The organism is Nostoc sp. LEGE 06077 (assembly GCF_015207705.1).
Taxonomy (GTDB): domain Bacteria; phylum Cyanobacteriota; class Cyanobacteriia; order Cyanobacteriales; family Nostocaceae; genus Nostoc_B.
This window is the reverse complement of record NZ_JADEWI010000002.1, coordinates 57,672-115,342: the sequence shown is the minus strand read 5'-3', so window position 1 is coordinate 115,342 and position 57,671 is coordinate 57,672. Positions and strand designations below refer to the sequence as shown.

General features: G+C 39.9%; 45 protein-coding genes (2 of these 45 cut by a window edge). 16 read left to right on the top strand and 29 right to left on the bottom strand.

The window, feature by feature from the left end; translation table 11 throughout:
* From IQ244_RS01945 to IQ244_RS01935, 3 genes are all read right to left on the bottom strand, one after another.
* Positions 1-778: the 5' end (the start) of a diflavin flavoprotein gene (locus IQ244_RS01945; RefSeq protein WP_193889390.1), read on the bottom strand. 953 nt of this gene lie to the left of the window's left edge; 778 of the gene's 1,731 nt are visible here — the first part of the coding sequence; it begins with the start codon at positions 776-778; the stop codon falls past the left edge of the window.
* Positions 779-887: 109 nt separating this feature from the next.
* Positions 888-1,382: a phosphate-starvation-inducible PsiE family protein gene (locus tag IQ244_RS01940; protein ID WP_193889389.1), complete on the bottom strand. Its 495-nt coding sequence runs from the start codon at positions 1,380-1,382 to the stop codon at positions 888-890.
* A gap of 234 nt (positions 1,383-1,616) precedes the next feature.
* Positions 1,617-3,347, bottom strand: coding sequence for a diflavin flavoprotein (locus IQ244_RS01935; protein WP_193889388.1), 1,731 nt, complete (start codon positions 3,345-3,347; stop codon positions 1,617-1,619).
* Between the two features lie 190 nt (positions 3,348-3,537).
* On the opposite strand from IQ244_RS01935, the gene IQ244_RS01930 reads away from it, so the two are divergent.
* The gene (locus IQ244_RS01930; RefSeq protein WP_193889387.1) at positions 3,538-4,503 is read left to right on the top strand and encodes a 1-aminocyclopropane-1-carboxylate deaminase/D-cysteine desulfhydrase; all 966 of its coding nucleotides are present in this window, start codon (positions 3,538-3,540) and stop codon (positions 4,501-4,503) included.
* Between the two features lie 170 nt (positions 4,504-4,673).
* On the opposite strand, the gene IQ244_RS01925 is transcribed toward IQ244_RS01930, so the two are convergent.
* A complete protein-coding gene (locus tag IQ244_RS01925; RefSeq protein ID WP_193889500.1) occupies positions 4,674-5,219 on the bottom strand; it encodes an NADPH-dependent FMN reductase in 546 nt (181 codons plus the stop codon).
* A 387-nt stretch (positions 5,220-5,606) separates the two neighbouring features.
* Here IQ244_RS01925 and ftsH point away from each other — a divergent pair, with 387 nt between their 5' ends.
* Positions 5,607-7,565: an ATP-dependent zinc metalloprotease FtsH gene (gene ftsH, locus IQ244_RS01920; RefSeq protein WP_193889386.1), complete on the top strand. Its 1,959-nt coding sequence runs from the start codon at positions 5,607-5,609 to the stop codon at positions 7,563-7,565.
* A gap of 339 nt (positions 7,566-7,904) precedes the next feature.
* On the opposite strand, the gene IQ244_RS01915 is transcribed toward ftsH, so the two are convergent.
* Positions 7,905-8,582, bottom strand: coding sequence for a M23 family metallopeptidase (locus IQ244_RS01915; protein WP_193889385.1), 678 nt, complete (start codon positions 8,580-8,582; stop codon positions 7,905-7,907).
* 621 nt (positions 8,583-9,203) lie between these two features.
* Between IQ244_RS01915 and IQ244_RS01910 the strand changes: the two genes are divergently transcribed.
* A complete protein-coding gene (locus IQ244_RS01910; protein WP_193889384.1) occupies positions 9,204-9,590 on the top strand; it encodes a hypothetical protein in 387 nt (128 codons plus the stop codon).
* Here IQ244_RS01910 and IQ244_RS01905 read toward each other — a convergent pair.
* From IQ244_RS01905 to IQ244_RS01890, 4 genes are all read right to left on the bottom strand, one after another.
* Positions 9,587-10,855: a lipid-A-disaccharide synthase gene (locus IQ244_RS01905; protein WP_193889383.1), complete on the bottom strand. Its 1,269-nt coding sequence runs from the start codon at positions 10,853-10,855 to the stop codon at positions 9,587-9,589. The two genes, IQ244_RS01910 and IQ244_RS01905, sit on opposite strands and share 4 nt — an antisense overlap.
* Before the next feature lie 68 nt (positions 10,856-10,923).
* Positions 10,924-11,922, bottom strand: a complete 999-nt coding sequence (locus IQ244_RS01900; protein ID WP_193889382.1) for an IS630 family transposase — start codon at positions 11,920-11,922, stop codon at positions 10,924-10,926.
* A 109-nt stretch (positions 11,923-12,031) separates the two neighbouring features.
* Positions 12,032-13,390 (bottom strand): guanitoxin biosynthesis MATE family efflux transporter GntT, encoded by a 1,359-nt coding sequence (gntT, locus tag IQ244_RS01895; RefSeq protein WP_193889381.1) that lies wholly within the window; start codon positions 13,388-13,390, stop codon positions 12,032-12,034.
* A 258-nt stretch (positions 13,391-13,648) separates the two neighbouring features.
* Entirely contained in the window at positions 13,649-16,585 is a 2,937-nt protein-coding gene (locus tag IQ244_RS01890) for a zinc-dependent metalloprotease (protein WP_193889380.1), read from the bottom strand.
* Between the two features lie 566 nt (positions 16,586-17,151).
* Here IQ244_RS01890 and IQ244_RS01885 point away from each other — a divergent pair.
* The gene (locus IQ244_RS01885) at positions 17,152-18,075 is read left to right on the top strand and encodes a DMT family transporter (protein ID WP_193889379.1); all 924 of its coding nucleotides are present in this window, start codon (positions 17,152-17,154) and stop codon (positions 18,073-18,075) included.
* Between the two features lie 30 nt (positions 18,076-18,105).
* Here IQ244_RS01885 and IQ244_RS01880 read toward each other — a convergent pair whose 3' ends face one another.
* The 3 genes from IQ244_RS01880 to IQ244_RS01870 all read right to left on the bottom strand — a co-directional run bounded on the left by IQ244_RS01880 (position 18,106) and on the right by IQ244_RS01870 (position 24,032).
* Positions 18,106-22,716 (bottom strand): CHAT domain-containing tetratricopeptide repeat protein, encoded by a 4,611-nt coding sequence (locus IQ244_RS01880; RefSeq protein WP_193889378.1) that lies wholly within the window; start codon positions 22,714-22,716, stop codon positions 18,106-18,108.
* Positions 22,717-22,900: 184 nt separating this feature from the next.
* On the bottom strand, positions 22,901-23,395 hold the full coding sequence (gene msrB / locus IQ244_RS01875) for a peptide-methionine (R)-S-oxide reductase MsrB (RefSeq protein ID WP_193889377.1): 495 nt from the start codon (positions 23,393-23,395) through the stop codon (positions 22,901-22,903).
* Between the two features lie 271 nt (positions 23,396-23,666).
* A complete protein-coding gene (locus IQ244_RS01870) occupies positions 23,667-24,032 on the bottom strand; it encodes a hypothetical protein (RefSeq protein ID WP_193889376.1) in 366 nt (121 codons plus the stop codon).
* A 36-nt stretch (positions 24,033-24,068) separates the two neighbouring features.
* On the opposite strand from IQ244_RS01870, the gene IQ244_RS01865 reads away from it, so the two are divergent.
* The gene (locus tag IQ244_RS01865) at positions 24,069-24,392 is read left to right on the top strand and encodes a thioredoxin family protein (protein WP_193889375.1); all 324 of its coding nucleotides are present in this window, start codon (positions 24,069-24,071) and stop codon (positions 24,390-24,392) included.
* Between the two features lie 82 nt (positions 24,393-24,474).
* Positions 24,475-24,981 carry a DUF1993 domain-containing protein gene (locus IQ244_RS01860; protein ID WP_193889374.1) on the top strand — a complete coding sequence of 169 codons (507 nt, stop codon included), beginning with the start codon at positions 24,475-24,477 and terminating at the stop codon, positions 24,979-24,981.
* A 368-nt stretch (positions 24,982-25,349) separates the two neighbouring features.
* Here the strand turns inward: IQ244_RS01860 and IQ244_RS01855 are convergent, their stop codons facing one another.
* The 7 genes from IQ244_RS01855 to IQ244_RS01825 all read right to left on the bottom strand — a co-directional run bounded on the left by IQ244_RS01855 (position 25,350) and on the right by IQ244_RS01825 (position 32,094).
* Complete coding sequence (locus tag IQ244_RS01855; RefSeq protein WP_228058680.1) at positions 25,350-26,063, bottom strand: GNAT family N-acetyltransferase; 714 nt, start codon at positions 26,061-26,063, stop codon at positions 25,350-25,352.
* A 65-nt stretch (positions 26,064-26,128) separates the two neighbouring features.
* On the bottom strand, positions 26,129-27,496 hold the full coding sequence (locus IQ244_RS01850) for an NAD(P)/FAD-dependent oxidoreductase (RefSeq protein WP_193889373.1): 1,368 nt from the start codon (positions 27,494-27,496) through the stop codon (positions 26,129-26,131).
* A 169-nt stretch (positions 27,497-27,665) separates the two neighbouring features.
* Positions 27,666-28,361, bottom strand: coding sequence for a cytochrome c oxidase subunit 3 (locus tag IQ244_RS01845; RefSeq protein ID WP_193889372.1), 696 nt, complete (start codon positions 28,359-28,361; stop codon positions 27,666-27,668).
* A 6-nt stretch (positions 28,362-28,367) separates the two neighbouring features.
* Positions 28,368-30,044, bottom strand: a complete 1,677-nt coding sequence (locus tag IQ244_RS01840) for a cytochrome c oxidase subunit I (protein ID WP_193889371.1) — start codon at positions 30,042-30,044, stop codon at positions 28,368-28,370.
* On the bottom strand, positions 30,034-30,978 hold the full coding sequence (locus IQ244_RS01835; protein WP_193889370.1) for a cytochrome c oxidase subunit II: 945 nt from the start codon (positions 30,976-30,978) through the stop codon (positions 30,034-30,036). The genes IQ244_RS01840 and IQ244_RS01835 overlap by 11 nt, the downstream gene beginning before the upstream one ends.
* A 19-nt stretch (positions 30,979-30,997) precedes the next feature.
* Positions 30,998-31,603 (bottom strand): DUF2231 domain-containing protein, encoded by a 606-nt coding sequence (locus IQ244_RS01830; protein WP_193889369.1) that lies wholly within the window; start codon positions 31,601-31,603, stop codon positions 30,998-31,000.
* Entirely contained in the window at positions 31,600-32,094 is a 495-nt protein-coding gene (locus IQ244_RS01825; RefSeq protein WP_193889368.1) for a DUF2231 domain-containing protein, read from the bottom strand. Before IQ244_RS01825 ends, IQ244_RS01830 begins: the two co-directional genes overlap by 4 nt.
* A gap of 699 nt (positions 32,095-32,793) precedes the next feature.
* Between IQ244_RS01825 and IQ244_RS01820 the strand changes: the two genes are divergently transcribed.
* Both IQ244_RS01820 and IQ244_RS01815 read left to right on the top strand, forming a co-directional pair.
* Positions 32,794-33,606: an SDR family oxidoreductase gene (locus tag IQ244_RS01820; protein WP_193889367.1), complete on the top strand. Its 813-nt coding sequence runs from the start codon at positions 32,794-32,796 to the stop codon at positions 33,604-33,606.
* Between the two features lie 4 nt (positions 33,607-33,610).
* Positions 33,611-35,746, top strand: a complete 2,136-nt coding sequence (locus IQ244_RS01815) for an amylo-alpha-1,6-glucosidase (protein WP_193889366.1) — start codon at positions 33,611-33,613, stop codon at positions 35,744-35,746.
* Positions 35,747-36,303: 557 nt separating this feature from the next.
* Here the strand turns inward: IQ244_RS01815 and IQ244_RS01810 are convergent.
* Positions 36,304-36,510 carry a ChaB family protein gene (locus tag IQ244_RS01810; RefSeq protein ID WP_193889365.1) on the bottom strand — a complete coding sequence of 69 codons (207 nt, stop codon included), beginning with the start codon at positions 36,508-36,510 and terminating at the stop codon, positions 36,304-36,306.
* 35 nt (positions 36,511-36,545) lie between these two features.
* Positions 36,546-36,992, bottom strand: coding sequence for a pyridoxamine 5'-phosphate oxidase family protein (locus tag IQ244_RS01805; RefSeq protein WP_193889364.1), 447 nt, complete (start codon positions 36,990-36,992; stop codon positions 36,546-36,548).
* A 318-nt stretch (positions 36,993-37,310) separates the two neighbouring features.
* On the opposite strand from IQ244_RS01805, the gene IQ244_RS01800 reads away from it, so the two are divergent.
* From IQ244_RS01800 to metK, 3 genes are all read left to right on the top strand, one after another.
* Positions 37,311-37,835, top strand: coding sequence for a DUF5132 domain-containing protein (locus tag IQ244_RS01800; protein ID WP_193889363.1), 525 nt, complete (start codon positions 37,311-37,313; stop codon positions 37,833-37,835).
* Positions 37,836-37,984: 149 nt separating this feature from the next.
* A complete protein-coding gene (locus tag IQ244_RS01795) occupies positions 37,985-41,014 on the top strand; it encodes a cation-translocating P-type ATPase (protein ID WP_193889362.1) in 3,030 nt (1,009 codons plus the stop codon).
* 107 nt (positions 41,015-41,121) lie between these two features.
* A complete protein-coding gene (gene metK / locus IQ244_RS01790) occupies positions 41,122-42,306 on the top strand; it encodes a methionine adenosyltransferase (RefSeq protein WP_193889361.1) in 1,185 nt (394 codons plus the stop codon).
* A 92-nt stretch (positions 42,307-42,398) separates the two neighbouring features.
* Here metK and IQ244_RS01785 read toward each other — a convergent pair whose 3' ends face one another.
* Together IQ244_RS01785 and IQ244_RS01780 are read right to left on the bottom strand one after the other, a co-directional pair.
* Positions 42,399-42,992, bottom strand: a complete 594-nt coding sequence (locus IQ244_RS01785) for a hypothetical protein (protein WP_193889360.1) — start codon at positions 42,990-42,992, stop codon at positions 42,399-42,401.
* An 85-nt stretch (positions 42,993-43,077) separates the two neighbouring features.
* A complete protein-coding gene (locus IQ244_RS01780; protein WP_193889359.1) occupies positions 43,078-43,392 on the bottom strand; it encodes a hypothetical protein in 315 nt (104 codons plus the stop codon).
* 198 nt (positions 43,393-43,590) lie between these two features.
* Between IQ244_RS01780 and IQ244_RS01775 the strand changes: the two genes are divergently transcribed.
* Together IQ244_RS01775 and IQ244_RS01770 are read left to right on the top strand one after the other, a co-directional pair.
* Positions 43,591-44,703: a Gfo/Idh/MocA family protein gene (locus IQ244_RS01775; protein WP_193889358.1), complete on the top strand. Its 1,113-nt coding sequence runs from the start codon at positions 43,591-43,593 to the stop codon at positions 44,701-44,703.
* Between the two features lie 183 nt (positions 44,704-44,886).
* Positions 44,887-47,724 carry a PAS domain-containing protein gene (locus IQ244_RS01770; protein WP_193889357.1) on the top strand — a complete coding sequence of 946 codons (2,838 nt, stop codon included), beginning with the start codon at positions 44,887-44,889 and terminating at the stop codon, positions 47,722-47,724.
* 167 nt (positions 47,725-47,891) lie between these two features.
* Here the strand turns inward: IQ244_RS01770 and IQ244_RS01765 are convergent, their stop codons facing one another.
* The gene (locus tag IQ244_RS01765; protein ID WP_193889356.1) at positions 47,892-48,131 is read right to left on the bottom strand and encodes a hypothetical protein; all 240 of its coding nucleotides are present in this window, start codon (positions 48,129-48,131) and stop codon (positions 47,892-47,894) included.
* A gap of 289 nt (positions 48,132-48,420) precedes the next feature.
* Between IQ244_RS01765 and IQ244_RS01760 the strand changes: the two genes are divergently transcribed.
* Positions 48,421-48,666: a hypothetical protein gene (locus IQ244_RS01760; RefSeq protein ID WP_193889355.1), complete on the top strand. Its 246-nt coding sequence runs from the start codon at positions 48,421-48,423 to the stop codon at positions 48,664-48,666.
* A gap of 11 nt (positions 48,667-48,677) precedes the next feature.
* A complete protein-coding gene (locus IQ244_RS01755; protein ID WP_193889354.1) occupies positions 48,678-49,688 on the top strand; it encodes a hypothetical protein in 1,011 nt (336 codons plus the stop codon).
* 156 nt (positions 49,689-49,844) lie between these two features.
* Here the strand turns inward: IQ244_RS01755 and glpK are convergent, their stop codons facing one another.
* From glpK to IQ244_RS01735, 4 genes are all read right to left on the bottom strand, one after another.
* The gene (gene glpK, locus IQ244_RS01750; RefSeq protein WP_193889353.1) at positions 49,845-51,353 is read right to left on the bottom strand and encodes a glycerol kinase GlpK; all 1,509 of its coding nucleotides are present in this window, start codon (positions 51,351-51,353) and stop codon (positions 49,845-49,847) included.
* An 85-nt stretch (positions 51,354-51,438) separates the two neighbouring features.
* A complete protein-coding gene (locus tag IQ244_RS01745; protein WP_193889352.1) occupies positions 51,439-51,960 on the bottom strand; it encodes a GNAT family N-acetyltransferase in 522 nt (173 codons plus the stop codon).
* A gap of 95 nt (positions 51,961-52,055) precedes the next feature.
* Positions 52,056-53,243 carry a helix-turn-helix domain-containing protein gene (locus tag IQ244_RS01740; RefSeq protein ID WP_193889351.1) on the bottom strand — a complete coding sequence of 396 codons (1,188 nt, stop codon included), beginning with the start codon at positions 53,241-53,243 and terminating at the stop codon, positions 52,056-52,058.
* Positions 53,244-54,094: 851 nt separating this feature from the next.
* Positions 54,095-55,372 carry a hypothetical protein gene (locus IQ244_RS01735; RefSeq protein WP_193889350.1) on the bottom strand — a complete coding sequence of 426 codons (1,278 nt, stop codon included), beginning with the start codon at positions 55,370-55,372 and terminating at the stop codon, positions 54,095-54,097.
* Positions 55,373-56,084: 712 nt separating this feature from the next.
* Between IQ244_RS01735 and IQ244_RS01730 the strand changes: the two genes are divergently transcribed.
* Positions 56,085-56,405 carry a hypothetical protein gene (locus IQ244_RS01730; RefSeq protein ID WP_193889349.1) on the top strand — a complete coding sequence of 107 codons (321 nt, stop codon included), beginning with the start codon at positions 56,085-56,087 and terminating at the stop codon, positions 56,403-56,405.
* Between the two features lie 357 nt (positions 56,406-56,762).
* On the opposite strand, the gene IQ244_RS01725 is transcribed toward IQ244_RS01730, so the two are convergent.
* A protein-coding gene (locus IQ244_RS01725; protein WP_193889348.1) for a glycosyltransferase family 4 protein crosses the window boundary here: on the bottom strand, positions 56,763-57,671 show its 3' portion. The gene runs 324 nt beyond the window's last position; only the last 909 of its 1,233 coding nucleotides appear in the window; the start codon falls outside the window, past its right edge; the stop codon is at positions 56,763-56,765.

The following is a 57,671-nucleotide window of genomic DNA, read 5'->3' as shown; positions in this document are numbered from 1 at the left end:
CTGGCGATTTCTGTCCTTGACACCATTGGCGATAATCGTAAGTAAAACGACTCAAGCTGTAACGCACAATTGGGCCATGCGCCGGAGCATAATATCTTGCAGCCAAACCTGTCAATTTATCTAAGGCAACTTCGACTTGTTTGGCTTGGGGTGCATGAAGACACTCAAAATAATAACGGCGTTCTGCATCTAACTTTTTCCAGTCTTCATCAAACAGAGTATCTTCGCAGATATGAGCGCCAAAAAATTTATCTGTGTAAAGAATCTTAGACCCAGAATCATAGGTGCAGAGTCCATCCGCCCACCGGGGAGTGGGTACAGTGACGAATGACAACAGATGGCCTTGTCCTAAATCTAAAGTATCTTCGGAACGTACCGCTTGAATGTGTGCTTCCCATTCAGGAAAGGTGGCTTTTAAAGCATTAGCCGCAGGACGAGAGCAAATTATCGTCGCTTGCGGTGCATGAGACAGTAGTACTTTGAGCGTGGCGCGGCGGTTGGGGTTGACATGATTGAGAATAATGTAATCTAGAGTTGCTAAGTCTAGATGTTGTCCTAGTTCCTGGATATAAATTTCCGTAAAAGATTCGCCAGGAGGGTCAATTAAAGCTTTTTTATCGGCTTGAATTAAATAAGAATTAGCCGTGGTTCCTTTTTGGCGGGAATATTCCACCTCAAATTTTAGTCTTTCCCAAGTCCGCGATCGCAAAATTATTGTATTCTGTCCAATTTCTGCAACCTGGACATCTCTTGGACGACTGGGTGTGATTGTAGTCATGGATATAATAACCTCTAAGAAAGTATGAAGTGTAAAGTCTGAAATTTTAAAACTATTAAGTATTAGGTATGAATCCGCAATTTCTGTGGTTTAGTGTTCATTTCATACTTCAATGTTGATTTGGACGATTTTTTTTGTAACGTTCAGATACTTGGTGTTCTGGATCAATACCTTCAAATGTTGGTGGTAGCCAGACTCGCAAGATGAGTAAAATTCCTAGAACTAATAAGAAAGCACAAGTCGCTAAAACTTGAGTCCAATTAGTTTCCAGTACACCTTTAACAATCACTTCGCGTAAAGCAGAAACAATAGAAACTTCTACCGCTACCCCAATAGATATGCGTTGTTCTTGTAAATAAATAATTAGTAATCGGAACAACTCAACTAAAATTAATAGAAACAAAATATCGGCGGTAACGACTTGAAAATTCAAAGGAGGAAGTAGGGAGAGAAACATATCTCTCACCTGAATAACCATGAAACTAAATAAGCCAATACATAAGGAAATGACAATCACATCTTGAATCATTTCCAAGCTGCGAACAACACGAACTCTATTGATTTCGTAGGCGTTAATTTGGTTATCATCAACAGGCTTATACATGGCTTTTTGTTGAAATATAAACTGAGCAATTAATTAAGTAAAAAGGTAAAAGTAAATGTTTTATAGCGTTTCCAACTCTGGTATGGTACAAAACTACCCCTCCCCAACCCTCCCCTTGGCAAGGGGAGGGTGCGCGACAGCGCGGGTGGGGTGTATTTCATCTGTCTGAGAATTGCGATATCTTGACTCAGCACTATTCGCTTTTAACTTTTACCTTTTTACTTTTGACTTGATTTAGTAGTGATTACCAATTTTGCGGTGATGAACGGCGGTGAGTGCATTGATTTTGGCGACTCTTCCGGTTTGCACGGTGCTATAAATTACCCAATGATCACCACAATCCATGCGGCTGGTAATTGCACATTCTATGTAAGCTAGAGCATCCGCGAGAATTGGGGAACCATTCATAGCCGGATAGGTTTTGACTCCAGCAAAGCGATCGCCACCGGGAAGGAAACGCTTGAGGAAGTGTTTCATGTAGCTTTGATAGTTTCCTTCTTCCAGAACGTTTAACACAAAGCGATCGCCTACGTGCATTAAGGATTCAATGGCGCGTTCTTTAGCCACAGCAATAGCGACTCCTAAAGGATTAGCGCTGGCTTGTGTCACCCAAGAAGCAAACATGGCGCTTTGAATTTCGGCTTTTTTGGCGGTGATGATATATAAGCCTGTGCTAATGCGTCCAAGAGCTTTTTCTAAATCTGTGTTGATGGATTTGATTTGTTTAATGGCGCGATCGCGGTTTAACCAGAGTCCGATATCTGTCCCCGCTTCATCACACAATTGTTCTGTAGCTCTGGTGGGAGTTTCTTTAATTAAAATTGGTGGAAAAACTTCAGTTAACCCAACTTCTTGAAACTTGTTACGTAAAGGATAAACTGGTTCATCATCTCCCCCTCCCGACTCAAATAAACCAATAGCTTGTTTATGATGAGCCGCCGCTAATATCGTACTTAATGCTGTTTGGGCAACTATAGCCGATTGGGGAGGCATCCCGATTACTAAACCCGCAGCTTGTGAAACTAATTCGCGGATTTCTTGCGGTTCAGTGTTATTCAGAGGAACTAATTCAACTACTACTCCAGTTCTAGTAATACCATGTGCTATGTAACGAGCAATGGTTTCACTGTAACCGTAATCTTCTGTGTACAATAAAGCAACAAATTGTTCAGTTTTTGTTTGTTCTAAACTCCAAGTTTGATAGCGTTCTAACCATTCGGAAATATTGTGTTTGAGTAATGGCCCATGACCTGTAGCCACTGTTAATATCTCTAATTTTTCAATGCGTTTTAAAGCTGCCAAAACTGACCGCGCATTTGGCCCCATCAGGCAATCATAGTAATAATGAAAATCTTCTTCAATGATGGCTAAATTTTCATCGAATGTATGGTCATCACAGTAGTGCATTCCAAAGACATCACAGGTAAAGAGAATGCCTGTTTTGTAGTCATAAGTAAAGATTGTATCCGGCCAGTGAAGATTAGGAGCCGAGACAAATTCTAATTCATGACCATTGCCTAAATCTAAGCGATCGCCATTTTTTACAATTATGGATTTAAATGGTTGGTGAACCATATTCTCCAAAAATTGAATTGCCACTTTCGCACCCACAACAGTAATATTTGGCGCTAATCGCAAAATATCTTTAACTAATCCGCTATGGTCTGGTTCTGTGTGACTAATAATCAAATAATCTATCTTTGTTGGCTCAATTAATCCTATAAGTATTTCTAGGTATAATTGCTCGAATTTGCGATGTGAAGTGTCAACTAAAGCAATTTTTTCACCTTGAATTAAAAAAGAGTTATATGTTGTCCCATTACGTAACCCAAATTCAACATCAAAACGCTCTCTATCCCAATCAAGGCAACGAATAGCTGTCGTTTGAGTGGCAATTTCAATAGTTTGGATAGTTAAACGTGATGAATGAGAAAATATTGAAGTAGTATCTGTGAGTGCTACCATTGGGTTTCTCCAAAAAGAAATTTATCTGGAGTGAATCTGCTTACTCTTATATTGAACTGTTATTTCCATTTGGTAAAATGCCAATTTCTAAAGATACTCATCAGGAAGTTTTATTCATGATCAAAATTGGTTTACCATTGTAATTAGTCAATGTTTATCATTAGTTTTATGCTGAGTAATTTAACCACAGATGAACGCAGGTAACGCTGTATTTGAGCTAAATGAGAAATGCTTTATTCCTTCGCCTACACAACAGATTCATAGCAATATCATCGAAAGTGCTGGTGTAGAACTGTTTGTACTGCGTCTCGACCTAATGCACCCTTGGGTGAACGGGAATAAGTGGTATAAGCTGAAATACAATCTTTTAGAAGCTGAAGAAAAGAGTTTTTCAACGCTGCTGACCTTTGGCGGTGCATATTCTAACCATATTTTTGCCACCGCCGCCGCAGGTAAATTATTTGGATTGCAGACAATTGGGATCATCCGTGGTGAGGAAAGATTACCACTGAATCCGACGTTGAGTTTTGCTGTCCAACAGGGTATGCAACTGGTATACTGCGATCGCACCAGTTACAGACAACGCCACACCCCAGAATTACACGCACAACTGAGAGAACGCTACGGTGAAGTATTTATTATTCCTGAAGGGGGATCTAACTTAAATGGTGTGCGCGGTTGTACAGAGATACTTCCAGAAGCCAACGATTTTGACGTTATCTGCGTGGCTTGTGGTACAGGTACGACTTTTGCGGGGATTTTACTTTCACTGACTCAAAAGCAAAGAGGAATCGCTTTTCCTGTTCTCAAAAATGGTGGATTTCTCAAACAAGAAATCGACAGTTTATTGGAGAGTTACCTTGCTTCTGGTTTACCCACACCAAATAACTCTTTGTGTTCTTGGGAATTAATCTGCAATTATCACTTCGGCGGTTATGCCAAAATCAACGATGAACTACTCAAGTTTAGCCAGCAATTTCAGCAAACCTACGATATCCCTTTAGATTACGTCTACACCGCCAAGATGTTTTATGGGGTGATGGATTTATTACAGCAGGGATTTTTTAGAAAGGGCGATCGCATTCTACTGATTCACACTGGCGGTTTACAAGGCAACTTAGGTATACAACAAAAGACCGCTAAATTTAAAACGTAAGTATTCAGGAGTCAGAATACATCCGTCAGAAGGTTTAAAGAATCAGGAGAAATATTTGATGAATTAATTTGCTAATCCTCTAGATATTTCTAAATTCTGGCTTCTGACTCCTGGGTGCTGAATTCTTACTTTAAGACTTAGGTGGGCAAAATTTTGCCCACCCTACAAATTTAATTGATACCTTTGAGTTTGCGAGTGCTATCAACTAAACTTTGAGCAAATTCGTCAAATCGTTGGGAAAGTTTTTCATCTAACAACTTCCCTTCTGGGTTAAAAGCACCCCAAGCTTGGCCAATGGCGATTTGTTCGGGAATGACCCAACCATGTACCCAACGCACAATTATCCGTAAATCATTGAGGGCGTTGCTATTAGATTGACCTCCCAAAATGCTAATGAGTCCTGTGACTTTTCCTGACAGTTCATCAAAACTCATTAAATCCAGGGCATTTTTCAATACACCACTCACACCGCCATGATACTCTGGTGTCGCCAAAATCAATCCATCCGCACCACTGACAGTCTCACGCAAGCGCTTCACATCGGGATATTCGGGATATTCTTTTTCACCGTTACAAAATGGTAGCTGTAATTGCCGCAAATCTAAAATTTCTACATCTGCACCTATGGCTTGTAACCGTTGTGCTGCTACTTGTAAAGCCAACTGTGTATAGGAGTTATGTCTTAAGCTACCACCAATGCCAACAATTCTGACCATAATTTCCCCATCCATTACAAATAAATAGCTAGTACAGAAAAAAGTATGATTAAAAGTCGTAGTCATTACGACTATGCTTATCTTAGCGAGTTATGGTTTTGCAGTCAAATTTGTCGTATGACTCAGCCGTAGATGCAAAAAATCAATAAAAACTGTACTGATGCTAATACTCTGTCAAGCTTTGTTTATCATCATCTTACCCAGGAGCATAATTTATCCGACAAAGATAGAATTCCTTGAGTAGCATGGTGAAAGAGAGTAGGGAATAGTTTGGTGTAGAAGTTAGACTAGATAAAAAACAGTGATTTCCAGTTATTGCAATTTTTGCTAGAAAAATCGGCATAAAACCAGCGCGAAGCTCATGCCAGCAGAAAAAAGGTAAATTATATGAAAAATTTCAGGAGAAAGGCATTGATGCAACAGCGATCGCCCATAATTAAATCAACTACGGCCAAGCCAGAGTTAGGCAAAACCAACCAAAAGCGAACGCCAAAAACTGTTGCTTGGTCTGGGGCGTTAATCGCCAGTTTAATGATGTTGCCAAATATTGTTGGTGGGACACCAGCCCTGGCACAAAGAGCAGAGCGCGAAATAAGTTATGGTGAGTTGATCAGAAGAACGGAAAAAGGCGAAGTCCAAAAAGTCGAATTAGACGAAACCGAACAAACAGCTAAAGTATATCTCCAAGGACAAAAAGATACACCGCCCCTACAGGTAAGACTTTTAAATCAAAATCCAGAGTTAATTAACAAACTCAAAGCGAAAAACGTTGAGTTTGGTGAGGTATCCTCTGCTAACAGTCGAGCCGCAGTCGGATTGTTAATCAATCTGATGTGGATTTTGCCCTTAGTAGCTTTAATGTTCCTCTTCCTGCGTCGCTCAACAAATGCTTCCAGCCAAGCCATGAACTTTGGCAAATCCAAAGCGCGGTTCCAAATGGAAGCGAAAACTGGCGTAAAATTTGACGATGTTGCAGGTGTCGAAGAAGCCAAAGAAGAACTACAAGAAGTCGTCACTTTTTTAAAGCAGCCAGAAAGATTTACAGCAGTCGGCGCACGTATTCCTAAAGGTGTATTGTTGGTCGGGCCGCCAGGAACAGGTAAAACCTTACTTGCAAAAGCGATCGCCGGAGAAGCAAGCGTACCATTTTTCAGCATTTCCGGCTCGGAATTTGTGGAAATGTTTGTTGGTGTTGGTGCATCCCGCGTCCGTGACTTATTTAAGAAAGCCAAAGAAAATGCTCCCTGTTTAATATTTATTGATGAAATCGACGCTGTAGGTAGACAGCGGGGTGCGGGTATTGGTGGTGGGAACGATGAGAGAGAACAAACCCTCAACCAGTTGCTTACCGAAATGGATGGTTTTGAAGGTAATACAGGCATTATTATTATTGCCGCTACTAACCGTCCCGATGTTTTAGATGCAGCCTTATTACGTCCCGGACGCTTTGACAGACAAGTAATTGTTGATGCGCCCGACTTAAAAGGGCGATTAGAAATATTACAAGTTCATGCCCGCAATAAGAAAATTGACGAGAGTGTGTCATTAGATGCGATCGCTCGCCGCACACCAGGGTTTACTGGTGCAGATTTAGCCAACTTACTCAACGAAGCCGCCATTCTCACCGCCAGAAGACGCAAAGAAGCAATCACCATCTTAGAAATCAATGATGCTGTTGACCGCGTAGTGGCAGGGATGGAAGGCACACCCCTCGTAGATAGTAAAATTAAACGATTAATTGGCTATCACGAAATTGGCTATGCCATAGTCGGAACCTTGCTCAAAAACCATGACCCAGTACAAAAAGTATCTCTAATTCCCCGCGGACAGTCACGGGGTTTAACTTGGTTCACGCCTGACGAAGAACATTTTTTAATGTCGCGATCGCAACTCTTAGCTAGAATTACTGCTGTATTAGGTGGTAGAGCCGCCGAAGAAGTAATTTTTGGTTTACCAGAAGTCACTGGCGGGATGCGCGAAAACCGCAAATTAGAATATGCGACATCCATAGCGCGACAGATGGTAACACAGTATGGAATGTCTGAAATTGGCCAGTTTTCTTTAGAATCTCCCAACAGTGAAGTATTTCTGGGGCGTGACTGGATGAGCAAATCCGAATATTCCGAAGAAATAGCCGCCAAAATTGATCGGAAAGTACGGGAAATTCTCAGCCAATGCTACGACACAGCAAAAGGCCTAATTCAAGAAAACCGCACATTAGTTGACCATTTAGTAGAGATTCTGATTGAGCAAGAAACAATTGACGGAGAACAATTTAGACAAATTGTGGCTGAACATCAAGATAAACAAGTAACTGACGCAGCGACCTTGGCTGTACCTAATTAAAACTTTTGGCTAAGGTTTGCCGATTTGTAGAGATGTTGCAATGCAATGTCTCTACATAATTATTTTGATTAAGATTTCAATAACTGTTTCCTCCCCTGTAGAAGTTGAAGAGAAAAAATCCCCCAGTTTTTACCAGGGGATAAAGTCAATATTGCTCTAATTTAGGATGTTTTTCTGCCAAACAGCATAGCAACTTGGAAAAGTGTAAGTGTGCCAGAATGGCAGAAACAAGACCTTATTTAACAAAACATAATTCAGAATTCATCGCAATTTCAAACTGAAGTTGATTGTATTTGATTCAACCCCGCCATTCATTAATTCTGACTTCTGGATTTTTCTTTAATAACCAGAATCACGCTGATTTTTTGACTCTTGAATGATAATTTTTGACTCTCTGCTGGCAATTTGTTGCTGGGTGAACATTTCTCGCAACACTAAAGCAGGGTCTACATAGTTATTTGCATATTTCAGCCCCCAGTGGAGATGCGGCCCTGTGGTGCGTCCTGTCATTCCCACGCGACCAATCCTGACTCCAGTGGGAATTACTTGACCTTCCCAAATTTGAATTCCACCAGATCTGTCTATCAAGTAGCGCCGACCTGATGTGCTTTCTACATTACCTTCCATGTGACAGTAGGTGTGTTCCCACTCGCCAGATTTAATTACTATGTGAGTTCCACAAGCAGTGCGATCAGCCACTTTAACTACTCTACCTACCCACCAATTGCGAATATAACTACCTTGTGGTGCAGCTATATCTAAGCCTCCGTGAAACTCCCAATTAGCCCCGCCAGTCGCAGAACGGCGATAACCAAAGGGTGATGTGTATGCTTGAAAGTTTTCGACAGGGAAAGAAGCAGCTAACCAACCATTGCTCCTTGTGGCTGTTCTTTGCTGCACTTCTCTGGCTGTGACTGTTTCGACATTTGACCCTAAAGTGCTGAAACCAACAACACCTAAACCTAATACTAATAGTGTGGCTCCAGACAGCAATACTTTTTTTGGTCTTTGACCCATTATTTGATTCCTTATTTTCACCGTATTATCTGTATTCTTTTGGAACAATCTCTATTGTTTAACTCTTAATTAGTACTGATAAATTTAATTATTTTTTTGATTTTCAATTTAAATTGTTTATCCTAACTATTTACATAAAAACCTTATTTTGTGTAAGTAAGTAACTGATATCACTTGTGTATCAAGGATATCAGTCCAAGAATTTTCTTGATTATGTTATCAGATTTTGGAATTTAAAAGTTACTTTTAAGTGATAATTTTGGAGATTTTTTACTAGATAAATATATTTTTTACAGTATGCGCCTAGTTGCACTCTCTTACATCCTGGCAGTTTTCAGTAAGAGAGACTATAGCCATACTTATGTATATACGTACGTAGCAATAGGGAATCAGGAACAGAGAAAAGTATTGTCGTAGTTCAGATACAAGGTTAATTACTCAAAGCTTTGAATTTGCTGGGTTTACACTCAGCACTCAATTACCTGTGACCTTTCCCGAAAGGAATGGACTTTTTGCTCTAGATAGTTGAAATCTTGCCAGCATTTATGCTTAAAATTGCTGAATAGGTCAATTGAGCTTGAAAAAAGGCCAAGATGACCATTTGCAGGACGCACCCAAGCCATGCTGACTGATATATTGCCTTTCTCGTTTGAAGTAGATACCGTTGCGATCGCTGGCGCTAGTCTGTGGTCTTTAGCGCTGTACTTAGGTTTGTTCCCGTGTAGTGAATGGGTGATTGAACAATTAAACCGTTGGTTTAACTTTGCCGAGCGATCGCTTTACACCAGCCAGACGGAATTTGAGAAGACTCGCAAAGCTAGAGAATCCCAAAACGCTTTTTACGCCTCATTGTTTAGCATCCTGCCATTTTTAGGGATAGGTACTTTATGTAACTGGGGTGTAGAAATCAGCTTGGGTCGCAGTTGGGCAATTAGTATGGGTATACTTGCCTGTATTGGTTGTGGCATTTATGAACTGGGGCGACGAGATGGTCAGTCTTCAGATTAAGGCTCGATTTCCTCACAGACAATCTGCGCTATTTTTTGCGCTGCACCGCTTTCACCACGAACGCGTCTAAGATTAGTACGCATTTCTTCTAACTTTTCTGGGTGCGCTAACAAGTCTAATACCATTTCACCAATTTCTTGTGGTTGCAGTTGACCTACAATTTCAGGAACTATTTCTGATTGCGCCCAGATATTTGGCCATGCTAATAAACCCTTGCGGCGTAGAAATAGCCAGTTAATTAATTTGGCAAATGTTGTCCCCACTCCTGGCAAATTTGCGAATAATCCTGGTAGACCATCCCAAGAACGCATAGCATCAAGCTGTTGCGTTGGTAGTAACACAATCATTGGTACGCCTAAAGATCCAAGTTCCGCTGTGTTTGCGCCGACTGTCGTTAAGCAGATACTACATTGCGATAAGATGCTATATGCAGGATTTTCTTGGTGTAGTTCGATGTTTAATCCTTGATCTGTTTTCAGTAACGGGTATTCATGATTTTGTTCTGGCATCACTAAAGAAGCACCAGAAAATTTAAAAGTTTCGGTAAAAGGGTTTTTGCGAGGATCAGCAAAGCTGACTAAGGTTGGTAAATCCAAAGTTGGCGCTACGGGAATGACAAACTTAATTTGCGGCTGTTTGGTGTGGATATATTCAGCAATAGCTAAAGTTAAGGGGATTCCTTGGGTGAGTTTTGCGGCTTTTGAACCGGGGAGAATGCCTATGAGTCCTGTTAGCGTTAGCGGGGCGTTCAGCCCGTGCTGAGTGGGGAGTGCTGAGTTTTGAGCTTCTAGCATTAAGTCGCCGACAACTGTAAATTTATGAGCGTATTTTTGGGAAACTTTTTGGGCGACTTTTGGTTTCATTATAGCAAAGCGGTTGATTAAGTTATGCCAGCGGGCTTGCCATTCGGCGTAAACTACGGTGCGATATCTGAGTTTTTTGCCAATAATCACCGGAAAAATTTGATCACCACCCAGGAAAACTACAACGCCGTGGCTTCTCCAATCCCAATTTTCATAGGTTTTTCCCCAAAGTAAAAATTGCCAAAAATGTTCTACTCCCTGAACTCTATCAACTTCTGGGTAAGAAAGAGCGATCGCAGCTTCTTTACCACTAGCATTTGGGCAAGGTGATAATACTACAGAAATTCTGACTAAAGAACAGTCATCTCCTAGTTGTTGGCGTAATGCTTGGACAACTGGACGCACCCAAGTTGTGATTTCTCCAGGGCCATTGGAGAGAATGAGAATATCTACTGGATTCATGAGTTATGGCAACAGTCAAAAGGCAAAAGTCAAAATTAAGAATTGTTTTTAATCTTAGTGGTAAGTAGTTAGACAAAATTAATTACATAATTTTTTCCAAATTCTCTGAGAATTTTTTCAACAGATGCGACAAAGGACTGCCAATTTTTGTAAGCATCTATTTCAATCCATTCATACTTAATAAACCGCCACAAAATCTCAATCAAATTTAACTCTGGTGAATAAGCAGGCAGTTTAAAGATGGTAATACCACGTTCTTTCCATTCTTCAATTTTGTCAAGAATAGCATCACTAGTATGAATTGAGGATTGATCAACCACAATCACTGTGGGTTGATCAACTGTAGGAAAGAAAGTATCAATACAAGCAATAATCACATCAGAGTTAATACTTTGAGATGAAACGTAAGCTTCTAAATGATTATTTTTATTCATGATTCCCAAGACATTTAAACGCGGACTAGGCCGACTCGGAATCGTTAAGTATTCTCCGATATCTTGCCAGCCATAAGGAACAGATGGAATGAGGCAAAATCCAGTCTCATCTAAGTAATATAAGTTAATTGTGCCTTCATCTTCTAATCGTTTAAATTCTGCTATTTGTGCTGATTTTTCCGCATATTCTATAGGTTCTGGCTCTCCTCCAACATCTCGACGCATTCGATGCCAACTCATTTTCAGCATTTTAATTATTCTTTGAATCGTTTTGCTACTTACTTCAATTCCCCATTCTTCTTTTACCTGTTGTACAACCTGTTTTAGTTGTCTCGGCTCTTGTTTAGTCCACTCTTTAATTTTTTGTTTTTGGGCAGTATTGAATTTAGGTTTACAGCCTCTTCCTGGTTTGTTATACAATCCTACCATTCCTTCTGTTTCCCAGCGATTAAACCAGTTATAGAGTGTCTTATAGCTGACTTGAAAAATCTTACTCAGTTCTTCTATTTTGACACCTTGTGAAGCTAATATTAGGCAATGCGCTCTTTGACGTACCTGATAATGTCGGCTTTGGCGATAAATTCGCTCCAGTAGTTTCAATGAAAGGGTATTTACTTCTCTGATAAATATCATCAAAAATTGGAATTATTACATAACTTTCTTATTCTGATATATTTTACTAGTTATTTGTGTAATTAATTCTGTCCGACTACTTATATGTGCGTGCAATTTTTTACTCCAACTAACTAGATGGTAGCGGTTGCTGATTTTCGAGAGTTGGGCTACCAAATGTGCGGGGTATTTGCACTGCCAATACTGTGAGATTCACTGCCATATAAGCTACCAGCGACATCCAAAGTATTTGGTTATTGTGAAGATAGGAGGCTGTAACTGCTACAGGCAAAAAGCCTAATCCAAAGGCAATTAAGACTGCATTACGTAAGGTTGCACCTTCTTTTAACCCGATGAAATAACCTTCCAACATAAAAGCAATGGCGGTTAATCCTAGCAGCGGCAACAACCAAATTGTATAATTACTGACATTTTTGTTAACTTCTGCGTGATTAGTTAACAGCCCAAATACTGCATCAGGAAACAGCACCGATACCGCTGCAAAAGCTAATGCAATTACCAAACTGGTTAATATCGAGACAGTCAGTAGTGGACTCATCTGTTCTTTAGTGCCTTTGCTATAAAAGTTCCCAGTGAGCGTTTGAGTTGTCATCCCCACACCTTGGACAGTGAACTGACTCAACAAAGCAATCTGTAATAACAAACCGTTCTCGGCTAAGATTTCTGTTCCCATTGCTGCACTCAAGTTGGTGAAGATAGCATAAGTAGAAATCAAGACAACAAAGCGGATGAGAATGTTACTCTTGAGCGCCACAGTATCTTTGAGGGCTACCCAATCAAACACTTCTTGTAAAGCGGCGGGTAAAGTTTTCCAGGGAATAGTAAAGCAGGCATATATCACACCAGTTACGAGCGCCAGATATTGACTAATGGCTGTGGCTAGTCCGGCTCCCATACTTTCCCAACCCCACAGTGAAATCATCAAATAGTCCAGCACCACATTAGAACCGTTACCAATTACAGACATAAGCAAGACTACGCTATTCTTTTCTTGCCCCATAAACCAGCCAATTAAGACAAAATTCAGCAATACGGCGGGCGCTCCCCAAATTCTGGCTTGGAAATAATCAGCCCCAGCAATTTCAATTTCTGGGGAACCGCTGAGAATTGTAAAGCCCAGTTTTTGTAATGGGTATTGTAGTAACAGAATTAATAAGCCAATTCCCAAAGCAATTAAACCACTGCGTATCCCTGCTAAGAGTACGGCTTTGTGGTCATCGAGTCCGACAGCTTGTGCAGTCAGGGCATTCACACTAGAACGGAGGAATTTCAAGACTCGGTAAAGGTAGTCAAAAATAATCGTTGCTAAAATCACTCCCGCCAAGTGACGGATGTCTGCCAAGTGTCCCAAAAAGGCAATGTCCACCAACCCGGCTAAGGGAACCATCATGTTGGATAGCATACTAATGCTTGCCAGTTTGTAAAAGCGAGGCAAGAAGTTGTACTTGGGTGAGACCGCAATTGTCATAGATTGTTTGTTGTCTGTACTGGAATATAAATTCCAGTCTGAACTATTTCTCTGAGAAATGGCATCTGATATCGTGTCTGGTGAAAGAATAATTCTTGATTAAGGGTACAGGGGCAAAATCAAGTCAAAAGTTAAAAGTCAAAAATTCTCTTACTTTTGTATTTTGACTTCCCCATAGAGGTGTAGGTGTTTAAAACCCTTACACCCCTACACCCCTACACCCAGTCTTAATAGATTATCTTTTTGCCTAAGCCTAATTTAATTTCCTTGTAATTGTGCATTCAAGACTTTTTCAATGCGATCGCGTGTTTCCAGAATATGCGCTTTGCTATACTCGTCTTGAGAACTGACCTGAGCGAGTTTTTCATCTAATTGCTTGAGTTTGTACCAAGCTAAAGTCCGGGCATCTTCTGGTACATCTTCTTTACGCAACACCATAGCAATTAAGAGATTCAGATATTCTCGTTGCAAACCTCGCCGGATACTGGAGATTTGTAAAGCAGATCCTTTGGGTTTGATAACTTCTGTCCAAATTCCTTCTTGGAGAGTATCAAATAATTCGGGTAATGTCAGTGCTTTGCCTGATTGGGCTTTGAGTTCCAAATCTTTGAGACGGTTGAGGCGATCGCCTGAGAGTAAATCGTGCAAAACGGCACTCTGCAAGAATAAAACTAACTCATGAATTGGATAATCTAACCTTCCTACGCGCGGGTAACTGCCCCAATGCCGCCAACGGGAAGGTGCTAATTTATTCAGCAGGTCTGGGGAAAATTTTAAGGCATCTTCCGCAAATACATACTTTTGTAAGGTTTTTAAAGCTTGCCGTTGTTCTTCTACAGGGACTGGTTGAAATGGTAAACGATTTTGGCCGCTCAGTTTACTAGAGTCTACATCACCACCTTTGATGCGGTAAAAAGACTGTCCTCCTATATATTTACTCACATAATAAATTTGCTGAAAATAATTGCCTAACACTGTACTAAAGCGTTCACTAACATCGCTGTAGCTTTCCCCGGCTGTGGGATAACCTTTGTTCAGACGATCCCACATTACCCGTGAATTATCTAGCTGCCATTGGGAATAAACCAGCACATTGTTACTATTATCCCAAGCATCGGCGGTGGGGTCGAGGTCGTAAACATCCTCATCTGTGGAATAACTCAACTCTGGTTTATAAGATTGGTTGGCAATTTCCTGCAACAATGGTTTTTCGGCAATGGGAGATGTCGCCTGGGTGGAAATATAACCATATTGAATTGCCCAGTCATCATAAGCACCCACCGCACTGGGAAAATAATCACCTTGCTTTGTCCCTTGGGGAGCAATATTTGGGGGAATATAATCCATCACAGAAGTAGTCAACCCTTTATTCTGGGTGACATTTTTATTATTCATCTCCTGCGGTGCTAATAAAGTACTACCCCGGAAATTATGGCGCAAACCCAGGGTATGACCAACTTCATGGGCAATAATTAAGCGTAAATATTGATTGATATATTCTTTTACTTGGTCTTGGCTAGGTGTACCGTCTTTTAACAGCGTCATTGCCAAAGAACCAAAGGCAAACTGATTAGTGGCTTCCATGCCATAACATAAATCATACTCCCCTGCTAATTTAGATAAATTCCGCAATAACCCGCTTTGTTCTAGTTGGGGAGAATTTTCGTCTTTGGCTGCTTCCCCGCCACAAAGAAAGCGATTTTGCATCCAAGTTGATAAGGAGGTGCGATTTTGGTTGGCGTTAGGTTGAACGATTTTGCGATACTCACTCTTCAACGCCCGTACAAAACTAGCATCAACTAAAATGTCTGCATCTAAAATTTCGCCAGTTAGGGGGTTTACGCGCGATGGCCCCATTGCGAAATAACCATCAACTGTGTTTATCCAGCGAATTGTATTGTAACGAATATCCGCCGGGTCCCAGGTGGCGTTATCTGGCATTTGTTTGGCTTCAATCGCATCTTTAAAACCTGCTTGCAAAAAGGCTTTGTTCCACATAAGGATGCCTTCTTTAATGGCATCACGGTATTCTAAAGGAACTGCATTATCAATCCAAAACACAATTGGTTTTTTGGGACGGGAGATTTTAGCTTTGGGGTCTTCTTTTTCTAAATTCCAACGATTGATATAACGAACAAAGGGATCACCACTATCTTTAGTTAAGTCTTGGTAAGCGGTGATGAAATAACCAACTCGTTCGTCGGCTAAACGTGGACGGTAATTGTTATTCGGTAATTGTGAAAGACTGTAATGGACGCGCAAAGTAAAGCCACGGCTATCAGCCAAGGAGGCGAAATTCAGCCGTGGATTATCTCTAGTGCTACTACTTCCACTAGAGAAATTTAATACTGACTCAATTTCGACGTTATGGGGAAAAGCTTTCGCGTCACCAAAGTATGATTGGTCTGTAGTGGCGGTCACACCTAAACTTGCAGATAATCCAGCCAAATCGGAAAGTAGCAAGTCACTGAGGTCAACAAGGATAGTTTTGCGTTGGGGATGAACGCTTTTAATCGGTAACATATAGAGAATTGAATCGCTAAATGACCGGGCAAGCGATCGCGCTTGTGGATCTCCTTCCCGCGTGCGAAAATTTACGTTACGGACAACAAAGTGTAATTTGTCATCTACCCGCTGCCAATAAAATAAAAAATCTTGCAAAGGTATCCCGCTATAAATACCCCGTTCGCCAATTCCAGATTCTAGTGTGGCGGTGGCTAAAAAATTGTTATTTAACTGTTCTGGTTTAATTTCAAGATAAATTTTATTCTTTTTGGGATTGCGATAGAGGGTGAACAGTCCCTCCTTTTTTTCTGTATCTTTAACTACTTCATCAAAAGCTTCTAAATCATCCTTTGTTGCTGGTTTGACGGAAGAATTTGGCTTTTTTTCGGGTTTATTGCTGGGTTTAGTAACTTCTAAGAATGGTTGCTTTTCCGCTTGCTTGAGATTTCTAACCACCCAAGTAAAGGGCTGACTTTGGACTTTTTTGTCTTGATTAATTACCCAAACTTGAGGTGATGGTAGTTTTTTCCAGGCAGGTTCTTGGCTATTTTTGACAGATGTAACTTCTGCAATCTGATTAACACCTAAAGTTTGATTATCTTTGTGACTACCTGACGACTCAGCACGAGCAGTTGTTATTCCTAATAATAAACCATGTAGCAAAATTACATAAAAAGCTACCTTATTCATTCACTTTAGCCCTGATAAAGATTACTAGTAGTTTTTAATTTTTACAAATAAAATTTTTGGCTGCCATCAGTAGAAGCAACCTAAAAATGACTGAAGTTATCTGATATCCAAAGGCGGATTTTTGGCTTCAGTTTTTATAGATGTTGTGTACTGTTTTGCTGTAGTATTATGCTTAACAATTCCTTAGCGAATAAATAGTAAGTATGATTGTGCCACCCGCTGAGTCAAGATAATGGTAAAAAATACACAATTTCGGCAAAAAAGAATTAAAAAATATAATTTTCCTGATAAATGATTAACTTTTAAAGCTCAAACTAAAGTTTATCCTCGATAGTAATCTTTCACTGCCTGAAATTTAGCTTTGACTAAGTAATTTCGTCAATAAGATATACATACTACTTTATACTTCTATCTTTAGCATCTTGAAATTAGACTCAATAATAAAAAATTAATCAATTTTTAAGGTACGGCTTGGTAAATAGTAACAAAGGATGCAATTGCTGGTGTTGTGACGAAAGAAATTTTCAGGTCTGTATGAACAGGTGAAGTTTTGATACCATAACTCTATGTCACTACATCAAAACTCTGGCCGCTGGCGTTTAGGCCTGGCATTATCTCTACTGACTGTTTTCTTATGGGGAATTTTACCGATCGCACTGGCGGTGATACTGCAAGGGCTTGATGTCTATACAGTGATTTGGTTTCGCTTTTTTGTGTCTTTTATCCTACTAAGTGGATATTTAGGGGTACGGAGAGAGTTACCAAAATTAAGACAATTGCCTGCTGCTGCTTGGAAGTTGTTAGCGATCGCTACACTAATGTTAGGGGCTAATTATTTCTTTTTTATGCAGGGTTTGGCGCTAACATCTCCGGCGAATGCAGAAGTATTGATTCAGTTAGCTACTTTATTATTAGGCTTAGGTGGGTTAGTTATTTTTCACGAACGTTATACACTCCGCCAATGGCTTGGTGTTGGTGTATTAATTTGTGGGTATGTAATATTTTTCCATGACCAACTAAGCAACTTAATTACCGCACACAGCACATATATTTTTGGTAGTGCTTTGGTAGCCGTAGGTGCATCTGTCTGGGCTATTTATGCTTTAGCCCAAAAGCAGTTATTACAGTCTTTATCTTCTCCTAATATCATGATGCTGATTTATGGAGGCGCAGCTTTATTATTTACACCTGTGGCAAAACCAGACACTATATTAAAACTGAATAATTTAGAGTTAGGAATGTTAATTTTTTGTGCGTTAAACACCTTAATTGCTTATGGTGCTTTTGCAGAATCATTAGAACATTGGGAAGCATCACGAGTCAGTGCAGTGCTGACTTTAGCCCCAATTGTGACATTACTATCTGTTGAGTTAGTCGCAATATTCATCCCTAATTTAATTCCCGTAGATCATGTTACCTTAACTGGTATGATTGGGGCTAGTTTAGTAGTAACTGGTTCAATGGCGATCGCATTGGGTAAAAAAAGGTAATTGGCAATGCTTGGCAATGTTTTATTTTGATTACAATCCATTACCAATCAAAATAAATGGCGACCAGTAATAAGGGTGAGAATAATCATATTCTGTATTCCCTGAATGACTCCGTAGTAAACTTAACTGTGCTTGGCGTAAAGCTTCAGCTTTGGTGGGATGATTTTTATTAGCGAGATTATTGTAAAATTGCTGCATTAGCAGAGTAGTGCTGCGATCGTCCACTAACCACAAAGAAGCGATGACTGCTTTTGCACCTCGATTGAGGAATGAATATGCAACACTCGCAATTTCTACGCCATCTTGACGAGAACCAGCAAGGGCTGTTTGACAAGCAGATAAAACAACTAAATTAATATTGCTTAACCCGGTTAAAGTTTGAATCTGCGGAATTGCTAGTTTTTCACCATTTCCTAACAACAAATAAGAAGCATCTTTGCTATCAGGAATAAATTCCGCATGGGTAGCAAGATGCAAAATTTGATTACCTGTAAGATTGTCTCGCAAAGTCCGAAAATCAAAGGTATTATTGAGATATTCTTGCCCTGGATATATACCTTTTGGATTATTATTAGTTTTAACAATTGTATTTAACTCTGCGGGGACATTTTCTAGTGCATCAAAACCAGCCACTGCTTGAGAAACTCCCATTGCTAAAACTGAAGTATTTTTTGTTCCTGCGGGTAAGGTAGCAGTAGTATCTGTTAAATCGGCGGATAAAACATTATAAACAGTGTAATTCTCAATTAAATATTGCTTACCATCAAACAAAGCACTCATAGGGATATAACGTGTTACCCTATCAAGAGCAAACACGAGATTTGTTACTTTATTTTCTTTTAGTTCTGTCTCCAATGGTTTAATTAACCAGCTATGCAGTTTTTGACTAACTGATTGAATTTGAGAAACTTCCTTAGCGTCACAAGTAATATTTTGGCATCTTCCAATTAACCGCCGAAATTCTTGGACTGTATTTCCTAATTCGTCTCGTCCAACTTTGACTTCAAACTTTTTCGCAGCATCGCCAGAATACAAAAGTAACCAGAGTTTATCTTCTAATACTACAGGATAAATCATCACTGTACCTGGTTGTGCTTTGACTATTTCTAAAACTTTGGGACTGTCAGGACGAAATGCACCAGGATCTTTTGCTATACGTTCCCTTATTTCTGTGTCAATTTTCTGTAATTCTTGATTGAATTCAGCAACTACATTTGTCAGGTTATCGTTGAGTTTTGCTTTATCTTTGCAGTTAGTTTGTTCGCACTCGCTAATTTGTTTTGCTAAAGCGACAATCGATTGATTCGGTGCCGCAATTTTTGTCTCAACCGGATTTAAAACAACCTTTGGTTTATCTGTTAGAGAAACACCAGTAGTGGCAAAATCTTTAATTTCTTGAATTTTGAGCAGTTCTAAAACCTGAGTTGCTTCTTTTTCCCTACCCTGCGTTAGTAATAAATTTGCTAATTGACGATAAATATCAGAGGTTGTTACTTTACCAAAATCAATTTTTGTTTGCAAAAAAGAAGCTTGTAACTGTTGTGGTAGTCCATCAATATTACGACGAACTTGTTCAATTCCATTAATAGATTGTTTGTAATAAGTAATAGCTACGTTTGGTTGATTTAAATCAGCGTAAGTACGACCTAAGCCAGCATAAATACCCCAACCGCCACCTGTAACTTCTGTAGGAGTTTGAATTGTTAATGCTTGTTGATAAGCTGTAAGTGCTTGCTGTTTTCTGCCAAATTTGCGATGTAAATCTCCTAAAACAGTCAGCGCATCTTTTTCATAAACTGGGTTCTGAACCTTTCTAGCAAATGCTAAAACTGTCTGTATTTCCTGTATTGCTTGTTGATCATTACCCAGTTCACCATAGGCTAGGCTTAACATCCGATGTGGTATGATTTCCCAGGCTGGTTTTTTACTTGCTTTTAAAATAGCTAAACTTTGTTGGGCAAAATCTACAGTTTTTTGTGCTTCTCCGGTACTGTAGTAATTACTTGCGATCGCCAGTAAAGCAAAAGCTTCTCCATTGCGATTTTTTAGTTGTCGCTGTTTGGCTACGAGTTGTTGATAAAAATCATTGCTTTTTTGATAAGCACCCAAATTACTATATGTATCGCCAAGATTAGCTAACGCATATACCTCAGATGCAGGGCTTTTGATGTCTTGAGCAATTTTTAAACTTTGTTGTGATAACTCTAAAGCTTGGGGATAAGCTTGGATATTTCTGTAAACATTCCCTAGAGAAGCTAGTGCTTGAGCTTCTAAAGAACTGTCTTTAATTTCTCGTATAATTGCTAAACTTTTCTCTACTAATTCTTTACTTTTTTGGTAATTACCAATGCTGGTATAAGCAATGCTTAAATAGAGTAAACTTTGAGCTTCTAGAGGACGAATATAAGATTTTTTAGTATACAATAATCCTGGTTCTGCTATAGCAATAACTTTATTATATTCTCCTAGCGAATCATAGGCATTACTAAGATTAAGTGAAGCAAGCGTTATATTTACGAAATTTTGGGATTTTTGAGCTATGACCAAATGTTGTTGAGCATATTTTATTGCTTGCTCATATTCTCCTTGTGTATTATATGCTCTACTAAGCCTTGTTAAAGGTTGCATTTCATACTCAGGCGCTTTTAATTGCCTTGCTATTGTTAAAGCTTGATTTGCTACTTCAATAGCTTTTTGCGTATCTCCTAATAAAAGGTAAATGTCACTGAATTTACTTAAAGTAGCAATTTGATAAGAACGTTTATTACTTTTTTGAAAAATTACTAATTGCTGTTGTCTTAATTCCAAGGCTTTTTGATAGTTACCTTGTTTTAGATAAATTTCACTTAATTTATCTAAAGCATCTGCTTCTATCCCTGAGTTTTGTAACTGTTTACCAATAGTTAAAATTTGTTGTGCTAACTCAATAGCAGAGTTATAATTCCCCTTTCGTATATAAATTCCACTGAGTTGCTCTAAAGCATTTGCTTCTAGCTGCGGTTCTTTAATTTGACGGGTAATATCTAAAGCTTGCTGAGTAACTTCAATAGCTTTAGGAAAGTCTTGTAAATCCTGATATACATAACCTAAATAAATTAACGCATCAGCTTCTAATTTTGGTCGGTGAAGATTTTGTACTGCACTTAAACTTTGTTTAGCAAAATCTAGTGCTTTTTCGTATTCTCCAAGATTATTATAAATAAGAACCAAGCCTTGTAAAGCAGATGCTGGGTAACTGAGAGCATAATCTTGTATTGTAGGTGGTAATTCAGTAATTTTTATGTCTTTTGATTTAACTAAAGCTTGTTGACAAGCTTCAATTGCTTTTTGATAATCTGTCAATACATTATATGTACTGCAAATAGTTAATAATACACTAACTTCACTGGCAGTATCTTTCTGTTCTCTATAAATTTCTACTTCTCGCTGTCTTAACTCAATTACTTTGCGATTTTCTCCCTGGCTACTATAAATTGATGCTAACCCAGATAAAGCAGAATGTTCTTTATCAAGTGCTTTAATCTGTCGTGCAATTTTAATTGATTGCTGTAATAATTCAATGGCTTTCTGATTATCTCCTAAATATTGGTAAGCACTGCCTAATGCTCCTAATGCGAAGGCTGCTTCTTCTAGTTTATTCAATTCTTTAGCAATAACTAAAGCTTCCTCAGCCAACTTAATTGTTTGATTAGATATATTTTTTGCTTGAGATGTTATCCCACTGACATTAGCATTTGTAGCAATTAATAAATATTGAGAAATAATTAGTTTTAAAGTGTTCAGTTGAATAGTTTTATCTTTAATTTCGCGTTGAACTGCTAAGGCTTGGCGGTAAGAATCTAAAGCGATGTCATCTTTTTTTTGGTTGCTATATGTAAGCCCAATAAAATATAGCAATCTTCCTTCAAATGCACGGTTTCCTACTTTTCTACTGGCAGCCAAAGCTTTATTAAACCATTCCAAAGCACGAGGATAGTTTGATATATTTTTGTAAACTATACCTATTCTAGATAGAGTATATTCTTCTTGAAACTTATCTCCAATCTCTTGATGTATTTTTAATGCTTGCTGTAAAATTTCTAAAGCTTTAGGTTGTTGGTTTAAATAAGAATAAGTTAACCCAATTCTACTAAGAGTAACGCCCTCTCCGGCTTTATCTTTGACTTCACGGCGAATTAATAAAGCTTGCTGTAATGTTTCTAAAGCCTGCTCATTTTGATCTAAGTTGAAGTAAGTTGCGCCAAGATTATCAAGAGTTTCTCCCTCACCTGCACGGTCTTTAATTTGTTGGCGAATTGCTAAAGCTTGTTGCAAAAGTTCTAATGCTTTTTGGTATTGAAATATTAAATTATAAACCTGTCCTAAATTATTGAGCGTTTGCCCAACTCCTTTTTTATCATCAAGTTGGCGGTAAATAGCTAAGGCTTGTTCATAACTTCTCACTGCATCGTCATAATATCCACGCTGGTACTGTTGCACTCCTTGTTGGTAGAGTTTATCTGCTTGTGCTTTGCGCTTAGGTTGCGTAACAGTTTGTGCTAATGTCTGCTTGATTAAGACATTATTTGCCGATAGTCCTATAGGACAAAACAGAGAAAGTATAAGGGTTGTAATGGTAAAGCTTTTGAAGTTATAACGCATTTAATTAATATATTATATTGCCAATATTTTTTAACTTGGTATAAGATAGAGATACAATACGTAAGTATATTTTTATTAAAAATACAGCTATTTTTAATAATTCGTAAGAAAGCAGAAGCCCAGTTTTCTAAAAAACTGGGCTTTTGTGTTGTTGAGTTATAGAAGCGATCGCACCTTAACTAAATTAAGCAGGAATAAACTTCAACGACACACCATTCATGCAGTAACGCTGACCTGTGGGTGCAGGGCCATCAGCAAATACATGGCCTAAATGTCCACCACAACGGCGACAATGAACTTCTGTGCGCGTCATGAATAACGACCGATCTACAGTAGTAGCGATCGCACCTTCAATTGGTTTAAAGAAACTTGGCCAGCCAGTACCACTATTAAATTTGGTATCAGATTTAAACAGTGGTAATTCACAAGCCGCACACACATAACTACCTTCTCCGTACTCTTTATCAAGCGAACTTGTGAAAGCGCGTTCGGTTCCATGTTTACGCAAAACATAAAACTGTTCTTTTGTTAAAACTTTACTCCATTCCTCTTCAGATTTGGTAACTTCAAACTCAGTATTAGAACTTGCCACGATTTCTGCCCTCGGATTGATAAACTGTGATAATAAGGCTGCACCTGTTAATACGGCACCTGCCTCTAAAAAATAGCGTTTTTTCATATAGCAATTACCAATTTAATTAGGTATATATTCCCCAGCCTCTAATCTCTGCCATCAAAGAAATGTAACCCACTAAGATGAGAAACGCTATATATCTATTATGAGTTTTTGCTTAATTTTTTTTCAAGATAAGCGCAAATTGTGTAAAAGTATGATATTTCCGGTGGGACTGGCTGCGGCTGTTTATAGTGCATCCGAAACTGGTGTTGGAGAGGGCAATGTGTGCGTACAGTTTATACATCGCTACCTGAGTAAAGTCTGACTCTTAAAATTAGCTCATGTCAGTCCCAACCTTGTTACCCAGTGACAGGCGATCGCCACTTCTCAAAAATATAAGCGAAAATATAAGCGTGATAACACGCCTGCTGCTAATTCCTTCCTTTTTTCTTAATGCTTGCAGAGAGAATCCTGCGGCTCCCTTGTGTTTTGCGCCATCATATTCTACTAAATTTGGCTCCAAGAACATCTGTCGATGGCTAGTTGCGCGATCGCTGCAATAGTTATCATATTTACGAATATAAGCCGCCACCTTCTTGTGATAATGATAAGGATTGACACGAGTTTGTTTTGTGGGTATACGAAGTGGATTGTTGCTACTAAAGTGATCGCTTTTCCCATGATGTTGCAGTAGAAGCAACGCAGCTATGAGATAATGCTCTTTTGCAGATAATTTATGACTGCCCTTTATATTCAAGACGAAAACGAGTTGGATACGCTGCTAGAAACCGAGCCATTATTTGTAGTAGATTGTACTGCTGTTTGGTGTGGCCCATGCAAACTCATTGCACCTTTGATAGATAAACTCGCATTAGAGTACAGTGAGCGCGTCAAAGTTTTTAAGCTAGATCTCGATGCCAACCAACCTGTCGCTAAACGATTTGGCATTCGTAGTATTCCGGCTGTTATGTTCTTTGAGCAAGGCAAGTTGGTTCAAACAATTGTCGGTGTTAAATCCTATGAAGAATTTAGTTGCAGCATCGATAAGTATTTGGCTTAATTATTTTAAGTTTTTGCGCGAACAAAAAACTGCCTAGAATTTTCTTTCTCAAACTTATTTAAACCTCTCCTGGAGAATATTAATGACTATTTCTATGTACCAAGCTTCGATACCCGTTTCTATTCACGCACTCAATAATCTTATAAGTATTTTAGAAAAAGGTGTTGTGTATGCGGAAAGCAAAAAAATAGATCCTTCTGTATTGATTAATAGTCGTTTATCCCCAGATATGTTTCCATTATCAAAACAAGTACAGATCGCCTGTGACATAGTAAATAGAGGTATGGCCAGACTTGCAGGCTTAGAACCACCCCAGTTTGAGGATAATGAAACTACATTTCTTCAACTTATTGAGCGCATTCAAAAGACCATTTCGCATTTAAATACATTTAAACCTGAACAAATTGATGGTTCAGAAGAAAGAACTATTACTCTACAAATACGTGAAAACACTTTATCCTTTCAAGGAATACAGTTTCTTCTATACTTTGTTTTACCCAATCTTTATTTCCATGTCACAACGGCTTATGACATTCTTCGGCACTGTGGTGTAGAACTTGGTAAAAAAGACTTCCTTGGTCAAATTTAAAGTATATGGTTTTTCGAGTCGAATGCTTTTTGTCCAAAAAGGACAGGATATATAGCAATTCTCAGGCAGATGAAATACACCCCACCAGAGTTGGAAACGCTATAGTTCACGACGTAGGTAGTCAAGATATACTTCAAACCTATAATTCGAGTTTAAAAACCTGAAATTTAGCTCAAAAAATGGCACAAAGGGCGATCGCCATTGTTGACCGTTAACGATGTGTGCTATGAGTGCGATCGCTAATCATTGATTTTGAGCTAAAAGTGTTTTTGGCATTTTTGAACTATTTATTGACCGTTTGAAGCATAATTTACGCCAAAAGTTGCATAAAAAGGATGAAACTGTGAACTGTCAAGAATCACCATTCTTTAAGGGTGATGAGGAGGGCTAACAGTGATGCGACGGTTCCACTGCGCTCTCGTTATTCGCCAATTTACCTCGCTCCAACCTCGTTCGGACATCCATGTGGAACCTGGACAGATGGTAACTACTTCTGCTCCCATCCACTCTGCCAACCGAGCGATCCGCACGTTTGCACTGACTGTAGAACCAGAGATCACGTCTAGCCTTAGTTCCCTGAATCCGAAGTCGAGCAGGGCGCGTCCAACCTCGATCGCGTAGGCATATCGCCCCCAATAGTCTGGTGCAAGTTCAATCCCCAGTTCCATTTCACCTGCATCACACCCCCTTAAGCGCAGTCCGCAGCAGCCGACAAGCGCATAAGGTTCACGCCGTGGGACAATCGCAAGTTGGTAGTTGAGTCGAGGCTGCTCAGAAGCCCATGTGCAAAATGTCTCAAACAAACGTGCTGAATTTTCGGGACTAGCTTCGCTAGGTTCATAAAATATCTGACTGCGTGGATCGGCTTGATAGTTTAGAAATGGCGATCTATCTAACTCAACGAAATCACGCAGCAGAAATCTCTTGGTTACTATCTCCATATCAGCCATTATTTCTGAATACAGCAAAACACTTGCGCTGTCTAACTCCGCTTTTAGAGGATGTTTGAAGCTAGTTGGATCTTCTGCAATACTAAATTCAGATTTGCGCGTATACCAATTATTACTTTTAGTCTGTTTCAAATCTTGCTCAAATGTTCTTAGTCCTGGTGTGGACAACAAGCAAGCGTTTTTTGAATTGCCACTCCTTATTTATTTTTATCCTCATCTCCCAACATTTTTAATAATTTTCTGGCAACTAAAACACCAACAACCCCAGCACCAACTAATTCCACTGCTTGGACAACTTTTTTACCTACATCTTGAGGATCGAGATGGTGATGGAATATCTCTTCATCTAGCCATTCTGTAGTAGCTTTAAAGTCATGAATTGGAGTTGGTAATAGTGTTAAATAAGTGCCTTGACGAATTAAGTGCGCGGATTCACCTGCAACTTCAAAAATATTGAATAAGTTAGCAACAGCATCATGTAATCCTAACTTCAACAGAGTTCCCCGGATATTAACCTTAGCGGGTTTGAGGTCTTCTCCTAGTGCCAGTGCTTTCAAATTATTAGCAATATTTGCTCCTTGCTGATAAGCCACTTGTGCTGTAGGTGGTAGGGAACTATCCTGAATTGCTGCACAATCACCACCAGCAAAGACTTCTGGAAAGTCAAGCAATTGCATAGTGGGAGTGACTAGGGGACGATTATGATGATCTCGATGTTCTTGGGGAATTGGTAATTCTTGAATGAGGGGATGGATAGAAGTGCCAGCAGTCCAGATTGTGGTATGTGTTGCGAGTATCTTAATTTCATCATGACTTTTATACTCAACGGCATTTGGATGAACAGCAGTGGCTTCTGCTTCTGTAATAATTTCAATTGCTACGCTACGTTTTTGTAGCTCTTTTTCAGCAACTGGACGTAACGGATCGTTAATATCGCCGTCAAGAATTTTTTCACCATGATTGAGCAGAATCACCCGAATTTCCCCAGAATTACCGCCCAAAGCAGCATACCAATGTGGGAGGAAATCAGCTAAAGTTGCTGCCATTTCTACACCAGAAGCACCACCACCCACGACAACTACTGTTAATAGTTTGCGGCGTTGTTCTATATCTTGGGTTTGGATGGCTTTTTGTAAACAGTCGCGTAAATGCTTGTCAAGTGCGATCGCATCTGCTTGTGTCCAAAAAGGAAAGGCATTAACATTCGCACCATCAACGTGATGATAGCCAGTAACGCTACCTAAAGCTAATACTAAGTTGCTGTAATTGTAAGAGTTACCCGAAACTAATTTAACTTCCCGTTGATGGAAGTCTATTGACTGTACAGCATCTTGCACAAAAATAACACCGCTACCTTTGAGTAATTCCGAATAGCGTGGTACTACTTGCACAGTATCCATCTCGCCATCGAAATATTCATAAAGCAATGGTTTAAAGCAAAACCGCTCGTTTCTATCAATCAAAATTACAGAGCGAGGATAATGTTCGTGCGCTAAATGTAAGGCGGTAAATAATCCGGTAAAACCACCACCGACAATTACAGTTTGGTAAACTGGGCTGTTCATAAAAACTCTTCAGTTGCTTAGTTATTAGAGATTAATTTTTTGCACGCAGAGGAGAGTAAATTTTGACTATGGATATTTAGTTAAATGAATAAAAACAAGGCAATGAAAATAGCAATAAGAACAATGGCAAATATTAGAACTCCTCAAAATCACTAATCTGTGCATATTTTTATGCGTGCCAAAGATAGAGAAGAGAGAATAAAAAGATCCAAATTATATCAACAAAATGCCAAAACAAAGTGGTAGCACTCAAACCAAAGTGACCTTTTTCATAGTTGCCTTGCCGGAAAGAACGAACAAGCATAGTTATTTGTAAAATTACACCAGCGAGAACGTGCAGACTGTGAAAACCTGTTAATACATAAAATGTGGAACCAACTAATCCTGTGCTTAAGCCAAAGTCAAGGTTGCTCCACTCAATTCCTTGACCGATTAAGAAATAGGTTCCCATGCAAATTGTCAGCAGCCATAGCCACCGAAATTTATTAAACTGATGATGCTTGAGAGAATTTTCGGCTGTTTGAATGACAAAGCTACTAGAGAGTAATACCACCGTGTTGACAATTACAAAAGTAGATAGTTTTGGCCCGGAAACACCAGCAGGTAGCCAATTTCCTGAGTGCGTCAACCTTAGTCCGACGTATGTAAAAATAAAACTGAAAAAGACGATGCTTTCCGATAAAAGGAACACAGTAAACCCAAAAATTGCTTTGCCATGATGGTCTTGAGAACGTCCACCACGAACTGGTAAGAAACGCTTTAGCCAACGTGGGAGGTATTGCCGCCACCGTTCTAAAGGGATAGGACTTTCATCGACATGAATTACGCCACGATTTATAGATTGATAGTTTTTATTATTTGTCATTAGTTCTTAGCTTTCTTGCTGATGATAGTCAGGCGGTTCTATGACTGAGTATTTAGGATCGCCGTAGTCGTAGGGTGGCCTTTTGACAACTGGAATTTCTTCAAAGTTATCTCGTGGTGGGGGTGAGGTAGTCGTCCATTCCAACCCTGTAGCGAGCCAAGGATTATTACTTGCTCTCTGTCCATACATACAAGAACCCACCATATTGGCAATAAAAGGCAGTATAGATACTCCTAATAAAAAGCCCCCTAGACTAGCGATGACATTCCAACCCTGATAGCGTGGGTCATAGGAAGAAATGCGGCGTACCATTCCCTGTAAACCTAGTGGCAGCATAGGGAAGAAAGTCAGGTTAGCACCAATGAAAGTTAACCAGAAATGCACCTTACCCCAGCCTTCGGCATACATCCGTCCAGTAATCTTCGGAAACCAAAAGTAAATGGCAGCAAAAATTGCCATCGTAATGGTATTAAAGACAATGTAGTGAAAGTGTCCCACTATAAAGTATGTATTGTGGACGTGGATATCAAACGGGACTGCTGCCAGCATCACCCCAGTCACACCACCAAGTAGAAACATGGCTGCACCTCCCATAGCAAACAGCATGGGTGTTTCTAAGTGCAGCTTACTTTTCCAAATTGTGGCAGTCCAACCAAATGCTTTGACACCAGTGGGTACGGCAACTAACATTGATGTCACCATAAATAACATCCGCATCCAGCCAGGGGTAGCACTGGTAAACATATGATGTACCCAAACAAAGATGCTGACAAAAGCGATGCCTAAAGAGGCAACAGCTAATGACCGATAGCCAAATAGGGGGTTACGGGAAAAGGCAGGCAGAACCTCGGCAAAAATACCAAAGGCTGGTAATGCCATGATGTAAACTGCGGGGTGGGAATAGAACCAAAATAAATGCTGATAGATAATCGGGTCGCCATTTTCTAAGGGTTTAAAAAATTGCGTCCCCAAACTGAGGTCAAATAATAGTAATATCAATGCACCTGTTAAGGAAGGTAAGTTAACCAGCTGCAACAACTGGGCGCTGAGAACTGACCAAACAAACACAGGCATTCGGAAAAATGTCATTCCTGGGGCGCGCATCCAAAAAATAGTAGTCACAAAGTTCACAGCCCCCATAATTGAAGAGATGCCAATCAGGACTATACTGACAATCCAAATAAATTCACCGTTAATTGGTTGACCTGGAGGAATTTGCAGACTTATTGGGGGATAAGACCACCAGCCAGACTGCGCTGTCCCATTAGGCAGCAAGAAGCTAGATATTAATAAAATCCCGCTTGGTGGAATAATCCAAAAAGAGATGGCATTAAGTAGCGGAAATGCCATATCCCGCGCGCCAATCATCAGTGGTACTAAGTAGTTAGAGATACCTGCATTGAAGGGGATAATCCATAGAAAAATCATGATTGTCCCGTGCAAGGTGAACAAGCCGTTATACAGGGGGCGATCGACCACATTTGATGCTGGCGTAATCAGTTCAGCACGGATGAGCATTGCTAACAGTCCGCCAATCAGGAAAAATATGAACGTCGTTACCATGTATTGAACGCCGATCACCTTATGATCAGTGCTAAAGCTGAAGTATTGCCGCCAGTTATTCTCCGATTCGCTTTCAGGCTCTCTATTTTGGGTTGGATTTTCACTAGAATCATGTGTCATTCATTACTTTCCTTTGATTTGCGTTCGCCTCTGGCGTTGCGTTCCGAGCGATCGCACTTTGCTCAGGTGCAACAGTGTACCAGCCACTCTTAAACAATGTTTTTGGCGGTTGACTATACTCAGCAACAGCCTGATTTTTGATGCTCGTTGATGCGGGTTCTGCTTGGGTAAGCCACTGGTTATATTGTTCAAGGGATTCAACGTGTACATTGGCATCCATCAAAGCAAAGTAAGTACCGCTAAATAAAGCGTCTTTGAGCTTGTATTCACCAGTGCGAATGGGTGTAACTACAAGGTCAATGTTGCGTCCAGGGACAATATACTGCTGTAAGCGGAACTCAGGAACGTAAAAACTGTGGAGTACGTCCTTAGCGTGCATATTCAGGCGAGTCCGACGATTTACAGGCAGGTGTAATTCATTACTAGTAACATTATTGGGATAGCGGAAAGTCCAATCCCACTGCTTCACGAAAACCTCAATAGTTTCATCAGCAGGTTTAGGGATATCGCTAATTGCTGAGGCATAGGCTGGTTCTTCTAGAGGTGTATGCAAATGTACAACTTGTTGCAAACCTAAAACATTTAATTGCTGATATATATTGAAGCCTTGCCAAGCCAGCCACAAAACTAGCAATGTTGGAGCGGCTGTCCATAAAACTTCTAGCCTGATATCGCCTCTAGATGGATGTCCCTCGCTGTAGTCATTTTTGGGTGCGCGGAAGAACACTACCGAGTACAACATCATACCTACAAGGCCAAGAATAATAAATGCGCCAATAGCAGTTAAGAAGCTAAACAAACTATCTACTTTTTGTGCTTCGGCTGTAGCTTCCAGTGGCATCCAAGAATAGGCTAATTGTCCAATCCAATGACTGATGATAAGCAAAACAGCAATATAACCAGCTATTAGTAAATATTCTAAAAATCTCAACATAAACTCAGGCGCTGATCGTTTATTTGGCTAATAAGTTTGGATTTGCGCCCTCTTGGAGTAACTTAGCAGCAGTGACGTGAACCCCGAATTCCGAGGCTAATTGCCCGCCTAAAGTTCCGTGGACATATAAAATACCCATGATTGCAATCCCTACTAACAAATAACCCCACTGCACTTGTCGGGAAGCATCCTTGCGCCAATGGTAGCGTTGTAAACCTCTCCAGACGGTCATGGCAACGATCACTCCCAACAACAAAACACCACCCAAACCATGCAAAACCATTGTCATAGAGGCATTTAACCCCCAATCACTTTTTTGATTAAGTGGTGGGTTTGCCAGTATTAGCTCGAAAAAACCAAATGCAACGGTAAAAAAAGTAATAATAGATGCTCCTAAAATGTTGTACCAGCCAACATCGAAGAAGCCAGAACGCAAAGCAGTCAAACCCAAGAATTTAAAGATGGGTCTTTCTATAGGAAAAATTGATCCTGCTATGTCAAATAAAATGGCAATAATAAATAAACCTAACGTCAGATGCACCAGTTTTGGATGCATGGGAATTTCGTAGGGCAGTCCGTTAGCACCTAACTTTAATCCTAAAGAGTCAATCAGTTGCGAGTTCATGGCGAACCTCCCGGCTTCATCGCTTCAACGACTGGCTCAACGTGCAAGCCATATACCCAAAACAGCTTGCTGCCTAAATATATCTGCAACAACACTAGACATACCAAGAAAGTTGCTGCACCAAGGTAAGCAGGTGGAACTTTGCGGGGGTTATGATTGCGAATTACAAACCGCCAAGCTGTAATAATCGCCACGATCGCCCCCAGTGACCAACCCATGATTGTGTGAAAATTGAGTGTAGGCTGCACTGCTGGATAAATTTGTGCCAGCCCTGCTTCAAACTGTCCGAAAATTATGGCGACAAAAATGGCGATCGCTGCAACAAACATATTCCAAAAACTAACCTCAAACAAACGCACGTTGTGGCTAAAATAACCAATTACATCGCAAACGAATGAGAAAAGCACCATCGCAATCACGAAATGAACAACGATCGGATGGATGGGGTTGGGGTATGGTAGATTTTGGCTATTCAGAGGCAGAGAGAACATTGCTTTCTCCTGGCGATCGCTAACTTATGATTGAGTTTTAACTTTTAAAATTGCTCTCCACAAAAGTATTCTTAACTCTTACCTAATAAATAAAACAATAAATACTATCGTTAGGATGATTAATAAAAAAGTTTTATTATATTTTGTTAATAAAACTTTAGCAAATTTTGAAAAATAACAATTTTCCTGTAATCAATGTTTCATTTGCTTAGAAACCAAGTGCTGCTAACTGTATATTTTAAAGATTTCCTACAATTATGAGAATTAAGTGAAATTCTTCTCTGTCTTTGGAAATAACTGTTTATTCCTCCACTAGCTGGAGGCGATCGCCATTGCAAACTTATAAATTAATGCCAGAATCAAAGCAATACCTATCTATAAATTAAACACTTAACACTGTAATTTTTGTCACTGCTTTAACAAGAGTTAAAGTAAAAAATATCCTCAATATTGTTAACTCTGTTATTCAATATTGAATTTTATATAAAAATAGGATAGGACTCATATTTGATTTGGTGAAAAAACTCAAGACAATTTTATTACTTTTTACCTGTTTTCTGCGCCTTGTTTCCTCTCTTTACGCATAGTTCTCCGAATCAAACCGGATTCCTAATAGTTATCAAAAAAAGTAATAGAAAGCATATTTATTGAGCCTTAGTGACAATAAAAACCTAGATTTTAAGAAATTAAGGAAACATTATGAGCTATTCCCCTTACCTGCTCAAAGGTCAAAAAGCACTTGTCACTGGTGCTAGTTCTGGCATTGGTGAAGCTATAGCTCGTTATTTGGCTTCCTCTGGTGCATCTGTCGCTATTAACTATCATTCTGAGGCCCAAGAAGCCCAAAAAATTGTCGATAATATCAAAGCTAATAATGGTGAAGCCATCGCCATTCAAGCTGATGTCAGCAAAGAAGACGAAGTTAAAGCAATGTTTAGCCAGACACTTCAGCACTTCGGAACCATTGATATTTTAGTCAACAATGCAGGTCTGCAAAAAGATTCACCTTTTGTAGATATGACCCTCGACCAATGGAATACAGTTATTGGAGTCAACCTCACAGGACAATTTTTGTGTGCTAGAGAAGCTGCAAAAGAATTTCTCCGCAGAGGAGTACAACCGCAGATTTCATCTACCGCAGGTAAGATTATCTGCATCAGTTCAGTGCATGAAGTGATTCCTTGGGCGGGTCATGTTAATTATGCTGCTAGTAAAGGCGGTATTCATATGATGATGCAGAGTATTGCCCAAGAACTAGCTCCCCATAAAATTCGTGTTAATAGTATTGCTCCTGGTGCCATCAAAACTCCCATTAATAAATCAGCTTGGGATACCCCACAAGCTGAGGCGAAGTTACTACAACTGATTCCGGCAAAACGTGTTGGTGATGTAGAAGACATAGCCAAAGCAGCAGTTTGGTTAGCTTCTGATGACTCTGATTATGTCAACGGTACAACCCTGTTTGTAGACGGTGGCATGACTTTGTATCCAGGTTTTACGGAGAATGGTTGAAGTTATGCCTACACAAGTCACTGTCAACCCAAGCGTCATCACAATTAACGATGGTTCCTCTTTTCTTGTGACTGCTAATGATGGTTCCATCGACGATCATCAAGCGCAAGGTTTTTTTGTGCATGACACACGTCTCATTTCTTACTACGAAATTTCTCTCAATCGTTACCCACTTTTACTACTAACTTCTAGTAACATTACCCATCATAGTGCGCTGTACCAATTCACGAATCCGCAAATCCCCACTGTTAACGGCAATTTAGCTTCTGGTAGTTTGCTTGTAACCATTCGACGCGACATTGTAGGAGGAATGCACGAAGATATCGATATCACCAACTACCACTCAGAACCAATTGAGTTTCTACTGATGTTGGCGATTCGTTCTGACTTTGCGGATATTTTTGAAGTGAGAGCCAAGAACATCGTCACGCGAGGTAATACTGAAACAGTATGGAAAGACAGTGTACTCACTACCAAGTATCGTAGTCGTTCTTTTGTTCGAGGCATCGTGACTGAGCCAGTTTGTTCCACTTCTGGGGCAAGCTATGCCAATGGTCGATTGATGTTTAATGTAATGATTACTCCAGGGAAAACATGGCATACCTGTATCAACTTTACAGCCTTAGCCAATGGAGATGCCCTTCAACCACAACAAACCTGTGCTGCATCCCACAATACAGAAGCCGGAAAAATCAGCGATGAATTTCTGAGTAACGCGACAAAGTTGCAGTCTTCTAATGCTGAAATTCGGGGATTTTATCAGCAGGCGCTCGTTGATATGGGAGCATTACGAATTCAAGTAGAAGACAATGGGCATCAGTTTTGGATGCCTGCGGCTGGTATTCCTTGGTTTATGGCTGTCTTTGGACGTGACTCTGTAATTACCAGCTTACAAACAATGGCGGTTTATCATGAATTTGCTCGTGGTACGCTTGTTCGGTTAGCTCAACTGCAAGCCACCGAGTCGGATGACTGGCACGATGCTCAACCCGGCAAGATGCTACATGAATTGCGGCGTGACGAATTAACCAAACTCAATCAACTACCCTACAATCCCTATTACGGCACGGTAGATACTACTATTCTCTGGATTATTACCCTAGCTGAAACTTATAGCTGGAATGCTAATCTAGCTATGCTGAATGAGTGTAAATCGCCTCTAGAAAAAGCCCTAAAGTGGATTGATAAGTACGGCGATTTTGATAATGATGGGTTCGTCGAGTATGTCACTCGTTCTAGTCATGGATTACGCAATCAAGGCTGGAAAGATTCGGGTGAATCAATGGTTTATCCAAATGGCAAGTTAGTTGAACCGCCCATTGCTTTGTGTGAGGTACAAGGCTATGTCTACGATGCTTGGCTCAAGGCTGCTTTAATTTATGAGGTGTGGGGAGAACAAGAACAAGCTAAAAAGCTACGTCAAAAAGCAGAGGAATTGTATCAACGATTCAATGAACAATTCTGGATGGAAGATGAAGGCTTTTATTGTCTTGGCTTAGATAACAACAAGCAACAAATTAAGTCGATCGCCTCAAATCCGGGTCATCTACTATGGTCTGGGATTGTACCCCAAGAAAGGGCGAAAAGAGTTGCCGGGCGACTTTTTCAGAAAGATATCTGGTGTGGTTGGGGTATACGGACTCTCTCATCTGAAAATAAAGGGTATAACCCTATTAGCTATCAACGAGGTAGTGTTTGGCCGCACGATAATTCAATCATTGCGGCTGGATTGAAACGATACGGGTACGACAAAGAAGTTAATCATATCGCTGAAGGGATTTTTGCTGCTGCTAGTTATTTTCAAGCTGGGCGAATGCCAGAATTGTTTGCAGGAATTGAACGCCGAGATGATAACTTTCCAGTCCCCTATCCAGATGCCAACATACCCCAAGCTTGGGCGGCTGGTGCAATTTTCTTACTCATTCGCAGCATCTTAGGACTCGAAGCCGATGCACCACAACGAAAGTTGAAAATCCAGCCTTGCTTACCAGAGTGTTTACCAGATTTGGAACTATCTAATCTATCTGTGGGAGACGCAAAAGTTTCATTGCGTTTTTGGCGGGAGAGAGAACAAACTCACTGGGAAGTTATTCATCAAGAAGGGGAATTAGAAGTGATGAAAGGGAATAGAGAACAGTAAAAAATGGCTTCAGATTCATCGTCTCTTAGAAGACCCGACATAAAATTATATTGTGCTAGGTGCAGCAATCATATTTCAGGGTTTTTCTTGGACTGTAGCTTTAAAGGAATTTTTACCAACTAAAGGCAATCGATGTCACCCCGTTAGTTGGAGGACTGATAATGCTGAACTTTTTAGAATTGAGGCAAACCTATAAACTGGAGGTAATAACAAATTTTTTAAGTAGAACGACTCAGAAAAATCGAACTATGTGAAGAAAAATTAACTATACTAAAACCCTCTTCACTCCTGCCTTCTGCCTTGTACTAGCGATAAATATTCACACTGACTTACTTAGATAACTTATCAAACCAAGAAATAACCTGGGAATATCTGACAAACTTTCAGTTTCTCCTCTTGAATGCTCAAGAATTTTACTGTTGTTTGTTTCAATCCCCAGGGTCGAAGTTTACTACTACTGCCAGTAAGAAAAATAACTTTTACTACTGTCCCTAGCGTCTAACTAAAGAAATAGCTTTTTTGATGTTAATCTGATTAGCAGTAGAATTGATTACATATTAATTATTTGACTTCTTGTACCACTGACCATCTTGACCTTTCTCATAATCGCGCTTTACCGCACTCCACGCCACACGAAAAGCACTTTCTTCTTCACCGTATTCCGTTTCTGCATTGTTAAAGGCAGCCCGAAAAATTTCTTGGGCGTGTTTAGGTAAATGGTCTTTAACTGAATCTGGTAATTCCTCAATTTGTTGATAGGGCATAAAATCATTACCCCACTATTTTAAAGCTGTGATATTTAAGACAAGTTGATATGTTGTGGATGATAACTAGAACGACTATCCCAATAATCAGCTTGTTTAATATTGACTTTGAGTAAAGCCAAATCTGGTTCATTTAATCCCTGAGAAAACCAAGTTTGTAATTCTGGCTTCCATAGTTCTTCCATTTTCTGACGGTCTTGTAATAATTGTGCTGTGCCAGAGATGGAAATATAACGCTGATTTTGGGATGATGTAAAGCTAACATTTACTTGCTGGTTATGTTCAATTTCACTCACTCTATGAGAATTGGCGCTAGTAAAAAACCAGAGTGTACCATCTGCATCTAGTTCATCGATTGAGTGCATCGGACAACTGTGCAAGCTACCATCGTCATTGACTGTGGTCAACATCCCATAGTCAATATCTTTAATTAAGGTTTGCAGTTCTTGAATCTGGCGATCGCTGTTGGTGGAAATTGCCATAATTTTACGTTTTTTTATTAATTGGTTTACCTAGCTTTGAGGGGTTACAACCAATATTTAATTTTGGTGTAATCTATTTTTTATTCTTAACATTTACCTTAGGGAATTACTTGAGTCTAAAGACGGAAATTTTTCCCTAATCAAAAACTTATCTGACTTTTTCAAGAAATCATGAATCTAAATGCTATCAATAAACAATCATAATTATTTCTTGAGATAGAAATTTAAAGATATCTCTGTGACTTTTGGATGATGGAAATAGTTAATAGTTTGATTACGCTTCTAGAGTTATTAGTCGCGTTGAGAGGAGTTATGTTTATGGAGTCTAACTTTAATTGGGAAAAAGTAAATTTACCAGAAATTGTTGATGGTTTAACTGCGATTATTTTTTCACCGATAATTGTGCCTGTGGCTGAAGTTATCAAACAACCTCTAGTTCAAACGGCTATTCAAGAAGGGATAAATTTATCTCAAAGTTATCAAGAGATAGTTGCTATAATAACTGATAATGAGCGCTATCGCCGAACAATAGAAGAATTTAATTATAGAAAATGCTCAACTTCTTCAGCTTATTTAACAGACTATAAATCGGCGATCGCGCAAGATTTGTTAAATATAATGTCTGATTTTAATGCTGATGTCTATAAAATGACTAATAGGGCGGCTGATTTGCGCTTGATAATACCTTTAGGACTTGGTTTATTTGCTATGACTCAGTTAATAAAACAGGGGTTAAAGCTTGAATACATCCCCTGGTATATAATAGCATGGTTTGCTTTTGATAGTTTCATAAAACTTAATGTTTCCGAGACATCACAGCGAGTAAACAGATATAAAAATTAATCGATTGAGTCTGATTAATCAAACTATAAACTTTGAAACTCTTAACATTATAGTTGACAGCAATGGGAGTTTCACACTCTATAATTTTACAATGGAGATATATCTTAAAATTGCAGTTTTGCAAGATAAAACTGGGGGCAAAAATTGCAGTGATTCAAGCAATACATACCAAAGTTAAAGGCAGAGCTAGATATAAAGTTAAAGAACTTCATCATTCAGCAGACCTCAAAAATTATCTGGAGCGATCGCTAGAAATTTATCCAGAAATAAATTATGTTTCGGCTAATCCCTTAACAAGCAAAATTTTAGTTTATTTCCCTCAAGAAAAAAGCTATCAAGATATAGCAGGGATAATTGAAAAAGTTTTATTAACTTACAAAAAAAAGAGTAAGTTAATTTCAGCGCATAAAAGCAAAAAACAATTCAAAACCAATAAAATAACTGTTAATCATCCTCAGCAACAACAGGGAGAAGACTGGTATTTACTGCCAGGTGATAAAGTTATCCACAAATTAAATACCTCGGAAAATTTGGGATTATCCAGTGAATCAGCCAGGGCAAATCTGCAAAAATATGGGGCTAATGTCCTCTCACATATAGAAAAACGCTCTGATTTAAGCATTATTATTGAGCAATTTAAATCTCTACCAGTGGCATTACTCGGAGTTGCGGCGGGTGTGTCTATTTTCACTGGCGGAGTAATTGACGCGGCAGTAATTTTAGGTGTAGTAATTCTCAATGCCGCAATTGGTTACACTACAGAAAGCCAATCAGAAAAGATTATTCACTCCCTTAAAAATCGAGAACCCGCATCGACTTGGGTAATTAGAGATAGTAACCTGCAAGAAATTCCCACAGAAAATGTAGTTTTAGGAGATATTTTAGCTCTCAAACCCGGCAGTTATGTCGCCGCAGATGCCAGATTAATTGCCGCAGAAAACCTGAGTATTGATGAATCTGCCTTAACTGGGGAGAGTCTGCCTGTAATTAAAACAGATGATTTGCTTATAGGTGAAGATATCCCATTAGGCGATCGCGTGAACATGGCCTATAAAGGCACATTTGTTACAGGTGGTCAAGGACTGGCGGTTGTTGTCGCCACAGGTAAATCCACCGAAATGGGACATATTCAGCAACTTGTGGGTGAAGCCACCGCAATGGAAACCCCCCTCGCCAAACAACTAGACCAAGTGGGTAGTCAGTTGGTATTAGTCAGTATGGGTATTTGTGGCTTAGTCTTCGGTTTGGGCGTGTGGCGGGGCTACGGCTTAGTCCAAATGCTGAAATCATCCATTTCCCTCGCCGTGGCTGCGGTTCCCGAAGGCTTACCCACCGTAGCGACTACCACCCTCGCCCTCGGTATCCGCGATATGCGCCGCAATCGCGTCCTTGTGCGTAGTTTAAGTGCAGTTGAAGCCTTGGGTTCCGTCCAAACAATTTGTATGGATAAAACCGGGACACTGACAGAAAATAAAATGTCAGTCGTGGAAATTCAAACTAACACCCACAACATTAAAGTTGCAGACGGGGAATTTATCACCGGGGAAAAAACAATAAATCCATATCACAACGATGAACTATTAAAACTAATTCATGTCTCAGTTATTTGCAACGAAAGCCAAGTTAGCCGCGAAGGAAATGGTAAGTATGAAGTCATTGGTTCAGCCACCGAAAACGCCCTGATTTACATGGCCATTAGTTCGGGGGTAGATATCATCGACCTCAGACAAAAGTATCCCCTAGTCCAAACCAACTTGCGGTCAGAAAATCGCAACTTGATGAGTACAATTCACGAGACTCATGATGGTCAAAAGTTGGTCGCCATGAAAGGAAGCCCCTCGGAAGTGGTGGAACTTTGCCAAACATGGGTAAAAAATGGGGAAATAGTAGAATTAACCCTAGCAGATAAAAGAGCGATCGCTATAGAAAATGATCGCATGGCTGGGAAAGCATTACGCGTCTTAGGTTTAGCCTACAACCAGATTAACGAGTCGCCAAGCAACAATAACCATGAAACAGACTTGATTTGGTTAGGTTTAGTTGGAATGGCTGACCCCATTAGGAAAGGTGCAAAAGAACTAATTCGAGACTTCCATCAAGCCGGAATTGCTACCGTGATGATTACCGGCGACCAAAGCCCCACAGCTTATGCGATCGCCAAAGAATTAGAATTAAGTCAAGAACAACAATTAGAAATTCTCGACTCCAGCAACATCAATAATCTCACCCCCGAAGCCTTAACCGCCCTCAGCGACAAAGTAGATGTCTTCGCCCGCATCAGTCCCAGCAATAAACTACAAATAGTCCAAGCCTTGCAAGCCGCCGGGAAAGTTGTCGCCATGACAGGCGATGGAATTAACGATGCACCCGCCTTAAAAGCCGCCCAAGTCGGTGTCGCAATGGGGAAAGGCGGTACAGATGTCGCCAGAGAAGTTGCAGATATCGTTTTAGAAGACGACCGACTCGAAACCATGATTGTCGCCGTTAGTCGCGGACGCACAATATATAACAACATCCGCAAATCTGTCCATTTCCTCCTCGCCACCAACCTCAGTGAAATCATGGTGATGACAGCCGCCACCGCCGCAGGTATTGGCGAACCCTTAAACGCTATCCAACTCCTCTGGCTAAACTTAGTTACCGACATCTTCCCCGGTTTATCCTTAGCGATGGAAGCACCAGAACCAGACGTTTTGAGTCAACCACCACGCAACCCCAACGAACCAATCATTAAAAAATCCGACTTTGGCCGAATCGTCTTTGAGTCTGCTGGTTTATCTATTAGTACCTTAGTCGCTTACGCCTACGCCATCCGCAGATATGGTTTTAGTCCTCAAGCCAGTACCGTCGCCTTTTTCACCCTGACTTCAGCCCAGTTGCTGCATACATTTAGCTGTCGTTCGGAACATCACAGCCTATTTAGCAAAGAAAAATTGCCACGCAATGGCTATTTAAATGCTGCCCTGATTGGTTCCTTTACTATCCAAATTTTAGCGATCGCCCTGCCACCTTTACGAAACCTCTTAAAGATTACCCCAATTAACTTTGTCGATACTGCCGTCATTATTGGTAGTGCATTGTGGCCTTTACTGTTAAATGAATCAACAAAAAATATTCAGCCACAAAATCTCTCCTTACCCTCACTTCCTTCAAATAACAATGCAATACAGTTAAGTTAAACTCTGTGTTCTCTGCGTCTCTGCGGTTCGTTAAAATTTTTTTCGCGCAAAGGTGCAAAGACGCAAAGAAGATTGCAAAAATTAATCTTCTACATCGCATAAGTATTATGAAAAAAGACTTCATGTTCACATCAGAATCAGTCACCGAAGGACATCCTGATAAATTGTGCGATCAAATCAGCGATGCCATAGTAGATAGATTCTTACAGCAAGACCCTTACGCCAGAGTCATTACCGAATGTGCCGCATCCACAGGCATATTATTTATTGCTGCCCGATTTGAACCAAACGCCAATGTAGACTTTACCAATATTGCCAGACAAGTCATCGAACAAATTGGTTACGAACAAAAAGAATTTAACGGCAAAACCTGTAGTATTTTAACCAGCTTGCGAGAATTACCCGCCAGTCAAACTCACTTATTTGATGAACATAATTTATCAGATGAAGAGATAGAAAAAATTACCGTTACCAATCAAGTTACAGTCTTTGGTTTTGCCTGTAATCAAACCTATACACTTATGCCCTTGCCGATTTGGTTAGCACACAAATTAGCCAGACAATTAAACGAAGTTAGACACAAAAAAATCCTACCCTATTTAACACCTGATGGTAAAACTCAAGTAGGAGTAGAATACCGCGATCGCCGTCCTTATAGAATCCATAGTATTACCGTCATTGCCAGCCAAAATAAAGCAGGCAAACCAGATTACCAACAATTACAAGATGATATTCGAGAAACAGTAATTAATCCTGTGTTTGAGAATGAAGAAATTCGCCCTGATGCCAAAACCCGAATATTTATTAATCCCGATGGCGCATTTATTAAAGGCGGGCCAGCAGTACATTCAGGCTTAACCGGCAGAAAAAACGCCATAGATACCTACGGGGAATATTCTAAACATAGCGGTTCAGCTTTGAGTGGCAAAGACCCAATTAGAATTGATAGAATCGGCGCTTACATTGCCCGTTATGCCGCTAAAAATGTCATTGCTGCCAAACTTGCAGATGAATGTGAAGTACAGCTAAGTTATTCCATTGGTTTGTCTCGTCCGGTGAGTATTCAAGTCGAAACTTTTGGCACAGGTAAAATATCAGATGAAGAAATTACTAATCTATTAGAAAAGCATTTTGATTTCCGCCTGGCAGGAATTATTAAACAATTTAATTTAAGACATTTACCAACAATTCATCCAGGCGGCTTTTATCGTCAACTCGCAGTTTATGGCCATATTGGAAGAATGGATATAGATTTACCCTGGGAAAAAACAGATAAAGTTGACTTATTTTGAGATTAAACAACTGTAAAAATAAAAAGCCATTGTAGTCGCCGTAAGTTCTGGTGCAAGCAGGTGTTAAATATTGTAATAATATGCAAAAGTCATTAGTTTGCAGACCATTCGAGTAAGGACTGTAGATTTGCGAAGCTTTTGACTTTACACTTTGCTTTAAGCTTGGTCTCACTTTCATTATAAAGGAAGTTATTAATTTTCTTTGAATCCACCTCCATATTGAGATAAAAAATCCTGAAGCGATCTGAATTTTGAACTTCCTCAACTTTGTATAACTCAAGAGTTTTTCGTCCGGTATGATACTCTACAAACCATAAAGCTCCTTCAGTACACACAGTAGATTTGAAGGTTGAAAGTATCATATCAGTTATCTCTGTATTTCCGAATCCACTCCCAGTAACACTATCTAAAAGAGTTTTGATAAGCTTTAATCCCTGATCAAAATTCATGAATTTTTTGGTAACAGACTCTTCGTACTTTTGATCCAGACCTTCAGACTGACTCTTCAACTTACTTTTAGCTATTTCGATTACCTTATCTTTAAAATCAGGATGTTTTATTGCCAAATCCTGCAAGGAAATAATATCGCGCTTATCGTTATCCTTAATGCGCCCCTTCAAAAGAGTATAGTATTCTGTTCCAAAAGCTAATTTCAGTAAGGATTCAAAAATCTCCAGAATGCTCATTTATCTACTAATCTTCGGTATAAGTGACAATCAATACTCTAACAGATAATCTTATGTGTTATCATTAAAGCTTGGCTAAATCCAACTACTGAAAACCCGGTAACTTACCAAAGTAGATAAATAACAGAATTGCTGATATTGCTAACCAGAGATTCTTAGAAAGTTCCTGACTATATTTATACTTCTCAAAATCCTTGGGAAACGGAGTCATACCGCGCTCATATAAGTAACAAAACTCAAACCACAACCAAAACGGAGGAACAACAATCCAAAACGCCATCAGTGCTTTTTTGATGTTATCTGGCCAATTGAAGAGAATAGCACCTATAACCGAAATTAAGAGAAAAATGATGGTGGTTCTAGCAAATAGTTCCGTCGGATTAGATTTTATGCGGTTCATTATTTATACCTGATCAACAGATTCAAGGCTACATCATTATATTGGTTGAACGAGGAAGTAATTTTACTTAAACTATAGTTTTTTATTTAGCCGTATATCTCGTAAGTAAGATTAGGCTCTCTCTCATCAGCAGGATGGAATACTTCAGAAAGTTCATCACCTTATAAGAGTAATTTTCTTTCCTCAAGAGATCTAAAAATGACGGGTACAAACAAAATTCGTTACGCAGTTGTTGGCTTAGGTTGGTTTGCTCAAGAAGCTGCTTTACCTGCATTTACTAATACCGATAATTCTGAATTAGTTGCGTTAGTTTCTGATGATGTAACAAAACTGCAAGAAATTAGCCAAAAGTATGGCATTCAGCATACTTACTCTTATGAGGAATATGAAGACTGTTTGACCAGTGGTGAGATTGATGCTGTTTATATTGCTTTACCCAATCACCTACATCGTGAATATACTGTACGCGCAGCGAATCAGGCAATTCATGTGCTGTGTGAAAAGCCGATGGCTGTAACCGAACAAGAGTGCGAGGCCATGATTAAGGCTGCAAAAGATAACGGTGTCAAATTGATGATTGCTTATCGTTTACACTTAGAACCAGCCAACTTGCAGGCTGTAGAAATTGTGCGATCGCAGCAAATCGGTGAAGCGCGTGTTTTCAACTCTGTTTTTACTCAACAAGTTGAAGGCGGTAATATTCGTTTACGCAATGTTACTGGTGGCGGCACAATCTATGATATTGGTATTTACTGCATTAATGCTGCACGCTATCTATTTCAAGATGAACCAACGGAAGTATTTGCTGTAGCTGCAACTAAAGGCGAACAACGCTTCAGTGAAGTCGAAGAAATGGCCAGCGTCATCTTACGCTTTCCTAACGAACGACTAGCAACCTTTACTTGTAGCTTTGGCGCAGCGAAAGTTTCAACCTATCAAGTTGTTGGCACTAAAGGCGATTTACGTGTAGAATCCGCCTATACATGGCACGGAGAACTCAAACATTACCTCACCATTGATGGTGAAACCCAAGAGCAGACTTTTGCACAACACGATCAGTTAGCGGCTGAATTCAAATATTTCTCAGATTGCATTCTCCAAGATAAAGACCCAGAGCCATCGGGAATCGAAGGATTGAACGATGTTCGCATCATTCAAGCAATCTACCAATCCATTGAAACAGGTCAGCCTGTGCAAGTGCAAACTCTCGATCGCTCTCAACGTCCCACAGCAGATCAAACAATTAAACGTCCTGCTAACGAAGATCAGCCAGAACTAATTCGGGCTGCTGCACCTTCTGGTAATTCTTAAAGCACGCCTGAGTTGAAAAAATCAATGTCACCAAAGGCTTGCTGTTTGAGCAAGCCTTTGGTTTTACACGCTGACTAAAAATAAAATTAACACCTAAATTTTCTGGACTTGCTCTTATATCTATGTCATGTTAGAAAACTGAATAACAAATTCTCCTTGAATTTCTTTTAACCCACAGACAGAATGCCAGATGCAGAAATCTGCCAAAATCAGCTGGCTCAAATCAGAGCATACCTACACCAGCAAATTCATCGACAAACAAATTCCTTGTCGGTAGCAGGTAATGAAGAAGGAATGGTGCTACTGTTGGCTGATGGCAGTATCCCAGCTTGTAATGCCTCATCTGAAAGCATTTTAGGAATCACTGTCGAGGAGTTACAAAAGCATGGATGGCTGGGGTTTAACTGGTATGTCATTCATGAAGATGGTACTTGTTGTCTATGTGAAACCCATCCGGCCATCAAAGTTTTACAAACAGGTAATCCCTGCTTAGATTTTGTCTGTGGGTTTAGTCAACCTAACGGTGAATTAGTCTGGCTGTTGACTAACTCACAACCTTTATTTTCTGGGAACGACACCACAGCTTATGGAGTTGTTACTACTTTTACGCAAATTGCGATCGCCCCACAACCGGAGAGTAATTGGGAACGTTATCAAGATTCTCCCATAATTCGTGCCGTTGAGAGTCAAGCTAATTCTGATAATCTCTATCTGATTGAAAAAATTGCGGATATTGTTCCGGGTGTAATGTATATCTACGACCTGGTTGAGCAGCAAAATTTTTACGTTAATGCCAAAATTACGCAACTTTGGGGCTATACACCAACAGAAATTCAGGCAATGGGTAATGAGTTATTTAGCAACTTGATGCACCCAGAAGATTTATTACGATTGCCTAGTCATGTTGAACAATTTCAATCTGCCGATGATCATGATACATTCACTGTTGAATATCGCATCAAACACGCTAATGGTGAATGGCGCTGGTTTTGTAGCTATGAAACTATTTATCGCAAAACTATTCATGGTTTGCCACACCAAATTCTCGGCATTGCTTTTGATATTACAGAACGCCGACATATAGAAATTGCCCTGCGCCAGAGTAACGAAAGATTTGAATTAGCAGCCGCGGCTGTTAATTGTCTAATCTATGACTGGAATCAGAGGGAAAATTCTATCCAAAGAACTTCAGGTTTGACTCAACTATTTGGTTATACCCAACAAGAAGCAGAACCAAGTTTGCAATGGTGGCAAGAACGCATTCATACCGATGATCAACAAAGGATTATCGATGAGTTTACAGCGGCGATGGCTGTTACTAACCGATACCATATCGAATACCGCGTGCGTCATCAACATGGACATGATGTGTGGGTAGATGATCGGGGGTTTGTCGTTCAAGATGAAGATGGTCAGATTGTTAGAGTTGTTGGTGCTATTACTGACATTACCCAGCGCAAACAGGCAGAAGACGAATTGCGTCAGCGAGAAACTCAATTAAGGCGGTTAGTTGAGGCGAATATTATCGGCATTATGTTTTCTACACCTGACAAAATCACCGAAGCAAACGATGCTTTTTTGGATATGCTCGGTTATAGTCGTGAAGAATTATTGGCAGGTAAGATTCGCCGAGAAGAGATTACACCACCAGAATATGGCGATCGCGATCGCCAGAAAATTAGGGAACTCTTGACAGATGGAGTCTGCACTCCCTATGAAAAAGAATACATCCGCAAAGATAATTCCCGCGTACCGATTTTGATTGGTGGTGCGTTGGTAGAACAGCAGCCTGCTTATTGGGTATGTTTTATTCTCGATTTGACCAATACCAAACAACTAGAGAGGGCTTTAAGGCAACAAACCGAAGAACTCAAACAAGCTAATCAAATTAAAGATGAGTTTCTCTCGATTCTCTCCCATGAATTGCGATCGCCTCTCAACCCAATTTTAGGATGGGCAACATTACTCAAAACTCGGAAATTTGATGAAACGATCACAATTAAAGCCTTAGAAACTATTGAACACAATGCCAAATTACAACTGAAATTAATTGATGACTTGTTGGATGTCTCCCGGATCATCAGGGGTAAGCTACATCTCAATTTTGTGAATGTTGATTTGGGATATGTAATTAATGCTGCATTAGAAACGGTGCGATTAGCAGCAACTGAAAAATCTATTACTATTGACAAGGGTGCAGATATTAATCTAGCTAAAGTGCTGGGGGATTTTCATCGTTTACAACAGGTGGTCGTGAATCTATTAAGTAATGCCATCAAATTTACTCCCGCTGGGCAAACTGTAGAAATTACACTCACTACCTCTGATAACTATGCCAAAATTATCATCAAAGATTCAGGACAAGGCATTTCTCCAGACTTTTTACCATTCGTATTTGACTATTTCCGACAAGCAGATAGTAGCATCACCAGAAAGTTTGGCGGTTTAGGCTTAGGTTTGGCAATCGTGCATCACTTAGTAGACTTGCATAGCGGAACAGTAACCGCCGACAGTCCTGGCGAAAACCAAGGTGCAACTTTTACTGTCAAACTACCTCTCATCCAAGATAAAAAAACCGCATTCAGCCCCATTATCACCGAAGATCAAAAATTAAATCCTACCCTCCTAACTGGATTGAAAATACTCGTTGTGGATGATGAAATTGATACGCGGCACTTTATCAGCTTCTTACTCAAACAATATGGTGCGATCGCCACAGTCGCCGCCTCCGCCACCGAAGCTTTATTAGCAATAGCCGAATCACCCCCAGATTTAATTATTAGTGATTTAGGTATGCCAGAAGTGGATGGCTATACTTTAATGCAGTTAATTAAAAGCTTGCCAGCCGCACAAGGTGGAAATATCCCCGCGATCGCTCTCACTGCTTATGTAGCGGAAAGCGATCGCCAAAAAGTATTAGCAGCAGGCTTTAAAAAACATGTTACTAAACCTGTAGACACAAAAGAATTAATCTCTTTGATTGCCGATTTGATGGGCAGAAGAGATAATGATGATTTCTAGTGAATTCCCCAATATATGAGGTAGCAAAAATTGTAGCCAATACTATTATTAAAAACCTGTGTGATGTGATCAAAACAGAATTCTGTGGCAGACCACCGATGAATACACAGTGAAACATCACACCCAATTTTTGCTATTGTCTGCAAAAAAATTAGTAGCAGGTTTGTTTATCCACTAATTGATTCTGAATTCTCACTGTTGAATTCTTCTGGTATTTCCTCGTCTGGACGTTGAATAGCTGGAGGATAATCCACAAATTCTTGGGTTCTCGTAGTATTTGTAGTTGCTCCTTCTAGTAACTCATCTTCAGGATTCACGTTTTTATCAGCAGCCATATCCATCAGGCCTTCGGCATTAGTATTTGGTTTGTCTCCACTTCCTTTATGACTTGCATGACCACCAGGCATAACTATTTTCTCCACAGTGATATTCTAGAGATTCACACTCCCAACCTAAACTGACTGACTGTACATCAGACACTATCAGAAGACTTAAATTTAAGTTGGATGAATACTGATGTCTCTGTCGGAAGATAGCAAATTGATCAGTGCCTAGTTACCTGAGTGCAATATTTGCAACTTAAGTTTTGAGAATCAATCATTGATTTGAATAAAACTTACAAATCAACACACACTGATTCAATTTCATTTGCTTGAATAGCTATATTAATAGAATTGAAATTCATGCTTCTGGACTATGGCAAGTAAATATGTAGACGTGCAGGAATACACTGTTAGAGCGCATAAAAGACTAATTCACACCAGGGTCTTCCACTTTGTCTGCAAAGAATGTAATCAGACAACAAAACGCGAGACTTTTGGCCCTCGTCCTTTATATTGCGAAACCTGCCGTCCACCACAACCTCCGCGCAAATCTCCACAGCCATCTCAAAAAGCCAAACCAAGACCGATGACATATACAAGTGATACCACTTTGGGTTGATTTAACACTCTATGAAACCGCAATTGGAACCCCCTCCCCAAACCTTAATCTCGCCGTTGTTGGAATTACGCGACTACTACGCTCGCCTTGTAGAAGAGTACGGAAATTTATATAATCAGGCGCGATCGCAACTCAACAATGTCGAAGGTTTATTATCTAGCTGGTCTTCATCATCAGAGGCTAACAATAAGCTGCTAACAGTTGAAGTCGTGAACAAAATGCTCTCTGCTTCTCAAGAAGACTTACTTCTATCTCCCTCATCTGATGGTGTAGCGACATCTGATAGCGAATTAGAGGCGTATCCAGATGCAGAACAGCCAGACACGGAAGAATTAGCACCGGATAGTTCTGCTTCCACAACAACCAACATCAACGAATCCCCAGTCATAGATAGCACTTTCCTCAACAAAGATTTCTCGCTGAATAACGTAGATATTCCCATGTTGAGCGACTATCAATCTTTAACTCGGATGGAAGCTATTAAACAGCTATTGGAACAACATCTGGGTACAGTTTGCCATATAGATTTTATTGTGCGATCGCTTTATGGTGACTTAGAACCCCATGTATTCAAAGTTGTCAAAGGTAGAGTTCAATCTTCACTCACCCAAGGTAGAGAAAGACAAGCTTGGTTTGGTATCCCCAATGAACCTGGTTGTTACACCCTAGATTTGGGTTTGGTGAATACCAATCAAACCAACAATAATTCTAAGACTGGCAAAAGCAAGAAGAAGCCCGTTGTAGTGCCACAAACAAAAGTTATTCCTATGCTCAAAGCCTATGAGGGACAATTTTTGATTGATGCTTTGACCGTTTTCTTTAGACAAAATCCGGGGAAAGTTTTTGGTGTAGCTGAAGTTATCGCCGGCATTTATGGCAACCTCGATGCGGATGAAGTCAGAGAAGTGAAAAGCAAGGTACTGAATGAACTATCACGCGGTTATCGGACAGGACGATTCTCCAGAATGCCGGATACAGTTGGCTTTTATACCTTGGATACTAAGCTAGTCCGCAAAGCTTGAGGCTGAAATGAAGCAGGGGATAGGGGACAGGGGACAGGTGAGAGGAAATAGGTGAGAGGTGAATATTAAAGCAGTTGCATCAAAGCTTTTAACAATCAACAATGTCCTCATCTATGTGACTACAGCTATCAATCTAAAATCCAAAATTGATTAGCTCTACTCTGCCCATTCCAAACTACGTTGAACTGCTTTTTGCCAAGTGGCGAAGTTAGCTAAGGCGTTATTCCTCGCTGGATTAGGTTCAAAGATGCGGTCGATTTGCCGTTGACTAACTAATGTTGTGTAGCTGTGCCAAAATCCAGCTGCTAAACCGGCGGCAAATGCTGCACCTTGGACGGTGGTATCGCGCATTTGCGGGCGTTCTACGGGAATGCCCAAGACATCAGCTTGGAATTGCATAAGAAAGTTGTTTTCACAAGCACCGCCATCAACAATTAACCGCTTCATCGGCGTGGGAGAACAAGCATTAATAGCTTGCACAACTTCAAAAACTTGATAGGCGATCGCTTCTAATACAGCCCGCACTAAATGTTGGGGTTGGACGCTGGCGGTAATGCCAAAAAAGGCTCCTCTGGCGCTCATATCCCAATAAGGCGCACCCAGTCCACTAAAAGCAGGGACAAAGTACACGCCGCCGTTATCGGCAACTTGATTAGCCATTGTTTCAGTTTCCGCCGCCGTCTTAATCAGTTTGATGCCATCCCGCAACCATTGGATACAAGCACCACTGGTAAACATACTGCCTTCTAAGGCATAGCCAATCTCTAAATTACCGCTGTGGTTTTGTGTCCAAGCCAAAGTGGAAATCAGTTTATTGTGCGATCGCACAATTTCTGAACCCGTATGAGCCACTAAAAAGCTACCAGTGCCATAAGTGCATTTCATTAAACCAGGGCGATCGCAGCCATGACCAAACAATGCTGCTTGTTGGTCGCCTAAAATAGCGGTGATGGGAATTTCTGCACCCAACAAGGCTTTATCTGTCACACCAAATTTACCTAAGCTGGGTTGAATCTGCGGCAAAATCTGCGCCGGAATTTGCAAGATTTCGAGTAATGTTTCATCCCACGCGCAGGTTTTCAGGTTCATTAACATGGTGCGGCTGGCGTTGCTGTGGTCGGTGGCGTGAACTCTCCCCGCAGTTAATTTCCACAGTATCCAAGTATCAATCGTACCTGCCAAAACATTATTTAAATCAACACCTGTAACTTTATCGAGTAACCATCTCAACTTCGTCGCCGAAAAATAAGCATCAATCACTAAACCAGTGCGATCGTAAATTTCTGGTGCATAACCTTGGGTTTGTAATTCATGACAAAGAGGTGCGGTACGGCGGTCTTGCCAAACAATGGCTTTATGTAGAGGCTTACCAGTGGTTTTATCCCAAATTAAGCAAGTTTCCCGCTGTACAGTTAATCCCAAGGCGACTATATCTGATGGTGAAATCTGAGCTTGAGCGATCGCATTTTGCATCACCCAGCAGGTATCTTGCCAAATTTCTTCCGGGTCATGCTCTAGCCAACCCGGTTGGGGATAATACTGTGTGAGTTCTTTATATGCTTGCCCAACAATTTGACCTACGGCGTTAAATACAAAAGCACGGTTGCCTGTTGTACCCAAGTCCAAAGCCAAGATATAACCTGATGATGGAGATGTACTTTCCAAGGTCACTGATTAAATATGAAGTCTGAACTCCTGTTTGGGTAACGATATCACAAAGTATTAACAGGAGATCAGACCTATGATATTTCTACATTTTTTGCCAGTCTTCTCGACTCAGACCGTAGACTAACACCTCAGTTCCCAAAATTTCTGTTGTCCCTTGGAGTTTTTCGCCTAACTTCTGGGCTACACGCACAGAAGCAACATTTTGGGGATGAATTAAGCTAATAATCTGCGATCGCTGTAATTGGTTAAAAGCATAATTCATTGCTGCTGTTGCTGCTTCTGTCGCAAAGCCATATCCCCAATAATCCCGGCGCAACGACCACCCAATCTCTAACCCAGGCCAGCCTTCTGGTTGCCAACAGCCAATCCGACCAATCATTTCACCAGTTTGGCTTTCTTCAACAGCCCACAATCCATAACCTCGCAGTTGCCAATGACCAATTATCATCGCCATATTTCGCCAAGATTCCCCACGCGAGAAAGGCTGACCCGTACCGATATAACGCATCACCTCTGGATGGGCGCACATATCAGCGTAAGCATCCAAATCTGCTTCACAAAACCCTCGTAGGATAAGGCGTTGAGTTTCAAGTTGAGGAATCATAGTATAGCGGTAGTCAGATATGTTAAGACAATTTGAAAGCTTGAATGCCAGGAATAGTAAGACTTTTTCTCCTGCCTTCTGCTATAGTTGGTAATTTATTTATTCTGACTTCTGAATTCTGACTTCTTCAAAATTATGTGTTTTTTGGCATCAAACGTAATTAAACCTTGTTGTTGTAATTTACCTAACAATCGTGTAATTGTGACTCTGGTAGTACCACAAGCACTCGCTATATCTTCATGAGTGAAGCGCACGCTGAAGCGAGTCCCGCTTTCTATAGGTTCACCTACTTCCTGTTTTAAAAGCTCTAATAAATAGTTCAACCTGTCTTCTACTAGTTGCTTTTTAGAAATAAGTAAAAATGATTCTGTTTGTTGTAACCGCTGATTGATTTTGGGTAACAGCGTATGACTAAGTGTAGGGGTTACTAATATTTCTGATGCGTAAATTGGGACTAACTCAACATCGGATAAAGCTGTAGCTTGGTAAATGGATAAAGAAGTCATATCAGAACCAAACACCATTTGTGTTTTTGCCAGCCCTAGCAAGACTTCTTCGCCAGTTTCACTAAAGGTGCTGAGTTTAACCAAACCTCGACAAATGTACCAAATAACTGAGGTATTCAGCGGAATATTTTCGCCTTTAGGATGTTTGTATCTAGGGCGATTCTCCATCAAATCGCTGTCATTCTGAACTGATTGTAATTTTGTTGGCTGGCGATCGCTAATATTCCGGATTAACCAAAGTAAATGTATTGCTTGAGCCTGTTGATCCCGCACTACTTTGACTGTGAAAGCTGCGTCAAAGTATTCGCCATGACGTTGTTGCAAGCGGATGACTAACTCTTTGCTTCTATCTGTATGATGTAGCTGATTGAGTTCGTGACGAAAGTGCTGGCGTTCTTCTAAACAGACAAAGTTAATCATTGCTTTGCCAATCAGAAACTGTCTGGTCATATTCAGCAATTTAGCTGCTGTTAAGTTAGCGTTTTCAATAATGCCTTCTGGATTAGTGACTAAATAGGCATCTGGTGCATACTCAAATAAATCTTGGTAGTGTTCGCGTTCTGTTTCTAGTAGATTTTGTGTTTCTTTTAGTGCTTCATTTTGCTGATATAGTTCTTCTGCTGCTAACTGTAGCATCTTAGAAGTACTATAAAGTTCTTGAAAAGCCTGTGGTAGCATCTCAGGAGGAATCCAAGGCAAAATACTAGCAGTTTGATACAAATCTGCTAAAGGTTTATGCAAAGCTTCTAAACGTTGGATAAATAATTTTATATTCATCTTTACTTCACGCTACTTGCTTGCAAAGATTCAGCAAAAACCCTACATATTAATAATTATATATAGCAATTATCAGTCAGATGAAATACACCCCTCCCCAACCCTCCCCTTAGGAAGGGGAGGGTTGGGGAGGGGTAATTGTGTAACCTACCAGAGTTGAAAACGCTATAAAGCATAGAAAAATTTTTAAAAATAATTTTCTATGTTTTATATTAGTAATTATTACTAATATATTTAATTTTCAATATGTTTATTACTTATATTTTGTTTGAGTTGCTAACTAAACAAAACAAGTTGTGGATCAGAATCCCCCACTAATGGCTACGGATAGTAGTCAAAGTGTTGATTCTGACTTCTGAAATTTTTATTTAATAACACAGATTTAGCCCACAAACATTTTACAGCTTATTGGGATACATTAAGCGCAATTTTGTGACAAAAGTTTAGCATTTAGCAAAAAATTCTGATGCTTCAAGCTGAACTAAGGTGGCGATCGCTCGGTTATTTGGGAAATTTTTTTCAGTACTATGTTTTAGTATCAACATAATTTATGTTTGCCTAAATCATACCCTGTAAAGATTCGGGATTATTTTATCAACTTGTTAGTGCATGATTATTGCTCCACTTTTGATTCGTCTATAGCAATCATCTGTGAGGTGTAAAAATTGATAATATTCAGATACCCGACTCTTGAAAAAATCGGGTATCTTGTCGTCCACAAGTATTTAGGACTGCTATAGCTTAAAGATATGTGATCCTTTTTGCCATAGCTTCTATCAAAAGAATAAAGCTGCTACTACCGCAGGTATAACCTTATCTATATCTAAAAACGCGGCATTACTAAGTTTCCGTTAGCGTAAACCATCATTATCAATAGCACTGTAGCTATCGTTAGATAAAAGTCCTAACCAAGGGTCAGAACTAGGAGTCAAAAAAAGTTGGGCGTAAACTTTATCATTCAATTGATCTAAGTTACTAGTTTGAGCATCTTGCATAAACCATTGATGAATTTGGCTGTGCAGCATATATTCATTTCTGGCGGTATCTAAAGCCATCAAAGTTTCAAATTTGTTGACTATTTTGGGCAAACTTTCGGCTGTGGTTTTAGCGGAGGCAAATTTTTTCGCACCTATTAAAGAGATGCTATTTTGATCTAGTTTGGCATCAGTGGCATAAAGTTGAGCAATTTTGTTCCAAGCAGCTTGATCGGTAATTTCGGCTAAGGTATTGCGATTTGCTTCCGCACCAGAACGCAAAGCACTTAGCATTGGGTTTTCGACGGCCATTTTAGTCACCGCCAAAGAACCGGCAATTTCTGCTGTGGGTGATTGCTTTTCTACCAGTCGTGGGGGAGATTGAATACCCAACCGAGATAAATCAGCCGTCCATCGAGTTTGGATTGCATTCAGGCGATCGCTATGGTATTTCTGTAAGAAAGCCTGACGCTGAGTGATAGGAAGTTTACTATATTCCTTGGCTGCAACTTCAGCTTGTTGTAGTTGACGCAAAAAAGCTTTGGGGCCGTAGAGTCCAGGAATCGCATCAATCGGACGACCAGAAGCATCTAATATATAGTGAATGCTGTTCCCTGTGATGGTGCGTTCTAGTTTGCGACCATCACCAAAATCAATTGTCACTTTGGGTACAGGACGGACTGACTGCCAGTGTAAAATAAAGCGGTTTTGTAAAACTTGAGCAATTGCGGCATTGGGATACAGCGCTACCCGAAAAAACCGACTATTCGCACAACTTAAATCTTGATCTAGTCTGCCTAACAAACGCAGAGATAAAATTGGTTTACCACTAGCTTTGGCAGCTGCTTTAGCTGCTTCTAAATCAGTGTACCAGTATAACCGCGAAGCATAGCAGTCTCGCTGTTGACAAAGTTCATCTAACGCTACACGAATTTGAGGATTTGGCAGAACTGCATCTGAGGCGCGAGGATTGAGTTCATTTCTGTGGTAATCGAGGAATTTTTGCAATCCCTGAATTCCTTGTTTGCGTAGCACAGCCACTTCTTGAGATAGTGCAGAAGTTTTACTTTCTGGTGTTTGCGCTTTAGCTGTTGGCGAGAAATTTAAAATCACCAACATCAAAACAAAGGTATTTGTAAAGTGGTTCAATTTCATATATCAGACTCCTATGTAATTTCTATGAAGCTTAGTAAAAGGTCAAAAGGCTGTTTGCTGATTCCCTGTTTCTGATTTTCTCCCTATCTAATTAAGCTGGAAAATCCTTGCTAGTCTAGAATTAGCTGATAATTCAAACCAACTAATAATTGAGATTCTTCTTCAAACTTATAGCTCAAATCGATGTGCGATCGCCAAATACTCAGTTTCGTCAGTAATCTTGAAATATAAAGACTTAATATATACTTTTAAAGTTTCTGCTGGCAACTAAAATTTATACAGCTAATATACGTCTATTTATCTAATTTTAGTGAAGTTTCGATATAGGAAACATAATCAAAATAAATATTGATAAAAAGTTCATGTATTTAAGCTGCATATATCCTTAAATATGCGAGTAAATTCCCCTTTGCTAAAGGTTAGCAACCGCAATAAAATCAGTAGTTTTGCTCTTTAAATATTATCTGGTTTTCTTTTATATTGCTGATAGTTGCGTTATCTTGCTTCCCAAAGGAGTCTGATAATTATTATATTAGTGTGCATCTATCGGTTGAAGTTTTAGTTGTTTTTTAAATGGGTTTTCTTTAGGAATTGCTTTAAAAATAGCAACATAATGATGTATTTCTCATAAAGATAAAACTCAGAATTTTAGGCTTATATATAGCATAACGCAACGCATACCAGCTTTAAATACCAACCCTACACCACTGCAATGAAACAATATAGTTGTCCTCTCCTAGCGCTACTTCTCAGTATCGTCTCTAGCTTCATGTGCGTTCCCTGTCATGCTCAAGTTGCCACAGAAGCAAAATCTGAATTAGATAATAATGATTCACCACAGAAAACATCATTGAATAAAAATGAAGTATTGCCAGTGAATAGCGCCGAGGATTCGGCAAATATCAAATCAACTGTCATCTCTGATAATTCGGAAACTACAGCTGCGGTAACTAATAATCAAGCTAATACTCAACCTACACTTCGCATTCCTATCAACAGTCGAATTTTTGCCTCACCTTCCATGCAACAGTAAAATCAGCTTTTATTTTCTTAAAATTTGAAATTTCAGATCCCTGAATTCTTTGAGAAGTCGGGGATCTATTTATTTACGAATTATTTAACGCCGTGTTTAACTTTTTCGCAAACCTAACCCCCAACCCCTTCCCTACAACTACTGTGTACACACAAGTCGAAAATTTGCCGTCTGAAACCGTATCCCGCCTAGAACTAAAGTTCTAGGCTCATAGCCAAAGTCCACAAAACGTGGACTGGAATATATTTTTAGTTGAGTCATCTGAAGATGACTTGCGCTATGAGACTCGGAATTCATTCCGAGGCGGGACAGATGCACTCAACGAACATTTGTGTGTATACCGTAGCATCAGGTTATTTAGGACTGCTGTAGCAGCACTTGCTCATAACGTTTTCCAGCAATATCCCATGTGAATTCTGCTTCAACTAATTGTCTACCGTGATCAGACAATTCTGAACGCAGTTGAGGGTGATCAAATAATTGACTAATAGCTGTGACATACTCTGCTGGCGTATTGGCTCTCAAAGCGCATAATGGTTGATTTGCAATATCTACAGCTAATCCTTCCAAACCGCGATCGCTCGCCACAACAGGTACACCCGCAGCCATTGCTTCCAATGTTTTATTTTTAATCCCAAAACCAGTTCTCAGCGGTACTACACAAACTGTAGACTGATGCAAGTATTCTGACATTGAAGCCACACGACCAGTGACAATCACGCCGGGAAGATTATTCAACTCTAAAACTTCTGGTGTGGGTCTAGCACCAACAATACTAAAGGTGGTGTCTGGATACTGTGTTTGTAATTTTGGTAAGACTTCCACAGCAAAAAAACGTGCTGCATCTATATTATGTGAAGCATCCATCGCACCGACAAAGATTAATTTATGTCCGCCGGGATCTTGGTGACGATAGGGAAATAATTCTAAATCGACACCGTTGGGAATTACTTTGATTTCTAGTTCAGGACGCAGTTTGAGAAATTCTTGGCGATCGTCTTCTGTAGTCACCACAATGTTAGAAAATTTATTACAGTAACGCCGCTCATAGCGCTTGAGAACCAGAGACAAATAAAGGCGATCGCGCAGTGCATTTTGCGCCGCACCCATTTCTAGATGATCACGAATCCAGCCGTATACGGAACTGTGGACATCAACCACCGTATTTACACTGTGACGGTACTCTGGCTTAATATAAATTTCATTGACACTATGTTCACAAGTAATCACATCACACTTACCAGCGCGGACATATTCATCGACACA

What these genes read in the sequence shown, in the direction of transcription:
- IQ244_RS01735 (WP_193889350.1), bottom strand. Translation starts at nt 55,372, where the DNA reads ATGAAATTGAACCACTTTACAAATACCTTTGTTTTGATGTTGGTGATT.
- metK (WP_193889361.1), top strand. Translation starts at nt 41,122, where the DNA reads ATGAAAAAAGACTTCATGTTCACATCAGAATCAGTCACCGAAGGACAT.
- IQ244_RS01890 (WP_193889380.1), bottom strand. Translation starts at nt 16,585, where the DNA reads ATGAATAAGGTAGCTTTTTATGTAATTTTGCTACATGGTTTATTATTA.
- IQ244_RS01885 (WP_193889379.1), top strand. Translation starts at nt 17,152, where the DNA reads ATGTCACTACATCAAAACTCTGGCCGCTGGCGTTTAGGCCTGGCATTA.
- IQ244_RS01755 (WP_193889354.1), top strand. Translation starts at nt 48,678, where the DNA reads ATGAAACCGCAATTGGAACCCCCTCCCCAAACCTTAATCTCGCCGTTG.
- IQ244_RS01850 (WP_193889373.1), bottom strand. Translation starts at nt 27,496, where the DNA reads ATGAACAGCCCAGTTTACCAAACTGTAATTGTCGGTGGTGGTTTTACC.
- IQ244_RS01940 (WP_193889389.1), bottom strand. Translation starts at nt 1,382, where the DNA reads ATGTATAAGCCTGTTGATGATAACCAAATTAACGCCTACGAAATCAAT.
- IQ244_RS01825 (WP_193889368.1), bottom strand. Translation starts at nt 32,094, where the DNA reads ATGTTCTCTCTGCCTCTGAATAGCCAAAATCTACCATACCCCAACCCC.
- IQ244_RS01845 (WP_193889372.1), bottom strand. Translation starts at nt 28,361, where the DNA reads ATGACAAATAATAAAAACTATCAATCTATAAATCGTGGCGTAATTCAT.
- IQ244_RS01745 (WP_193889352.1), bottom strand. Translation starts at nt 51,960, where the DNA reads ATGATTCCTCAACTTGAAACTCAACGCCTTATCCTACGAGGGTTTTGT.
- IQ244_RS01835 (WP_193889370.1), bottom strand. Translation starts at nt 30,978, where the DNA reads ATGTTGAGATTTTTAGAATATTTACTAATAGCTGGTTATATTGCTGTT.
- IQ244_RS01860 (WP_193889374.1), top strand. Translation starts at nt 24,475, where the DNA reads ATGACTATTTCTATGTACCAAGCTTCGATACCCGTTTCTATTCACGCA.
- msrB (WP_193889377.1), bottom strand. Translation starts at nt 23,395, where the DNA reads ATGAAAAAACGCTATTTTTTAGAGGCAGGTGCCGTATTAACAGGTGCA.
- IQ244_RS01910 (WP_193889384.1), top strand. Translation starts at nt 9,204, where the DNA reads ATGCTGACTGATATATTGCCTTTCTCGTTTGAAGTAGATACCGTTGCG.
- gntT (WP_193889381.1), bottom strand. Translation starts at nt 13,390, where the DNA reads ATGACAATTGCGGTCTCACCCAAGTACAACTTCTTGCCTCGCTTTTAC.
- IQ244_RS01740 (WP_193889351.1), bottom strand. Translation starts at nt 53,243, where the DNA reads ATGAATATAAAATTATTTATCCAACGTTTAGAAGCTTTGCATAAACCT.
- IQ244_RS01800 (WP_193889363.1), top strand. Translation starts at nt 37,311, where the DNA reads ATGGAGTCTAACTTTAATTGGGAAAAAGTAAATTTACCAGAAATTGTT.
- IQ244_RS01785 (WP_193889360.1), bottom strand. Translation starts at nt 42,992, where the DNA reads ATGAGCATTCTGGAGATTTTTGAATCCTTACTGAAATTAGCTTTTGGA.
- IQ244_RS01780 (WP_193889359.1), bottom strand. Translation starts at nt 43,392, where the DNA reads ATGAACCGCATAAAATCTAATCCGACGGAACTATTTGCTAGAACCACC.
- IQ244_RS01930 (WP_193889387.1), top strand. Translation starts at nt 3,538, where the DNA reads ATGAACGCAGGTAACGCTGTATTTGAGCTAAATGAGAAATGCTTTATT.
- IQ244_RS01840 (WP_193889371.1), bottom strand. Translation starts at nt 30,044, where the DNA reads ATGACACATGATTCTAGTGAAAATCCAACCCAAAATAGAGAGCCTGAA.
- IQ244_RS01925 (WP_193889500.1), bottom strand. Translation starts at nt 5,219, where the DNA reads ATGGTCAGAATTGTTGGCATTGGTGGTAGCTTAAGACATAACTCCTAT.
- IQ244_RS01730 (WP_193889349.1), top strand. Translation starts at nt 56,085, where the DNA reads ATGAAACAATATAGTTGTCCTCTCCTAGCGCTACTTCTCAGTATCGTC.
- IQ244_RS01805 (WP_193889364.1), bottom strand. Translation starts at nt 36,992, where the DNA reads ATGGCAATTTCCACCAACAGCGATCGCCAGATTCAAGAACTGCAAACC.
- IQ244_RS01865 (WP_193889375.1), top strand. Translation starts at nt 24,069, where the DNA reads ATGACTGCCCTTTATATTCAAGACGAAAACGAGTTGGATACGCTGCTA.
- IQ244_RS01820 (WP_193889367.1), top strand. Translation starts at nt 32,794, where the DNA reads ATGAGCTATTCCCCTTACCTGCTCAAAGGTCAAAAAGCACTTGTCACT.
- IQ244_RS01815 (WP_193889366.1), top strand. Translation starts at nt 33,611, where the DNA reads ATGCCTACACAAGTCACTGTCAACCCAAGCGTCATCACAATTAACGAT.
- IQ244_RS01935 (WP_193889388.1), bottom strand. Translation starts at nt 3,347, where the DNA reads ATGGTAGCACTCACAGATACTACTTCAATATTTTCTCATTCATCACGT.
- IQ244_RS01765 (WP_193889356.1), bottom strand. Translation starts at nt 48,131, where the DNA reads ATGCCTGGTGGTCATGCAAGTCATAAAGGAAGTGGAGACAAACCAAAT.
- IQ244_RS01900 (WP_193889382.1), bottom strand. Translation starts at nt 11,922, where the DNA reads ATGATATTTATCAGAGAAGTAAATACCCTTTCATTGAAACTACTGGAG.
- IQ244_RS01810 (WP_193889365.1), bottom strand. Translation starts at nt 36,510, where the DNA reads ATGCCCTATCAACAAATTGAGGAATTACCAGATTCAGTTAAAGACCAT.
- IQ244_RS01760 (WP_193889355.1), top strand. Translation starts at nt 48,421, where the DNA reads ATGGCAAGTAAATATGTAGACGTGCAGGAATACACTGTTAGAGCGCAT.
- IQ244_RS01770 (WP_193889357.1), top strand. Translation starts at nt 44,887, where the DNA reads ATGCCAGATGCAGAAATCTGCCAAAATCAGCTGGCTCAAATCAGAGCA.
- IQ244_RS01915 (WP_193889385.1), bottom strand. Translation starts at nt 8,582, where the DNA reads ATGGGTCAAAGACCAAAAAAAGTATTGCTGTCTGGAGCCACACTATTA.
- IQ244_RS01880 (WP_193889378.1), bottom strand. Translation starts at nt 22,716, where the DNA reads ATGCGTTATAACTTCAAAAGCTTTACCATTACAACCCTTATACTTTCT.
- ftsH (WP_193889386.1), top strand. Translation starts at nt 5,607, where the DNA reads ATGAAAAATTTCAGGAGAAAGGCATTGATGCAACAGCGATCGCCCATA.
- IQ244_RS01830 (WP_193889369.1), bottom strand. Translation starts at nt 31,603, where the DNA reads ATGAACTCGCAACTGATTGACTCTTTAGGATTAAAGTTAGGTGCTAAC.
- IQ244_RS01905 (WP_193889383.1), bottom strand. Translation starts at nt 10,855, where the DNA reads ATGAATCCAGTAGATATTCTCATTCTCTCCAATGGCCCTGGAGAAATC.
- IQ244_RS01775 (WP_193889358.1), top strand. Translation starts at nt 43,591, where the DNA reads ATGACGGGTACAAACAAAATTCGTTACGCAGTTGTTGGCTTAGGTTGG.